The 57,671-nt window shown below is 63.0% G+C and carries 43 protein-coding genes, 2 tRNA genes and 2 pseudogenes (2 of these 47 running past the window's edge); 35 read left to right on the plus strand and 12 right to left on the minus strand.

The features are described from left to right. From C662_RS01045 to C662_RS01055, 3 genes are all read right to left on the minus strand, one after another. On the minus strand, positions 1-5 hold the 5' end (the start) of the coding sequence (locus tag C662_RS01045) for a UDP-2,3-diacylglucosamine diphosphatase (RefSeq protein WP_002923802.1). It extends 763 nt beyond the left edge of the window; 5 of the gene's 768 nt are visible here — the first part of the coding sequence; it begins with the start codon at positions 3-5; the stop codon falls past the left edge of the window. 68 nt (positions 6-73) lie between these two features. Then, a complete protein-coding gene (locus tag C662_RS01050) occupies positions 74-568 on the minus strand; it encodes a peptidylprolyl isomerase (protein ID WP_002923803.1) in 495 nt (164 codons plus the stop codon). Between the two features lie 72 nt (positions 569-640). Continuing rightward, positions 641-1,222: a peptidylprolyl isomerase gene (locus tag C662_RS01055; RefSeq protein ID WP_002923804.1), complete on the minus strand. Its 582-nt coding sequence runs from the start codon at positions 1,220-1,222 to the stop codon at positions 641-643. Between the two features lie 250 nt (positions 1,223-1,472). On the opposite strand from C662_RS01055, the gene cysS reads away from it, so the two are divergent. Next, positions 1,473-2,858: a cysteine--tRNA ligase gene (gene cysS / locus C662_RS01060; protein ID WP_002923806.1), complete on the plus strand. Its 1,386-nt coding sequence runs from the start codon at positions 1,473-1,475 to the stop codon at positions 2,856-2,858. Positions 2,859-2,971: 113 nt separating this feature from the next. On the opposite strand, the gene dnaJ is transcribed toward cysS, so the two are convergent. The 3 genes from dnaJ to grpE form a co-directional block, all read right to left on the minus strand. Further along, positions 2,972-4,093 (minus strand): molecular chaperone DnaJ, encoded by a 1,122-nt coding sequence (gene dnaJ / locus C662_RS01065; RefSeq protein ID WP_002923808.1) that lies wholly within the window; start codon positions 4,091-4,093, stop codon positions 2,972-2,974. Between the two features lie 96 nt (positions 4,094-4,189). Beyond that, on the minus strand, positions 4,190-6,118 hold the full coding sequence (gene dnaK, locus C662_RS01070) for a molecular chaperone DnaK (RefSeq protein ID WP_002923810.1): 1,929 nt from the start codon (positions 6,116-6,118) through the stop codon (positions 4,190-4,192). 115 nt (positions 6,119-6,233) lie between these two features. Next, the gene (gene grpE / locus C662_RS01075; protein ID WP_002923811.1) at positions 6,234-6,800 is read right to left on the minus strand and encodes a nucleotide exchange factor GrpE; all 567 of its coding nucleotides are present in this window, start codon (positions 6,798-6,800) and stop codon (positions 6,234-6,236) included. Positions 6,801-6,897: 97 nt separating this feature from the next. On the opposite strand from grpE, the gene C662_RS01080 reads away from it, so the two are divergent. The 29 genes from C662_RS01080 to C662_RS19715 all read left to right on the plus strand — a co-directional run bounded on the left by C662_RS01080 (position 6,898) and on the right by C662_RS19715 (position 38,963). Further along, complete coding sequence (locus C662_RS01080; protein WP_002923814.1) at positions 6,898-7,122, plus strand: oxidoreductase-like domain-containing protein; 225 nt, start codon at positions 6,898-6,900, stop codon at positions 7,120-7,122. Between the two features lie 99 nt (positions 7,123-7,221). Then, positions 7,222-9,885 carry a DNA gyrase subunit A gene (gene gyrA, locus C662_RS01085; RefSeq protein WP_002923815.1) on the plus strand — a complete coding sequence of 888 codons (2,664 nt, stop codon included), beginning with the start codon at positions 7,222-7,224 and terminating at the stop codon, positions 9,883-9,885. Continuing rightward, complete coding sequence (serC, locus tag C662_RS01090) at positions 9,885-10,982, plus strand: 3-phosphoserine/phosphohydroxythreonine transaminase (RefSeq protein ID WP_002923816.1); 1,098 nt, start codon at positions 9,885-9,887, stop codon at positions 10,980-10,982. Before gyrA ends, serC begins: the two co-directional genes overlap by 1 nt. Positions 10,983-11,045: 63 nt before the next feature. Beyond that, positions 11,046-12,113 carry a prephenate dehydratase gene (gene pheA, locus C662_RS01095; RefSeq protein WP_002923817.1) on the plus strand — a complete coding sequence of 356 codons (1,068 nt, stop codon included), beginning with the start codon at positions 11,046-11,048 and terminating at the stop codon, positions 12,111-12,113. An 86-nt stretch (positions 12,114-12,199) separates the two neighbouring features. Continuing rightward, a complete protein-coding gene (gene hisC / locus C662_RS01100; protein WP_002923818.1) occupies positions 12,200-13,297 on the plus strand; it encodes a histidinol-phosphate transaminase in 1,098 nt (365 codons plus the stop codon). Positions 13,298-13,311: 14 nt separating this feature from the next. Further along, entirely contained in the window at positions 13,312-14,199 is an 888-nt protein-coding gene (locus C662_RS01105; protein ID WP_002923819.1) for a prephenate dehydrogenase, read from the plus strand. Between the two features lie 132 nt (positions 14,200-14,331). Further along, positions 14,332-16,272 (plus strand): bifunctional 3-phosphoshikimate 1-carboxyvinyltransferase/cytidylate kinase, encoded by a 1,941-nt coding sequence (locus C662_RS01110; protein WP_002923820.1) that lies wholly within the window; start codon positions 14,332-14,334, stop codon positions 16,270-16,272. 102 nt (positions 16,273-16,374) lie between these two features. After that, entirely contained in the window at positions 16,375-18,078 is a 1,704-nt protein-coding gene (gene rpsA, locus C662_RS01115) for a 30S ribosomal protein S1 (protein WP_002923821.1), read from the plus strand. 11 nt (positions 18,079-18,089) lie between these two features. Next, positions 18,090-18,377 (plus strand): integration host factor subunit beta, encoded by a 288-nt coding sequence (locus C662_RS01120; RefSeq protein ID WP_002923822.1) that lies wholly within the window; start codon positions 18,090-18,092, stop codon positions 18,375-18,377. An 87-nt stretch (positions 18,378-18,464) separates the two neighbouring features. Further along, positions 18,465-18,773 (plus strand): LapA family protein, encoded by a 309-nt coding sequence (locus C662_RS01125; protein ID WP_002923824.1) that lies wholly within the window; start codon positions 18,465-18,467, stop codon positions 18,771-18,773. 6 nt (positions 18,774-18,779) lie between these two features. Then, positions 18,780-19,955, plus strand: a complete 1,176-nt coding sequence (gene lapB, locus C662_RS01130; RefSeq protein ID WP_002923826.1) for a lipopolysaccharide assembly protein LapB — start codon at positions 18,780-18,782, stop codon at positions 19,953-19,955. 70 nt (positions 19,956-20,025) lie between these two features. Further along, complete coding sequence (gene cysM, locus C662_RS01135) at positions 20,026-20,916, plus strand: cysteine synthase CysM (protein WP_002923828.1); 891 nt, start codon at positions 20,026-20,028, stop codon at positions 20,914-20,916. Next, entirely contained in the window at positions 20,900-22,963 is a 2,064-nt protein-coding gene (locus C662_RS01140) for a hypothetical protein (RefSeq protein WP_002923830.1), read from the plus strand. The genes cysM and C662_RS01140 overlap by 17 nt, the downstream gene beginning before the upstream one ends. 33 nt (positions 22,964-22,996) lie before the next feature. Further along, entirely contained in the window at positions 22,997-23,230 is a 234-nt protein-coding gene (locus tag C662_RS01145) for a hypothetical protein (RefSeq protein WP_002923831.1), read from the plus strand. Further along, a complete protein-coding gene (locus tag C662_RS01150; protein WP_002923834.1) occupies positions 23,227-23,655 on the plus strand; it encodes a YdbL family protein in 429 nt (142 codons plus the stop codon). Before C662_RS01145 ends, C662_RS01150 begins: the two co-directional genes overlap by 4 nt. Next, on the plus strand, positions 23,655-24,443 hold the full coding sequence (locus tag C662_RS01155; RefSeq protein ID WP_198291858.1) for a 3'-5' exonuclease: 789 nt from the start codon (positions 23,655-23,657) through the stop codon (positions 24,441-24,443). The genes C662_RS01150 and C662_RS01155 overlap by 1 nt, the downstream gene beginning before the upstream one ends. Positions 24,444-24,482: 39 nt before the next feature. Next, complete coding sequence (locus tag C662_RS01160; protein ID WP_002923838.1) at positions 24,483-24,725, plus strand: GlsB/YeaQ/YmgE family stress response membrane protein; 243 nt, start codon at positions 24,483-24,485, stop codon at positions 24,723-24,725. 78 nt (positions 24,726-24,803) lie between these two features. Next, positions 24,804-24,880, plus strand: a tRNA-Val gene (locus C662_RS01165). Between the two features lie 175 nt (positions 24,881-25,055). Next, positions 25,056-26,972, plus strand: coding sequence for a threonine--tRNA ligase (thrS, locus tag C662_RS01170; RefSeq protein WP_002923840.1), 1,917 nt, complete (start codon positions 25,056-25,058; stop codon positions 26,970-26,972). 26 nt (positions 26,973-26,998) lie between these two features. Next, a complete protein-coding gene (gene infC, locus C662_RS01175; protein ID WP_083485713.1) occupies positions 26,999-27,520 on the plus strand; it encodes a translation initiation factor IF-3 in 522 nt (173 codons plus the stop codon). A gap of 155 nt (positions 27,521-27,675) precedes the next feature. Further along, positions 27,676-27,873, plus strand: coding sequence for a 50S ribosomal protein L35 (rpmI, locus tag C662_RS01180; RefSeq protein ID WP_002923845.1), 198 nt, complete (start codon positions 27,676-27,678; stop codon positions 27,871-27,873). 12 nt (positions 27,874-27,885) lie between these two features. Continuing rightward, entirely contained in the window at positions 27,886-28,245 is a 360-nt protein-coding gene (gene rplT, locus C662_RS01185; protein ID WP_002923846.1) for a 50S ribosomal protein L20, read from the plus strand. A gap of 96 nt (positions 28,246-28,341) precedes the next feature. Next, a complete protein-coding gene (gene pheS / locus C662_RS01190; RefSeq protein ID WP_002923847.1) occupies positions 28,342-29,373 on the plus strand; it encodes a phenylalanine--tRNA ligase subunit alpha in 1,032 nt (343 codons plus the stop codon). A 53-nt stretch (positions 29,374-29,426) separates the two neighbouring features. Beyond that, on the plus strand, positions 29,427-31,817 hold the full coding sequence (pheT, locus tag C662_RS01195; RefSeq protein ID WP_002923851.1) for a phenylalanine--tRNA ligase subunit beta: 2,391 nt from the start codon (positions 29,427-29,429) through the stop codon (positions 31,815-31,817). Position 31,818: 1 nt separating this feature from the next. After that, entirely contained in the window at positions 31,819-32,124 is a 306-nt protein-coding gene (locus tag C662_RS01200) for an integration host factor subunit alpha (RefSeq protein WP_002923852.1), read from the plus strand. Next, complete coding sequence (locus C662_RS01205; protein ID WP_002923855.1) at positions 32,105-32,485, plus strand: MerR family transcriptional regulator; 381 nt, start codon at positions 32,105-32,107, stop codon at positions 32,483-32,485. Before C662_RS01200 ends, C662_RS01205 begins: the two co-directional genes overlap by 20 nt. A gap of 62 nt (positions 32,486-32,547) precedes the next feature. Further along, a tRNA-Pro gene (locus tag C662_RS01210) sits at positions 32,548-32,624 on the plus strand. Positions 32,625-33,379: 755 nt separating this feature from the next. Then, positions 33,380-37,510 (plus strand): HigA family addiction module antitoxin, encoded by a 4,131-nt coding sequence (locus tag C662_RS01215; protein ID WP_083485714.1) that lies wholly within the window; start codon positions 33,380-33,382, stop codon positions 37,508-37,510. 37 nt (positions 37,511-37,547) lie between these two features. After that, entirely contained in the window at positions 37,548-38,963 is a 1,416-nt protein-coding gene (locus C662_RS19715) for a hypothetical protein (protein WP_002923858.1), read from the plus strand. A 359-nt stretch (positions 38,964-39,322) separates the two neighbouring features. On the opposite strand, the pseudogene C662_RS01230 reads toward C662_RS19715, so the two are convergent. Then, positions 39,323-40,083, minus strand: a pseudogene (locus C662_RS01230) (transposase); the annotation flags it as partial. Between the two features lie 557 nt (positions 40,084-40,640). Here C662_RS01230 and C662_RS19720 point away from each other — a divergent pair. After that, positions 40,641-42,527, plus strand: coding sequence for a hypothetical protein (locus C662_RS19720; RefSeq protein WP_002923863.1), 1,887 nt, complete (start codon positions 40,641-40,643; stop codon positions 42,525-42,527). Positions 42,528-42,820: 293 nt separating this feature from the next. Here C662_RS19720 and C662_RS01240 read toward each other — a convergent pair whose 3' ends face one another. The 5 genes from C662_RS01240 to C662_RS01260 form a co-directional block, all read right to left on the minus strand. Beyond that, positions 42,821-43,471, minus strand: coding sequence for a HugZ family pyridoxamine 5'-phosphate oxidase (locus C662_RS01240; protein WP_002923866.1), 651 nt, complete (start codon positions 43,469-43,471; stop codon positions 42,821-42,823). An 81-nt stretch (positions 43,472-43,552) separates the two neighbouring features. Then, positions 43,553-44,014: a hypothetical protein gene (locus C662_RS01245; RefSeq protein WP_002923868.1), complete on the minus strand. Its 462-nt coding sequence runs from the start codon at positions 44,012-44,014 to the stop codon at positions 43,553-43,555. A gap of 88 nt (positions 44,015-44,102) precedes the next feature. After that, positions 44,103-45,068, minus strand: a complete 966-nt coding sequence (locus C662_RS01250; protein WP_002923869.1) for a helix-turn-helix transcriptional regulator — start codon at positions 45,066-45,068, stop codon at positions 44,103-44,105. Between the two features lie 21 nt (positions 45,069-45,089). Next, positions 45,090-45,869, minus strand: a complete 780-nt coding sequence (locus C662_RS01255; protein WP_002923871.1) for an ADP-ribosylglycohydrolase family protein — start codon at positions 45,867-45,869, stop codon at positions 45,090-45,092. Between the two features lie 11 nt (positions 45,870-45,880). Further along, on the minus strand, positions 45,881-46,165 hold the full coding sequence (locus C662_RS01260) for a hypothetical protein (RefSeq protein WP_002923872.1): 285 nt from the start codon (positions 46,163-46,165) through the stop codon (positions 45,881-45,883). A 334-nt stretch (positions 46,166-46,499) separates the two neighbouring features. On the opposite strand from C662_RS01260, the gene C662_RS01265 reads away from it, so the two are divergent. From C662_RS01265 to C662_RS20720, 4 genes and pseudogenes are all read left to right on the plus strand, one after another. Then, on the plus strand, positions 46,500-51,812 hold the full coding sequence (locus C662_RS01265) for a DEAD/DEAH box helicase (RefSeq protein ID WP_002923873.1): 5,313 nt from the start codon (positions 46,500-46,502) through the stop codon (positions 51,810-51,812). Then, on the plus strand, positions 51,809-52,489 hold the full coding sequence (locus C662_RS20215; RefSeq protein ID WP_157354412.1) for a hypothetical protein: 681 nt from the start codon (positions 51,809-51,811) through the stop codon (positions 52,487-52,489). The genes C662_RS01265 and C662_RS20215 overlap by 4 nt, the downstream gene beginning before the upstream one ends. Positions 52,490-52,567: 78 nt before the next feature. Continuing rightward, positions 52,568-55,354 (plus strand): helicase-related protein, encoded by a 2,787-nt coding sequence (locus C662_RS01270; protein WP_002923874.1) that lies wholly within the window; start codon positions 52,568-52,570, stop codon positions 55,352-55,354. 1,281 nt (positions 55,355-56,635) lie between these two features. Further along, positions 56,636-57,671, plus strand: a pseudogene (locus C662_RS20720) (Eco57I restriction-modification methylase domain-containing protein) (its annotated part continues 38 nt past the right edge of the window); the annotation flags it as partial.

Below are 57,671 nucleotides of genomic sequence, written 5' to 3' on the forward strand. Positions count from 1 at the left end.
GGCATCGGCGCGCCAGACCCGTCCGGAACCGCCGGCTGCGGGCTGGCTTGCGAGGCGCTGCGCGTGGTCACGATCAGGCGACTTCGGCGCGCTCGATGACCACGTCCTCCTTGGGCACGTCCTGGTGGAAGCCGCTGGAGCCGGTCTTGACCTTGCGGATCGAGTCGACCACATCCAGGCCCTCGGTGACACGGCCGAACACGCAGTAGCCCCAGCCCTGGGTGTCGGGCGAGCGGTGGTTGAGGAAGTCGTTATCGGCAACGTTGATGAAGAACTGCGCGGTGGCGGAGTGGGGCGCCTGGGTACGCGCCATGGCGATGGTGCCGCGTTCGTTCTTCAGGCCGTTGTCGGCTTCGTTCTTGATCTGTTCGCCGGTGGGCTTCTGGTTCATGCCGGGCTCGAAACCGCCGCCCTGGATCATGAAGCCGTCAATGACCCGGTGGAAGATGGTGTTGTCGTAGTGGCCGGCTTCCACATAGGCGAGGAAGTTGGCGACCGTGACCGGTGCCTTGTCGGCGTCGAGTTCGAGGGTGATGACGCCGTGGTTGGTGTGCAACTTGACTGCCATGTGGTGCTCTCCTGGGGAGGTTGTTGTCGTCCGGGCAGTGCGTGCGCTCGCCCGTCCATTGAAGGGCCCTTCTTACTTGCCGGCCTTGCCTGCCGGGGCGTCGAGCAGGCGGGCGCTTTCCACGATCACGGGCTCGACCGGCACGTTCTGGTGGAAACCGCGGTTCGCGGTCGGGACCTTGGCGATCCTGTCGACCACGTCCATGCCCTTCACCACCTTGCCGAACACGGCGTAGCCCCAGCCGTCGCGCGAAGGGTAGTCGAGGAAGGTGTTGGGGACGAGGTTGATGAAGAACTGTGCCGAGGCCGAGTGCGGGTCGGCGGTGCGCGCCATGGCCAGGGTGCCGGGTTCGTTCCTGAGGCCGTTCTTCGCTTCGTTCTCGATCGGGGCGCGGGTGCTCTTTTGCTTCATGTCGGCGTCGAAGCCACCGCCCTGGACCATGAAGCCATCGATCACACGGTGAAAGATGGTGCCGTTGTAGTGACCGTCCTTGACGTACTGGACGAAGTTCTCTGCCGACTTCGGCGCCTTGTCGGCGAACAGTTCGACCACGATCTCGCCTTGGTTGGTCTTGAGTTCGACCATCGGGTTGGCGGCCAGCGTGCTCAAGGCACTCGCTGCGAGCACTGCAAAGGCGATCAATTGCTTTTTCATGGGGTCTCCGGTGCTTGGCCGCATGGCCACGGGCGTGAAGGCATCTCAGGACTGGCGCAGGCTCTCGCACAGATGTCGCGAACCTTCCTTGCAGGCAGGGATGACGAAAGGGCGAGGTCCGCTGCCGTGGTATATTTGCGCCCTGCCGATGCGGGCCTGGAGCCCGCTGGACGCAAGATTCTAGCAACAAGCCCCACCCCTCACAATCGCGCTCACAGCGTGCTTCATCTTCGGTATTTCCGTCATCCCGATGCTCAACATCTACAACACCCTGTCGCGCAACAAGGAAGTCTTCACGCCCATCGAACCTGGCAAGGTCCGCATGTACGTTTGCGGCATGACGGTGTACGACTTCTGTCACCTCGGGCATGCACGCGTGATGGTGGTGTTCGACATGGTGGCGCGCTGGCTGCGTGCGAGCGGGCTGGACGTCACCTACGTGCGCAACATTACCGACATCGATGACAAGATCATCCGTCGCGCGCAGGAGAATGGCGAGACCATCCGCGCGCTCACCGACCGCTTCATTGCGGCGATGCACGAGGACGCCGATGCGCTGGGCGTGCTGCGCCCCGACCACGAGCCGCGCGCCACCGACTACGTTGCCCAGATGCAGTCGCTGATCTCGCGCCTCGAGCACAAAGGCCTCGCCTACGTCGCAGCCAACCGCGACGTATGCTACGCGGTGCGCAAGTTCGAGGGCTACGGCAAGCTGTCGGGCAAGTCGCTCGACGAGCTGCGCGCCGGCGAGCGCGTCGACGTGGCGCAGGACAAGAACGACCCGCTCGACTTCGTGCTGTGGAAGCACGCCAAGACCGAAGAGCCTGGCGAGGTGAAGTGGGCGTCGCCGTGGGGCGAGGGCCGGCCCGGCTGGCACATCGAGTGCTCGGCAATGAGCTCGGACCTGCTTGGCGACCACTTCGACATCCACGGTGGCGGCATGGATCTGCAGTTCCCGCACCACGAGAACGAGATCGCCCAGTCCGAGGGCGCGCACGGCCACGCCTTCGTCAATTACTGGATGCACAACGGCTTCGTGCGCGTCGATGACGAGAAGATGTCGAAGTCGCTCGGTAACTTCTTCACCATCCGCGAGGTGCTGCAGAAATACGACCCCGAGGTGGTGCGCTTCTTCATCCTGCGTGCGCACTACCGTAGCGCGCTCAACTACTCCGACACCCACCTCGAGGACGCCCGCAACGCGCTCACGCGCCTCTATACCGCGCTGAAGAACGTGCCGGTGCAGGGCGATGCCGAGGTGGATTGGGAAGAGGCTCACGCCCGGCGTTTCCGCGCGGCGATGGACGACGACTTCAACACCGCGGAGGCGGTCGCGGCGCTGTTCGAGATGGCGAACGAGGTCAACCGCAGTGTGTCGCCCGCTCTGGCGCGGCAACTCAAGGCCCTGGCAGGCGTGCTGGGCCTGCTTCAGCGCGATCCGCTGGCCTTCCTGCAGGCCGGCGCTGCGGATGCGGCAGGCCTTGACGCCGGGGAGATCGAAGCCCGCATTGCCGCGCGCGCCGCAGCCAAGAAGGCAAAGGATTACGCCGAGGCTGATCGGATCCGGACCGAGCTGACTGCGGCCGGCATCGTCCTCGAGGACGGGCCTGGCGGCACGACCTGGCGCCGCGCCTGACGCCTGAGGTAGTGCGCACCGGCGCACGAGGCCCAGGCCACGGACTGCAAGAGATATAAAAACGCCCGCTCCTGCATTGCAGGGCGGGCGTTCTTCCGATGGGTAGCCCGGGCTCAGTTGCCGAAGAAGTCGCGCACCTTGTCCATCCAGCCTTTGGCTTTGGGGTTGTGGCGGTCGGCGTTACCGCTGGAGATCTCTTCGAACTCGCGCAGCAACTCCTTCTGGCGATCGGTGAGACTGACCGGCGTCTCGACCACGACGTGGCACATCAGGTCGCCATGCGCATGGCTGCGTACGTTCTTGATGCCCTTGCCGCGCAGGCGGAAGACCTTGCCGCTCTGGGTCTCGGCCGGGATCTTCAGGCGCGCCATGCCTTCGAGGGTCGGAATCTCGATCTCGCCGCCGAGGGCTGCCGTGGTGATGCTGATCGGCATCTCGCAGTGCAGGTCGTCGTGGTCGCGCTCGAACACCGCGTGCTTGCGGATGTGGATCTCGACGTAGAGGTCGCCCGGCGGGCCACCGTTGACACCGGGTTCGCCATGGCCGGCGTGGCGCAGGCGCATGCCTTCGTCGATACCGGCGGGAATCTTCACCTCCAGCGTCTTCTGCTTCTTCACCCTGCCGGCACCGCCGCAGTCGCGGCAGGGGTCGGGGATGATCCTGCCGCTGCCATGGCACTTCGGGCAGGTCTGCTGGATCGAGAAGAAACCCTGCTGCACGCGCACCTGGCCGTGGCCGTTACAGGTCGGGCAGGTCTTGGGCTGGGTGCCGGGCTTGGCGCCGCTGCCGTGGCAGGTGCCGCATTCCTCGACGGTGGGAATGCGGATGGTCTTCTCCGCGCCACGCGCAGCCTCCTCGAGCGTGATCTCGAGGTTGTAGCGCAGGTCGGCGCCGCGATAGACGTTGGAGCGGCCGCCGCGGCCTCCGCCGCCGAACAGGTCGCCGAAGATGTCGCCGAAGGCATCGGCGAAGCCGCCCTCGAAGCCCTGACCGCCGCCACCCATCGACGGGTCGACACCAGCGTGGCCGTAGCGGTCGTAGGCCGCCTTCTTCTGCGGGTCGGAGAGCATCTCGTAGGCCTCCTTGGCCTCCTTGAACTTCTCTTCCGCTTCCTTGTTGTCCGGATTGCGGTCCGGGTGGAACTTCATGGCCAGCTTGCGGTAGGCCTTCTTGATCTCATCGTCGCCGGCGTCGCGGTTGACGCCGAGGACTTCGTAGTAATCCCTTTTGGACATGGTGCGTCGCTCAGTCTGGTCTCAAGCAAAGGCCGAGCCGACGCCAGAGCAGGGCTCCGGCGGGGCTCGGCCGCGAAGGGGTCGCCAGAGTGACGATTACTTCTTGTCCTTCACTTCGGTGAATTCGGCATCCACCACGTCGGCATCCTCGGCCTTGCCGCCAGCCTGCTGGCCACCGGCTGCGCCCTGGGCACCGCCTTCGGCCTGGGCCTGGGCGTACATCTGCTCGCCGAGCTTCTGCGCGGCCATGGCCAGGGCCTGGCTCTTGGCTTCGATGGTGTCCTTGTCGCCGCTCTTGATCGCCTCTTCGGCGTCCTTGATTGCGGCTTCGATCTTGGCCTTCTCGTCGTCGGAGAGCTTGTCGCCGTACTCGCCCAGCGCCTTCTTGGTCGAGTGGATCAGCGCGTCGCACTGGTTGCGGGCGTCGACCAGTTCGTGGGCCTTCTTGTCTTCCTCGGCATGTGCCTCGGCGTCGCGCACCATGCGCTCGACTTCCTCGTCCGACAGACCGGAGTTGGCCTGGATCTTGATCTTGTTCTCCTTGCCGGTGGCCTTGTCCTTGGCCGACACGTGCAGGATGCCGTTGGCGTCGATGTCGAAGGTGACCTCGATCTGCGGCATGCCGCGCGGCGCCGGCGGGATGTCGGAGAGGTTGAACTGGCCCAGGCTCTTGTTGCCCGAGGCCATCTCGCGCTCGCCCTGCAGCACGTGGATGGTCACCGCGCTCTGGTTGTCGTCGGCGGTGGAGAACACCTGGCTGGCCTTGGTCGGGATCGTGGTGTTCTTCTGGATCAGCTTGGTCATCACGCCGCCCAGGGTCTCGATGCCCAGCGACAGGGGGGTGACGTCGAGCAGCAGCACGTCCTTGACCTCGCCCTGCAGCACGCCGCCCTGGATGGAGGCGCCGACGGCGACGGCCTCATCCGGGTTCACGTCACGGCGTGGTTCCTTGCCGAAGAATTCCTTCACCTTGTCGATGACCTTGGGCATGCGGGTCTGGCCGCCGACCAGGATCACGTCGTCGATGTCCGACACCTTGAGGCCGGCGTCCTTGAGGGCGATGCGGCAGGGCGCGATCGAGCGCTCGATCAGGTCTTCGACCAGCGACTCGAACTTGGCGCGGGTGATCTTGATCGCCAGGTGCTTCGGGCCTGAGGCGTCGGCGGTGATGTAGGGCAGGTTGATCTCGGTCTGCTGGCCCGAGGACAGCTCGATCTTGGCCTTCTCGGCCGCTTCCTTCAGGCGCTGCAGTGCGAGCACGTCGTTCTTGAGATCGACGCCCTGTTCCTTTTTGAACTCGGTGACGATGTAGTCGATGATGCGCTGGTCGAAGTCCTCGCCACCCAGGAAGGTGTCGCCGTTGGTCGCCAGCACTTCGAACTGGTGCTCGCCGTCGAGGTCGGCGATCTCGATGATCGAGATGTCGAAGGTGCCGCCGCCGAGGTCATACACGGCGATCTTGGAGTCGCCCGGCTTCTTGTCCATGCCGAAGGCGAGCGCGGCCGCGGTCGGCTCGTTGATGATGCGCTTGACCTCGAGGCCGGCGATGCGGCCGGCGTCCTTGGTGGCCTGGCGCTGGCTGTCGTTGAAGTAGGCCGGCACGGTGATGACTGCTTCGGTCACTTCCTCGCCGAGGTAGTCCTCGGCGGTCTTCTTCATCTTGCGAAGGATCTCGGCGGAAACCTGCGGCGGTGCGATCTTCTTGCCGCGCACTTCAACCCAGGCGTCGCCGTTGTCGGCCTTGGCGATGGTGAAGGGCATCATGGCGATGTCCTTCTGGACTTCCTTCTCTTCGAAGCGACGGCCGATCAGGCGCTTGATTGCGAACAGGGTGTTCTTGGCGTTGGTGACGGCCTGGCGCTTGGCCGGCGCGCCGCACAGGATTTCACCGTCCTCGGCGTAGGCCACCACCGACGGGGTGGTGCGCGCGCCTTCGGAGTTTTCGATGACCTTCGGCTTGCCGCCTTCCATCACGGAGACGCAGCTGTTGGTGGTGCCGAGGTCGATGCCGATGATCTTGCCCATGAGTGTTCCTTCTCAGTCAGTTCAGTCTTTATTTGGAGGCGCGGCTCGTAGCGCGCCGGTCTGGATCGAATATGGGGGGGCGCGCAACGGTTTCAAGCCGCCGCGCGCAGATTCCTTACTGGCCCTTGGCCTTTGCCACCATGACCAGTGCCGGGCGGAGGACGCGCTCGTTGAGCAGATAGCCCTTCTGCAGCACCGTGACCACGGTGTTGGGTTCGGCGTCCGACTCGACCGCGCTGATCGCCTGATGCTTGTTCGGGTCGAACTTCTGGCCAACGGGGTTCTCTTCGGCCAGGCTCGCGCCTTCGAAAGCGGCGACAAGTTGCTTGAGCGTCAACTCGACGCCTTCGCGCAGCTTCTCAACGGTCTGGTTGTCCACCGCGAGGGCTGCCTCTAGGCTGTCCTTGACCGGCAGCATCGCGCTGGCGAACTTCTCGGCGGCAAACTTGGCGGCCTTGCCGATGTCTTCCTGCGCGCGGCGACGCACATTCTCGGTCTCGGCCTTGGCGCGCAGCCAGGCGTCGTGATGCTCGGCGGCCTTCAGTTCGGCCTGTCGCAGGCTCTCCTCGAGGCTGGGCATGCTGTCGATCGCGTTGGACGCATCGCTGGCGGCGTGTTCGGCGGTGGTAGCCTGGACTTCCAGTTCATCGGCGGGCGTCGTCGAAGGGTTCTGTTCCTGCATGGATAAGGCTCCCGTAAATTCCTGACGCTGGTAAATTGGGGTCGGTCTGGTCATTTCAAGGGCTGGAGCCGCATTTTTTCGGCCGAGGAACTGAAGCATGCGAACGAGCGATCTGGTTGCGCTGCCGATGCGCAATCTTGCCGAGGCGCAAGCGCTGGTGAGTCTGGTGCAGCTGGCGCTGCAGGCGCGCGGCCTTGCCCTGCGCGCGCCACCGCCAGTGCCCGACAGCTGCTGCGGGCGCGGTTGCAACGGCTGCGTGTGGGAGGGGTATTACGCAGCGCTACGTTTCTGGCGCGAGGATGCCATCGCCGCGCTGGAGTGATCGTGTCTTGAGCATGCGCCGATGCCCAAGGCGGGGCGGGCGGAGGGCGCGCGTGTTAATATTTCGCGTTTTGGTAAACGCGGTACGCCCGCTCCCAGCATGACTCAGTTCGCCAAGGAAACTCTGCCGATCAGCCTTGAAGAGGAGATGCGGCACTCCTACCTCGATTACGCAATGAGCGTGATCGTGGGTCGGGCACTCCCGGATGCGCGCGACGGCCTCAAGCCGGTGCATCGGCGCGTGTTGTACGCGATGCATGAGCTGTCCAACGACTGGAACCGCGCCTACAAGAAGTCAGCGCGTATCGTCGGTGACGTCATTGGTAAGTACCACCCGCACGGCGATACTGCGGTGTACGACACCATCGTGCGCATGGCGCAGGATTTCTCGCTGCGCTACATGCTGGTCGATGGCCAGGGTAACTTCGGCTCGGTTGATGGCGACAACGCGGCGGCGATGCGTTACACCGAAATCCGCATGGCGCGCATCGGCCACGAGCTGCTGGCCGACATCGACAAGGAAACGGTGGACTTCGGCCCGAACTACGACGGTTCGGAGAAGGAGCCGCTGGTCATGCCGGCGCGCATTCCGAACCTGCTGATCAATGGTTCGAGCGGCATCGCGGTCGGCATGGCGACCAACATCCCGCCGCATAACCTCGGTGAGGTGGTCGACGCCTGCCTGAAGCTGCTCGAGGATCCGGACACCGATATCGAGGCGCTGATCGACATCGTCCAGGCGCCGGACTTCCCGACCGCGGGCCTCATCTACGGCCTTGCTGGCGTGCGCGAGGGCTACCGCACCGGCCGCGGTCGCGTGATCATGCGTGCGCGCACCCACTTCGAGCCCATCGGCAAGACCGACCGCCAGGCCATCATCGTTGACGAGCTGCCCTACCAGGTGAACAAGCGCACCTTGCAGGAGCGCATGGCCGAGCTGGTCAACGAGAAGAAGATCGAGGGCATCAGCGAGATCCGCGACGAGTCCGACAAGTCGGGCATGCGCCTGGTGATCGAGTTGAAGCGCGGCGAGATGCCCGAGGTGGTGCTCAACAAGCTGTTCAAGCACACCCAGCTGCAGGACAGCTTCGGCATGAACATGGTGGCGCTGGTCGACGGCAAGCCACGCCTGCTCAACCTCAAGCAGATGCTGGTGTGCTTCCTCGAGCATCGTCGCGAGGTCGTCACCCGCCGCACCATCTTCGAACTGCGCAAGGCGCGTGACCGCGGTCACATCCTCGAAGGTCTGGCGGTGGCGCTGTCCAACGTCGACGAGATTATTGCGCTGATCAAGGCCGCGCCCACGCCTTCCGACGCCAAGCGCGAACTGATGGCGCGCGAGTGGCGCTCGGCGCTGGTCGAAGAGATGCTGTCGCGCGCGCTCGCCGACAGCTACCGGCCGGAAGGGCTGGATCCGCAGTACGGCCTGCAGGCGCAGGGCTACCGTCTGTCCGAAACCCAGGCCCAGGCGATTCTCGAACTGCGCCTGCAGCGTCTGACCGGCCTCGAGCAGGACAAGATCGTCGGCGAATACCGCGAGGTGATGGACGTCATCACCGACCTGCTCGACATCCTGGCGCGCCCCGAGCGCATCACTGCGATCATCGTCGACGAGCTCGGTGCGATCCGCAATCAGTTTGGGGACCCGCGCCGCTCGGAGCTGGTGATGAACACCGCCGAGATCAACATCGAGGACTTGATCACGCCGGAAGACATGGTCGTGACCCTGTCGCACACCGGCTACTTCAAGCGCCAGCCGCTGGCCGACTACCGTGCCCAGCGTCGCGGCGGCCGCGGCAAGCAGGCCACCTCGATGAAGGACGAGGACTTCATCGACCATCTCTTCGTCGCCAACACCCACGACACCGTGCTGTGCTTCTCCAGCCGCGGGCGCTGCTACTGGCTCAAGGTGTACGAGGTGCCCGAAGGTACGCGCAACTCGCGCGGCAAGCCCATCGTCAATCTCTTCCCGCTGATCGAAGGCGAGAAGATCACTGCGGTGCTGCCGATCAAGGAGTTCGACGAGGAGCACTTCGTGTTCATGGCGACCTCGGAAGGCACGGTCAAGAAGACGGCGCTCACCGCGTTCTCCAACCCGCGCAAGGCCGGCATCATCGCCGTCAATCTGGACGACGGCGACCACCTGATCGGCGTGGCGATCACCGACGGCCAGTGCGACGTGATGTTGTTCTCCGACGCCGGAAAGGCGGTGCGCTTTGCCGAGACCGACGTGCGCCCGATGGGGCGCGATGCGCGCGGCGTGCGCGGCATGATGCTCGAGGACGGCCAGTCGGTGATCGCCATGCTGGTGGCCAAGGACGAGTCGCAGTCGGTGCTGACTGCGACCGAAAACGGCTACGGCAAGCGCACGCCGGTGGCCGAATACACCCGCCATGGCCGCGGCACCAAGGGCATGATCGCGATCCAGACCAGCGACCGCAACGGCAAGCTGGTGGCTGCGGTGCTGGTCGAGCCCAGCGACGAAATCATGCTGATCTCGACCGGCGGCGTGCTTATCCGCACTGGTGTGGAGAGCATCCGCGAGATGGGTCGTTCGACCCAGGGCGTGACGCTGATCAGCCTCGATGAAGGCACCTGGCTTGCCAGCGTCGAGAAGGTGGCCGAGTCCGAGTCGGACGAGAGCATGCGCGTCAATGGCGAAGGTGAGGCCGAGGAGGAGGCAGCCGCCTCGGTGCAGAGGCCTGCGGGCGAGGCGGGCGATGCTGCTGACGGATCTGCCGATGGCGAGGAGGGTGGCGCCTGATGAGTCGCGTATGGAACTTCAGCGCGGGTCCAGCGGCGCTGCCCGAAGAGGTGCTGCGCCAGGCCGCCGACGAGATGCTCGACTGGCAAGGCAGCGGTATGGGCGTGATGGAAATGAGCCATCGCGGCAAGGAGTTCACCGCCATTGCTGCCCAGGCTGAGGCGGACCTGCGCGAGCTGCTGGCGGTGCCGGCGAACTACCGCATCCTCTTCATGCAGGGCGGCGCGATCGCCGAGAACGCGATCATCCCGATGAACCTGATGGGCGACAAGCGCGTGGCCGACTATGTGGTCACCGGCGCGTGGTCGCATAAGTCGCAGAAGGAGGCGCGCAAGTACGCCGAGGTGAACATCGCGGCCACCTCCGAGGCGAGCGGCTTCGCGACCGTGCCGCCGATGACGGACTGGAGGCTGTCTGCCGATCCGGCGTATGTGTTCACCTGCACCAACGAGACCATCGGCGGCGTCGAGTACCCCTTCGAGCCCGATCTGGCGCAGATCGGCCGCGGCGAGGTGCCGGTGGTGGCCGACATGTCCTCGCACATCCTGTCGCGCGCGATCGACGTGGCCAAGTACGGCTTGATCTTCGGCGGCGCACAGAAGAACATCGGCCCGGCGGGCCTGACCATCGTGATCGTGCGCGAGGACCTGCTCGGGCGCGCGATGCCGCACTGCCCGAGCGCCTTCGACTACAAGACCGTGGCCGACAACGGCTCGATGTACAACACGCCGCCCACCTACGCGATCTACATCGCCGGCCTGGTCTTCCAGTGGCTCAAGCGCGAGGGCGGTTTGGCGGCGGTCGAGGCGCACAACATCGCCAAGGCGAAGCTGCTGTACGACTTCCTCGATGCCAGCGACTTCTACGAGAATCGCATCGACCCGGCTTGCCGTTCGCGCATGAACGTGCCCTTCTTCCTGAAGGATGAGTCCTTGAACGAGGCCTTCCTGGCAGAGTCGAGAGCGGCCGGCCTGGTGCAGCTGAAGGGGCACAAGTCGGTCGGCGGCATGCGGGCGTCGATCTACAACGCGATGCCGATCGCAGGCGTGCAGGCGCTGGTCGATTTCATGCGCGACTTCGCTGCTCGCCGCGGCTGAGCGCGCCGGGCAGCACACGAACGAGAACCACACGCGGAACTTGAAGGGGGCCATGGGCCGAGCATGAGCGACGAACTGCTGAAACTGCGCAACGAGATCGACCGCCTCGATGAGGAAATCCTCGCCCGCCTGTCCGAGCGCGCGCGCTGCGCGCAACGGGTCGGGGAGATCAAACGCGGCGTCATGTACTACCGCCCCGAGCGCGAGGCCCAGGTGCTGCGCCGCTTGGCCGAGCTCAACCCCGGGCCCTTGTCACCCGATGCGGTGAAGACCATCTTCCGCGAGGTCATGTCGGCCTGCCTGGGCTTGGAGCAGCCGCTGCGCGTGGCCTATCTCGGCCCGGCCGGGACCTTCTCCGAAAGTGCCAGCCGCAAGCATTTCGGCTCCGCGCCCAATTTCATGGCGATGGCGGCGATCGACGACGTCTTTCGAGCGGTCGAGGCAGGCAATGCCGACTACGGCGTGGTGCCGGTGGAGAACTCTACCGAGGGGGCGGTGGGCGGCACGCTTGACTTGCTCCTCGCCAATCCGCTCAAGGTGTGCGGCGAGGTGCGCTTGCGCATCCACCAGCAGTTGATGTCGCGCGCCGACGGCATCGGCGCGGCCCGCCGTGTCTACTCGCATGCCCAGTCGCTGGCGCAGTGCCACGAGTGGCTGAACCGCAACCTGCCGCATCTGCCGCGCATCCCGGTGGCGAGCAATGCCGAGGCCGCGCGCATGGCCTCGGAGGATCCGGAGTCCTGCGCCATTGCCGGTGAGGCGGCCGCGCAACTCTACGGCCTCAACATTCTCGCCCCCAACATCGAGGATGATCCCAACAACACGACGCGCTTCCTGGTCATCGCCGACCACGACGCGGGCCCCTCCGGCCAGGATCGCACCTCGTTGGTGTTCTCGGCACCGAACCGTCCGGGCGCCATCCATGGCCTGCTCGAACCCATGGCCCGCCATGGGGTCGACATGACCAAGCTGCAGTCGCGGCCGGCGCGCTCGGGGCTATGGGAGTATGTGTTCTACGCGGACATCAATGGACACCGCGACGATCCCGAGGTGGCGGCTGCGCTTGCCGAACTCAACGATCGCGCAGCGTTCGTCAAGGTCATCGGCTCGTATCCGGTGGCGGCAATCTGACACAGCGCGAGCGCGCGCGGCTGGCGCCGGTGCGCGACGCTTGATGCTGCAGCCCGACCGGCATGCAGAACAAACAGGAGAAGACGATGAGCATCGCCTCGCTGGCACCCGACTACATCCGCTCGATCATGGCCTACCAGCCGGGCAAGCCCATCTCGGAGCTCGCTCGCGAGATGGGGCTGGCCGAATCGAGCATCGTCAAGCTCGCATCGAACGAGAATCCGCTCGGCATGAGCCCTGCGGCGCGCGACGCCGCACGCGATGCGATAGGCGATGTGGCGCGCTACCCGGACGGTGGCGCTTTCGCGCTCAAGAGCGCGTTGTGCAACAAGTTTGGCGTGGCCCCTGAGCAGATCGTGGTCGGCAACGGCTCCAACGACATCCTGGAACTGGTGTCGCAGGCTTTTCTGGCGCCGGGCTTGTCGGCGGTCTATTCGCAGCACGCGTTCGCGGTCTATCCGCTGGCGACGCATGCGCGCGGCGCGCGTGGAATCGAGGTGCCTGCGCGCAACTTCGGTCATGATCTGGCAGCGATGCTGGCTGCGATCCGGCCGCAGACGCGCGTGGTTTTCGTCGCCAATCCCAATAATCCCACCGGCACCTTCGTTCCGGGGGGCGAGTTGGAGGCGTTCATCAGCGCGGTGCCCAAACATGTGCTGGTGGTGCTCGACGAGGCTTATACCGAATACCTTGCGCCCGAGCAGCGCTACGATGCGATGGCCTGGGTAGGGCGCTATCCGAACCTGCTCGTTTCGCGCACCTTCTCCAAGGCTTATGGCCTGGCCGGGCTGCGCGTCGGCTACGCAGTGACGCATCCCGAGGTGGCCGATCTGATGAACCGGGTTCGCCAGCCGTTCAACGTGACCAGCGTCGGTCTGGCGGCGGCCGAGGCGGCGCTGGGCGACGAAGAGTTCATCGCCCGCAGTGCCGAGATCAACCGACGCGGCATGGTCCAACTCACCCAGGCCTTTGCCGAACTGGGGCTGGAGTGGATTCCGTCGTTTGGAAACTTCGTCACCTTCAAGGTCGGTGATGCGATCGGTATCAACCAGGCACTGCTCAAGCAGGGCGTCATCGTGCGTCCGATTGCAGCCTATGGCATGCCGCACTGGCTGCGTGTCTCGATCGGCCTGCCCGAAGAGAACGCCCGTTTCATCGCTGCGCTTCGCCGCGCCCTGTCCTGAGTGGAGGGTGCAGGATGGCCCTGATCGGCAAGCTCGTCATCTGCGGCGTCGGCCTCATCGGCGGCTCCTTTGCCCTTGCCTTGCGCCGTGCCGGGCAGGTGGGGCGGGTTGTCGGCGTGGGGCGGCGCCCCGAGCCCCTGCAGCGGGCGCTCGCGCTGGGTGTGATCGACGAGGTCGCGGCCGGCTGGGCGGATGCGCTCGACGGCGCCGACCTGGTCCTGCTTGCAGCGCCCGTTGGCCAGATGGACGCGATCATGGCGGCGATGGCGCCTCACCTGCGGCCAGGTACGGTAGTCACGGATGCGGGCAGCACCAAGCGTGACGTGATCGAGGCGGTGCACCGCCACCTCTCCGGCGCACTTGCCGATGTCGTGCCTGCGCACCCGATTGCAGGTGCGGAAAAGAGCGGCGTCGAAGCCGCGTTTGCCGAGCTCTACATCGGACGCAAGGCAGTGTTGACCCCGCTGCCCGAGAGTCGCGCAGCGGCGGTCGAGCTCGTGCGTGCCGCCTGGGAAGCCTGTGGTGCACGCGTGGTGGACATGAGCCCCGGCGAGCACGACCGGGTCTTTGCGGCGGTCAGCCATCTGCCGCACCTGTTGGCGTTCGGCCTGGTCGATGACTTCGCACGCAGACCCAACGCGCCCTTGCTGTTTTCCCATGCGGCGGGCGGCTTTCGCGACTTCACCCGCATCGCGGGCAGTCATCCCGAGATGTGGCGCGATATCTGCATCGCCAACCGGGTCGCCTTGCTCGACGAGCTTGACGCTTATCTCGGTGAGCTCGCGCACCTGCGTGGGCTGCTCGAGGCCGGTGATGGCGCCGGTCTCGAGGCGGTGTTCGAGCGTGCACGCCGGGCGCGCAATGCATGGGCAGAGGGCTTGCCGGTACAGGCCGCAGAATAGCGCGGCGGTGCCGCCGCATCGGCTGTAGTCCTGGCCGGCCCGAGAGTGTGGCGCTGTGACCGCTGTGCTTGCCGCTGGAGCCGCCCCCGTTCTTCCCGCCCCGCATCGTGGGGCGATCCCTGAGAGGTGATGATGGAATTTCTCGATTTGCCGCCAATGCTCGGTGCAGCCGGTACGGTTCGCCTGCCGGGCTCGAAGAGCATTTCCAACCGGGTCCTGCTGCTTGCTGCGCTTGCCGAGGGCGAGACCGAGATTCGCGATCTGCTGCTGTCGGACGATGTCGAGCGCATGCTCGACGCCCTGCAGACGCTTGGCGTGTGCTGGGAGCGCAATGGCGACTCGCTTGACTACCGCGTGCGGGGCGTTGGCGGACCGTTTCCGGTCAAGCATGCCGAGCTCTTCCTTGGTAATGCCGGTACCGCCTTCCGGCCGTTGACCGCAGCCCTGGCCTTGTCGGGGGGCGAGTACCGCCTCTCGGGTGTGCCGCGCATGCATGAGCGCCCGATCGGCGACCTCGTCGACGCGCTGCGTGCACTCGGTGCCGACATCAGGTGCACGGCCAACGAGGGCTATCCGCCGCTGCACCTGCGACCGGCAAGCATCCGCCCGGGCGGTGTGGTCAGGGTGCGGGGCGACGTGTCTAGCCAGTTCCTTACCGCCCTGCTGATGGCGCTGCCGCTGACAGGGGTGGAAACTACGGTCGAGGTCGTCGGCGAACTCATCTCCAAACCCTACATCCGCATCACGCTCGAATTGATGGCGCGCTTCGGCGTGCAGGTCGAGCAGCATGGCTGGGAGCGCTTCGTCGTGCCCGGCGGCGCCCGCTATCGAAGCCCGGGAACGGTGTTCGTCGAAGGCGACGCGTCGTCGGCCTCTTACTTTCTGGCGGCGGGGGCGATCGGCGGTGGCCCGCTGCGGGTCGAAGGGGTGGGGCGGGCGAGCATCCAGGGCGATGTACGCTTTGCCGAAGCGCTCGAGCAACTCGGCGCCCGCATCACCATGGGAGACAACTGGATCGAGGCCGCGGCGCCGGTCGAGGGAGGCCTCAAGGCCTTCGATCTGGACCTCAACCACATCCCGGACGCGGCGATGACGCTGGCGGTGGCAGCGTTGTTTGCCGACGGTCCCTGCCGGCTGCGCAATATCGCCAGCTGGCGCGTCAAGGAGACCGACCGCATCGCGGCGATGGCGATCGAACTGCGCAAGGTCGGGGCGCAGATCGAGGAGGGCGAGGACTACCTCGTGGTGACGCCGCCGGCGCGCCTGCAGCCGGCAGCGATCGATACCTACGACGATCATCGCATGGCCATGTGCTTCTCGCTCGTCACGCTGGGCGGATGCCGGCTCCGCATCAACGATCCGCGCTGCGTCAACAAGACCTTCCCGGGCTATTTCGACGTGTTCGGGCAGGTGGCGCGAGCCGTGCCGGTCGTCGCCATCGATGGGCCGTCGGCTTCGGGCAAGGGGACGGTGGCGGCGCGCGTGGCGGAGGCGCTGGGCTGGCATTGTCTGGACAGCGGCTCGCTGTACCGACTGGTTGCGCTTGCGGCCATGCGTGCAGGCATTGCGCTGGATGACGAGGTGGGCGTCGCAGCGATTGCCGCGGACCTCCCGGCACGTTTCGAGAACGGCCTTATCCTGCTCGCAGGCGAGGATGTCAGCGATGCGATCCGCACCGAGGCCTGCTCGGTCGGGGCGTCGAAGGTGGCGGTGTTGGGGCAGGTGCGCGAGGCCCTGCTCGACCGCCAGCGCGACTATCGCATCGGCCCCGGCCTGGTGGCCGAGGGGCGCGATATCGGCTCAGTGGTGTTCCCCGACGCCGGGGTGAAGGTGTTCCTGACCGCCAGCGCTGAGTCGCGTGCCGAGCGCCGCTATAAGCAGTTGATGGAAAAGGGAATGCCTGCTAATATCCAAAGTCTTCTGAAGGACCTTCAGGAACGGGATGCGCGCGATGCCGCCCGGCCTGTCGCGCCCCTCGTGAAACTGCCGGATGCGGTGCTGCTCGATACCACCGAGAGGTCCGTCGACGAGGCCGTGGCCTTCGTGCTCGACCTCGTTCGGGCGGGTGGCTAGGCGTCCGGCCTGAAACCGTCGCGCAGAAGCGTGGGCTTCGGCGCGTTTTTTCTTGAACCAACCATGTTTGCCGTCCCACGACGGTGCCGGATCCTTATCCCTATGTCCAACGCCACCCCCTCCTTCGAAGAAAGCTTTGCCGCCCTCTTCGAGGAAAGCCTCGCCCTCCAGGAAATGCGCGCCGGTGAAGTCATCACCGCCGAAGTCGTGCGCATCGACCAGAACTTCGTCGTCGTCAACGCCGGCCTGAAGTCCGAAAGCTACGTGCCCATCGAGGAGTTCCGCAACGATCGCGGCGAACTCGAGGTCAACGTCGGTGACTTCGTCCATGTGGCCATCGACGCGCTCGAAGATGGCTACGGCGAAACCCGCCTGTCGCGCGAGAAGGCCAAGCGCATCGCCGCCTGGAACGACCTCGAGAAGGCGCTCAACGAAGGCTCCCTGGTCAAGGGCGTCATCACTGGCCGCGTCAAGGGTGGCCTGACCGTCATGACCAACAGCATCCGCGCCTTCCTGCCGGGTTCGCTGGTCGACATGCGTCCGGTCAAGGACACCACGCCGTACGAAGGCAAGGAATACGAATTCAAGGTCATCAAGCTCGACCGCAAGCGCAATAACGTCGTGGTGTCGCGTCGTGCCGTGCTGGAAGAGTCGATGGGCGAAGAGCGCGAGAAGCTGCTCTCGAACCTCAAGGAAGGCACCGTCATCAAGGGTATCGTCAAGAACATCACCGACTACGGTGCGTTCGTCGACCTGGGTGGCATCGATGGCCTGCTGCACATTACCGATCTGGCCTGGCGCCGCGTCCGTCACCCGAGCGAAGTGCTCAACGTCGGTGACGAGATCGAAGCCAAGGTGCTCAAGTTCGACCAGGAAAAGAACCGCGTCTCGCTCGGCCTCAAGCAGCTCGGCGAAGATCCGTGGGTCGGCATCTCGCGTCGTTACCCGCAGGGTACCCGTCTGTTCGGCAAGGTCACCAACATCACCGACTACGGCGCGTTCGTCGAAGTCGAGCAGGGCATCGAGGGCCTGGTGCACGTGTCCGAAATGGACTGGACCAACAAGAACATCCACCCGACCAAGGTCGTCCAGCTGGGCGACGAGGTCGAAGTGATGATCCTCGAGATCGACGAAGACCGTCGCCGCATCTCTCTGGGCATGAAGCAGTGCATGTCGAACCCGTGGGACGATTTCGCCATCAACCACAAGAAGGGTGACAAGGTCCGTGGCCAGATCAAGTCGATCACCGACTTCGGCGTGTTCATCGGCCTGGAAGGCGGCATCGATGGTCTGGTGCACCTGTCCGATCTGTCCTGGAGCGAGTCCGGCGAAGACGCCGTGCGCAAGTTCAAGAAGGGCGACGAGGTCGAGGCCGTGGTGCTGGCGATCGACGTCGAGCGCGAGCGTATCTCGCTCGGCATCAAGCAGCTCGAAGGCGACCCTTACACCAACTTCATTGCCACCCACGAGAAGAACAGCCTCGTGCGCGGCACCGTGAAGTCGGTCGAGGCTCGCGGTGCGGTGATCTCGCTGGGTGACGACGTCGAAGGCTACCTGCGCGCTTCCGAAGCGGCTGCCCATCGCGTGGATGACCTGACCACCGTCCTCAAGGAAGGTGACGAGGTCGAGGCGCTGGTGATCAACGTCGATCGCAAGACCCGCTCGATCAGCCTGTCGATCCGCGCCAAGGATCAGGCCGAGCAGTCCGAAGCCATGAACAAGCTCGCCTCGGAAGGTTCGGGCTCGGCTGGCACGACCAACCTGGGTGCCCTGCTCAAGGCCAAGCTGAACGAGCAGAAGCAGTAAGCTGACCGATCATGACCAAATCGGAGCTGATCGCCCAGCTGGCGGAGCGTTTTCCCCAGCTGGTCGCAAAGGACGCCGATTACGCGGTCAAGATGATCCTCGATGCGATGACTGACGCGCTGGCGCGCGGTGATCGCATCGAGATCCGCGGGTTTGGCAGCTTTGCGCTGAACTACCGTCCCCCCCGTACCGGGCGCAACCCGAAATCCGGCGAGAAGGTGCATGTGCCGGAAAAATACGTCCCGCATTTCAAGGCGGGCAAGGAGTTGCGCGAGCGGGTGGACCTCAGCGGCACGTGACCGCGCGGCGATCGGATTTACAGGCAATAATGGAAGGCGGCTGCGGCCGCCTTCTTTTTTGTTCATTGCTCGGGGATAATGCCGGCCATGCGCGCAATCATCTGGTTCATCCGCCTGGTGCTGTTCTTTCTGCTGTTCGGGTTCGCGATCAAGAACGATCATCTTGTGACCCTGAGCTTCTTCTTCGGCAGTCAGTGGCAGCTTCCCCTGGTATTCGTCATTCTCCTGACTTTCGCGGCAGGGGCCCTGCTGGGCGTGACGGCGACCCTTGCGTCGCTCATGCGTCAGCGTCGGGAGATCTCCCGCCTGCGCCGTCAGCTCGAGCAAGCCGAGCGCGACAGGGCGCAACCTCAGGTCGGCCCGGCAGCGGGCGAAGCCCAGTTGCCCATGCCTTGAGGCCTCATGGAAATCGAGTTCTGGTGGCTTCTGGCCCTGCCGCTGTTCTTCGCGCTCGGCTGGTTGGCTGCGCGCATTGATATTCGCCAGGTCGTCAAGGAGTCGCGCTCCCTGCCGCGCTCCTATCTGAGCGGACTCAACTTCCTGCTCAACGAGCAGCCCGACAAGGCGATCGACGCCTTCGTCGAGGCCGTACGCATCGACCCGCACACGGTTGAGCTCCATTTTGCGCTCGGCAGCCTGTTCCGGCGGCGTGGAGAGACCGACCGCGCGATCCGTATCCACCAGCTGCTCGTCGATCGCGAAGACCTCAGCGAGGAGCAGCGCCTGCAGGCCCTGGGCGAGCTTGGCCAGGATTTCCTCAAGGCGGGACTGCTCGATCGCGCCGAGGCCGTCTTCGTGCGGCTGCGCGGCACGCCGGCGAACGACGTCGCGCTGCGTTACCTGCTGGAGATTTACCAGCAGGAGAAGGACTGGGCCAAGGCGATCGATGTCGCGCAGGCCCTGCCTCAACACGAGAGTCACCTGTGGCGCACTGAGGTCGCCAACTTTCACTGCGAGCTTGCTGCGGCTGCGATGGCCAACTCCCGCCCCGATGAGGCTGGCGGGCACCTGGAGCGGGCGTTTGTGGTCAATCCACGTAGTGTGCGGGCCAGTCTGCTGCTTGGTGATCTGCACGCCGCGAACGGCGACGATGAGGCAGCACTCGAAGCCTGGAAGCGGGTGGAGAACCAGAACCCGATCTACCTTTCGCTGGTCGCCGAGCGTGTCATGGAGGCCTATGGCAGGCGCGGCCTGGTGGAGCAGGGGCACCAGCTGCTGAGCGCCTGGCTGTCGTCCCATGCTTCGCTGGATTTGCTCGACGAGCTCTTTCAGTGGGAGATGGAGCGCGAAGGGCCGAAGGCGGCGTACGAGCTGGTGCGTGAGGAGTTGCGGCGCAATCCGACCCTGCTCGGTCTGGACAAACTGCTCGAGGCAGCCCTGCTTGCGGCTCCCGTCGAGCAGCGTGGCGATATCGAACTGGTCAAGCAGTTGATCCATGGCCACACCCGGCGCGTGGCCCGTTATCGGTGCGACGCGTGTGGTTTCAAGGCACGCCAGTTCCACTGGCGTTGCCCTGCCTGCGGTGGCTGGGAAACCTATCCGCCGCGACGAACGGAAGAGTTCGATCTCGTGCCCTGAGCATCGTCTCCGCGTTCGATCGCGGTAACCATCCAGTGTCTCCCCTTTCCAACGAGCGCGAATGAACACAATGGACTTCAGGACCCTAGAAGACTACGTCGGCCACACTCCGCTGGTGCGCCTCAAGCGCATCAACGCCGGCCGCAACAATGTGATCCTCGCCAAGCTCGAGGGCAACAACCCGGCGGGCTCGGTCAAGGACCGTCCGGCGCTGTCGATGGTGATGCGGGCGGAGGCTCGCGGAGACATCAAGCCCGGCGATACGCTGATCGAAGCCACCAGCGGCAATACCGGGATCGCGCTGGCGATGGCTGCCGCGATGCGCGGTTACCACATGATCCTGGTGATGCCCGAGAACCAGAGCGTGGAAAGGCGCCAGACCATGCGCGCGTTCGGCGCAGAGCTCGTGCTCACGCCGACCTCGGGCGGGATGGAGATGGCGCGCGATATCGCCGAGCGTATGCGCGACGAGGGCAAGGGCATCATCCTTGATCAGTTTGCCAATCCGGACAACCCGCTCGCCCATTACGAGGGCACGGGACCCGAGATCTGGGAGCAGACCGCTGGTACGGTGACGCACTTCGTCAGCTCGATGGGCACGACGGGCACCATCATGGGTACCTCCCGGTTCCTCAAGGAGAAGAACCCGGCGGTTTGCATCATCGGTTGCGAGCCCGAGGAGGGTTCGCAGATTCCCGGTATCCGCAAGTGGCCGGAGGCCTATCTGCCGCGGATCTTCGAGCGTCCACGCGTCGATCGGGTCGAGCGTGTGAGTCAGGCCGAGGCCGAGGAGATGACGCGCCGGCTGGCGCGCGAGGAGGGCATCTTCGCAGGCATCTCGTCGGGCGGGTCGCTGCATGTCGCGCTGCGCGTAGCAGCGCAGGTCGAGAACGCGGTGATCGTCTCGATTGTCTGCGACCGTGGCGACCGTTACCTGTCGACGGGTGTCTTCCCCGCCTGAGCTCTCGCGGCGCGGCACGGTCTGCCGGGGCCGGCAGCTCATTCTGTTCCTGCTGTCGGCGGCTGTGCTGTGGTCACTTGCGCCCGCGGCTGCCGTCGACCGCCTGGCGCTGCGCCTGGGCGACCTCGCCAGCCCGATGCTGGCCCTGCAGCGGCTAAGCCTGGAATACGAGTCTGGCGCGGCGGTGTTGCGCGTGGACCGGCTGCGCCTGGGGCAGCGACAGTGGCGCGACCTGGCGTTGCGCTGCAGCCATGCCACCCTGACGTTCGATGCGGTGCACTGCGGTGCTGCGCGCCTGAGCGTCGCCGGCAGGGTCTTGCCGCTGGTGGCCGAGCTTGAGCTGGCTGGCGATGGTCGAGGCGAGCTCGGTCTGACCTTCGCCGATGGCGGGCGACTCGGACTCACCTTCGAGGGTGGCGCCCTGCGGGCGAGGGCGGATCGGCTTGCTCTGGACAAGCTGCACGCGGTGCTGGCGGGTCTGGACGCCGACATCGACACACTCTTCGAGCGTTTCCGCCCTGTTGCTACCCTGGATGGGGAATTGCGCTGGGGTGCAGACGGCAATTCGCCTGCGCGCGTCAGCATCGATGTGCGCCTGTTCGATGCCGGCTTCGGTAGCGCGGACGGTTTGCAGGCGGGCGAGTCGCTCGAGCTCGCAATCTCAGGCACGGCACGGGCGCTTGACGACGGTTGGGCGTGGCAGGGCGAGGTCGAGTGGCGACATGGGGCCGCCTATCTGCACCCGCTGTACCTCGAGGCTGGCCCGAGCGTGCGTGCGCAGGGGCGCCTGCAGGGTGGGGTCGTCGTCGTGGAGCGCAGCGAGGTGGCGCTGGAGGGGGTGGGCAGGCTGGATGCGAGTGCGCGTGTCGAGCTCGACACGGCAGCCGTACTCGAGCTTGAACTCGAACTGACCAACGCTGACCTCGGTGTGCTTGGGCCGCGCTGGATCGCGCCCTTGATTGCGCCGGCGAGTGCCGACCGCATGTACTTCGGCGGACAACTGGACGGGTTGTTACGGCTGCAGGACGGGGTATTGGCCCAAATCGATGCCCGGCTGGAAGGTGCTGGGTTCGGTTTCGTCGGCGCTGCGGGCGGGGGCGGCTTCGCGCTTGGGCCGGTCGGTGGCACCCTCGCGTGGCACGCAGGTGCGAGCACTTCAAGCCGGCTGCGGATTGGTGGTGGGCAATGGGAGCGGATCGCGCTGGGCAGTTTCGAGCTCGAGGCCAGCCTCGACGGGCGCTCGCTGAGCCTGGCGCCCGCCCGTTTGCCTGTGCTCGACGGCGCCCTCGTCATCGAGCACCTCACGCTCGCGCACACGGATGCCGGTTGGCAGGGCGTGGGGGGCGTGGTGATCGAGCCGGTGTCGATGCCGCTTCTGACCGAGGCCCTCGAGATGCCACGGATGGGGGGCGTGCTCGCGGCTTCCCTGCCCGACGTACGGGTCAGTCCGGGTGAAATTACGTTGAATGGTGCGCTCGTCGTATCGGTGTTCGATGGCTATCTTCAGGCCACCGGCCTGCGTCTTGTCGAGCCCTTCGGGGTTGCTTCGCATTTGAGCGCGGACATCGAGGGGCGCCGTCTCGACCTTTCCCAATTGACCGATACCTTCAGTTTCGGCAGCGTCACGGGCTTCGTGGACCTGAGCCTCGCAGGCCTGGAGTTGTTGCGTTGGCGTCCGGTGGCTTTCGATGCCCGTATCAGCAGCAGCCCGGGGCGCTATCCGCGTCGCATCAGCCAGCGTGCAGTGCAGAACATCAGCGCCCTGGGCGGTGGCGGGGCGATGGCGGCCGTTCAGCGCAGCCTGCTGGGCATCTTCGATACTTTCGGCTATCGCGAGCTCGGGCTGACATGCCGGTTGCGCGCCGGTGTATGCATGATGGATGGTGTGGAGGGCGGGGCGCGCGCGGATGGCGGCTTCGTGATCGTGCGTGGCGGGGGCGTCCCGGCGCTGGATGTCATCGGCTACAATCGACGCGTCAATTGGAACGAGTTGGTTGAACGCCTGCAGCGCGTCATGGCCGACAACGTCTCTCCCGAACTGCGCTGAGCGCCGGCTTCCGAACCCATGCAGGAGGATCCCGTGGCATCCAATTCCGTTTCGTCCACCGTGCCCATGCCGTCCCAGGCTGCGCCGTGGCTGCGTCGCCTAGCCGTCACGGTGCTCGCCGTCGTGGCCTCGGCCTGTGTCACCATCAACATCTACTTTCCTGCCGCAGCGGCAGAGAAGGCGGCCGATCGCATCATCGACGAGGTGTGGCAACTGCGCGAGGGTGCTGCAGCCGAGACGCCCGCCGCACAAGGAGATTCCAAATGAACCTGTCGATGGTACTCACACGCTGGTGCGTGCTGCTGTGTCTGGCGCTCGGAGGCATGAGCGCCGTTCATGCCCAGGGTAACCTCGAGATCGATACGCCTGCAGTCTCGGCACTACGGCAGTCGATGCAGCAGCGTCACGCCCAGCTTGCGCCGCTTTACGCGGCGGGGGCAATCGGTCTTGCCGCCGATGGCAGTGTCGCGCTGCGCGACGCCAGCGCGATCCCGCTGGCGCAGCGCGCGCAAGCGAATAGCCTGCTCGCCGCAGAGAACGCCGATCGTGCGGCGCTGTATCGCGAGATCGCGCGCGCCAATGGCCGTCCCGAGTGGGAGGCCGATGTCCGGCGCACTTTTGCGCAACGCTGGATCGACCGCGCGCAGCCCGGCTGGTACGTGCAGCAGGGCGGCAACTGGGTCCGCAAGTGATGCCCGTCCTCGTTTTTGACATCGAGACCATTCCGGATGTCGACGGCATTCGCGCGCTCGGTGAGCTGCCTGCCGCACTGTCGGATTTCGAGGTCGCGGAGTGGGCCTTCCAGCAGCGCCGGGCGAGCCATGGCACGGATTTCCTGCCTCACCACCTGCAGCGCGTGGTGACGATTTCCTGTGTGCTGCGCGACGCACAGCACTTCCGCGTGTTCTCGCTGTCCGAGCCGGATGTGGGCGAGGGCGAGATCATCCAGCGTTTTTTCGATGGGATCGAGCGCTACACGCCGCAGATCGTGTCGTGGAACGGCGGCGGCTTCGACCTCCCGGTGCTGCATTACCGTGGCATGCTCCATGGTGTCTGTGCGCCGCGCTACTGGGATCAGGGTGAGGGTGACTACCACGACTCGCGCGATTTCAAGTGGAACAACTACATCGGGCGCTACCACAGCCGCCATCTCGATCTCATGGACCTGCTCGCCATGTATCAGCCGCGCGCCAATGCGCCGCTGGATGACCTGGCCAAGCTGATGGGGTATCCGGGCAAGCTCGGCATGGACGGTTCAGCAGTCTGGCAGGCCTTCCAGGACGGACGGGTTGCCGAGATCCGCGACTATTGCGAGACGGATGTGGTCAATACTTATCTGGTATACCTGCGGTTCGAACGCATGCGTGGCCACCTCGACGCCAAGGCGTGGGCCGACGAGGTCGAGGTCGTGCGCAGCGCGTTGGCGCGGCTGGATGCACCGCACTGGCGGCAGTTTTTGGAGGCCTGGCCGACGGCGTGAGCGCCTGGGCCAGCCAAGGGTACTTCGGAGGGGCGCTTCATGGACATCCTCGGCACCATTCTCATCGGCCTCATTGTGGGCCTCATCGCACGCCTGCTGCATCCCGGAAAGGACGGGCTGGGGCTCATCATGACGGCCTTGTTGGGCATCGGAGGCTCGATGCTTGCCACCTATGGGGGGCAGTTCCTCGGGATCTACCATGTGGGAGAGGCTGCCGGCTTCGTTGGTGCGGTCGTGGGCGCAGTAGTGATCCTGTTCGTGGTGCGCCGGCTCAAAGCCTGAGGACAATCCAGCTTGTAGCGATTCTTCAAAAAAGTCTTTGACAATGCTGAAGAGCTGTCTATAATGCGTGTCTTCAGCAGGCGCGTAGCTCAGTTGGTTAGAGCACCACCTTGACATGGTGGGGGTCGTTGGTTCGAATCCAATCGCGCCTACCAAGATTTTGGAGTCGATTCATGTTCCGAACTACCACTCAGGCCGGAAACTGATCAGGTCGGCTCCGCTTGTCTGCTAGAGAAAAAAGCGCGCCTAGACCGCGCTTTTTTTTCGTCCACAATTTTGCATCGCATCCCGGTCGTTGGTCGGGACTGAATCCGGATCGAGGCTCAAGTCATGCCCAACATCACGCTCCCTGACGGTTCTGTACGCAGCTTCGATCACCCCGTGACGGTGGGGGAGGTGGCTGCCTCGATCGGCGCTGGTCTGGCCAAGGCGGCCTTGGCGGGGCGGGTTGGTGATCGTCTAGTCGATCTCTCTCATCGTTTGGAGACAGATGCGGCACTGGCGATCGTTACCGACAAGTCCGAGGACGGGCTGGAGATCATTCGCCATTCCACGGCGCACCTGCTTGCGCACGCGGTGAAGGAGCTCTTCCCGGAGGCGCAGGTCACCATCGGCCCGGTCATCGATAACGGCTTTTACTACGACTTCTCTTACAAGCGCCCGTTTACGCCTGAGGATATCGCCGCGATCGAGGCGCGCATGAACGAGATCGCCAGGCGCGAGATCCAGGTGCATCGCGAGGTATGGTCGCGCGACAAGGCGGTGGAGTTCTTCAAGGGTATCGGCGAGCACTACAAGGCGGAGATCATTGCCTCGATTCCGGCCAATGAGGATGTCTCGCTCTATCGGCAGGGCGATTTCATCGACCTGTGTCGCGGGCCGCATGTGCCGTCGACCGGTAAGCTCAAGGTTTTCAAGCTGACCAAGCTGGCCGGAGCCTATTGGCGGGGCGACTCGAAGAACGAGATGCTGCAGCGTGTGTATGGCACGGCATGGGCAAAGAAGGACGAGCTCGACGCCTACCTGCACATGATCGAGGAGGCTGAGAAGCGCGACCACCGCAAGCTCGGTCGCCAACTCGATCTCTTCCATATCCAGGACGAGGCACCGGGCATGGTGTTCTGGCATGCCAAGGGTTGGACGCTGTGGCAACAGGTCGAGCAGTACATGCGCAGGATCATCTGCGAGCATGGCTACCAGGAAGTGAAGACGCCGCAGATCGTCGATCGCTCGCTGTGGGAGAGGTCGGGTCACTGGGGCATGTACTCGGACCTGATGTTCACCACGCAGTCCGAGAAGCGCGACTATGCCGTCAAGCCGATGAACTGCCCTTGTCACATCCAGATCTTCAACCAGGGTCTGAAGAGCTATCGTGACCTGCCGCTGCGCATGGCCGAGTTCGGCTCCTGCCATCGCAATGAGCCCTCTGGGTCGCTGCACGGCATCATGCGCGTGCGCAACTTCGTGCAGGACGACGCACACATCTTCTGTGCCGAGGGTCAGGTGCAGGCCGAGTCGGCCGAGTTCATTCGCCTGCTGCAGAAGGTCTATTCCGATTTTGGTTTCACCGACGTGCTGGTCAAGCTGTCCACGCGGCCGGAGAAGCGAGTCGGTACCGACGAGCAGTGGGATGCCGCCGAGGCGGCGCTCGCTGCTGCGCTCGACGCACAGGGGCTCAGCTACGACCTGCAGCCGGGCGAGGGGGCCTTCTATGGGCCCAAGATCGAGTTCTCGCTCAAGGATAGCCTGGGGCGCGTGTGGCAGTGCGGTACCTTGCAGCTCGATTTCAACCTGCCGGTGCGGCTTGGTGCCGAGTACGTGGACGAGGACAACACCAAGAAGGTGCCGGTCATGTTGCACCGCGCCATCCTCGGTTCGCTCGAGCGCTTCATCGGCATCCTGATCGAGAACCACGCCGGCGCCATGCCGCTGTGGCTTGCGCCGGTGCAGGCCGTGGTGATGAACATTTCCGAAGCCCAGGGTGAGTATGCGGCTGACGTCGTTGCCAGGCTCAGGAAAGCGGGCTTCCGCGTCGAGGCGGATTTGCGCAACGAGAAGATTAACTATAAAATCCGCGAACATAGCGTGCAGAAGCTGCCTTACCAGATCGTCATTGGCGACAAGGAAAAGGCAGCGGGCTTGGTGGCCGTACGTGCGCGGGGTGGCCAGGATCTTGGCCAAATGTCCCTCGATTCGCTGATCGAACGCTGGCTTCGCGAGGTTGAAGCGAAGGCCGGTGCGGTCTGATTTTGGTTTTCGTGGAGAGTTGAACCATCGCTCAAGATAAGAAGCAGCGCGTAAATAGGGAGATCAACGCGCCCGAGGTCCGGCTGGTTGGCGAAGAAGGCGAACAGCTCGGAATCGTGTCCCTGAACGCAGCCCTGAACATGGCCGAAGAAGCCGGGCTGGACCTTGTCGAAATTGCTCCCATGGCTGCACCGCCGGTGTGCAAGCTGATGGATTTCGGCAAGTTCAAGTATCAGGAACAGAAAAAGGCCCACGAAGCCCGACTCAAGCAGAAACAGGTTCAGGTCAAGGAGGTCAAGCTCCGTCCCGGAACCGACGAAAACGACTACCAGATCAAGCTGCGCAACCTCAAGCGCTTCCTGGATGAAGGCGACAAGTGCAAGGTGACCTTGCGCTTCCGCGGCCGCGAGATGGCCCACCAGGAGTTCGGTCTGCGTCAGCTCGAGCGCATCAAGGCGGACCTTGAAGAACAGGGTCAGGTCGAACAGATGCCGAAGATGGAAGGGCGCCAGATGATCATGATCATCGCGCCAAAGAAGAAGCACTGAGCCGCGCGGCTCGGTTGTGACGAAATTGCCTCGCAAGGGGTGAGACCGCTGGCCGGAATGGTCCTGCCGGCGGAAAACAAGTGGTGCCGGGTAACAAAATGCGTCGGGGCTCATCGGCGCTACCTGGTGTCATCCAAAAACATGGAGTCTCAGCAATGCCCAAGATGAAGACCAAGAGCGGCGCCAAGAAGCGCTTCAAGGTCCGCTCCAGCGGTGGGATCAAGCGGTCCCAGGCGTTCAAGCGCCACATCCTGACCAAGAAAACGACCAAGGCGAAGCGTCAGCTGCGCGGCATGACCGAAGTTCATGCTGCCGATGAAAAGCTGATTCGTGCCATGCTTCCGTACGCTTGATAGGAGACCGCAATGCCTCGCGTTAAACGTGGTGTAACCGCCCGCGCTCGTCACAAGAAAGTCCTCGTCCAGGCCAAGGGTTATCGCGGCCGTCGCAAGAATGTCTATCGCATCGCCAAGCAGGCGGTGATGAAGGCTGGCCAGTACGCCTACCGCGACCGTCGTCAGCGCAAGCGTCAGTTCCGTGCCCTGTGGATCGCCCGTATCAACGCGGCTGCCCGCGAGATCGGCCTGACCTACAGCACCTTCATGAATGGCCTGAAGAAGGCTGCGATCGAGATCGACCGCAAGGTGCTGGCCGACCTGGCTGTGTTCGACAAGCCGGCTTTTGCCGCGATTGCCGAACAAGCCCGGGCCAAACTCGCTGCGTAATCGAACGCAGTCCGAAAAAAGGAGGCCTGGCCTCCTTTTTTTTTCTGAACTTTGCACGACTTTCCAAGCAACACCGCATTCGGCCAGGGCAGGAACATGGAACAGCTCGATCAACTCGTACAACAGGCGACGCTCGATTTCGCCGCCGCCGCCGATGGCGCGCAGCTCGAACAGGCCAAGGCGCGCTACCTGGGCAAGGCGGGTTCGCTCACCGAGCGCCTGAAGTCGCTCGGCAAGCTCGAGCCCGAGGCCAGGCGCGAAGCGGGTGCCGCGATCAATGCCGCCAAGGTGGCCATCGAGGGGGCGCTCGAGGCCAGGCGCAATGCGCTGCGCGAGGCGTCGCTGCTGGCCCAGCTTGCTGCCGAGGCGCTCGACGTGACCCTACCGGGGCGCGGTGGCGTCCAGGGCGGGCTGCATCCGGTGAGTCGTACGCTGGAGCGCATCGAGCAGCTGTTCGCGTCGATCGGCTTCGTCGTTGCCGACGGCCCCGAGATCGAGACCGACTGGCACAACTTTACCGCGCTCAACACCCCTGAGAACCATCCGGCGCGCTCCATGCACGACACCTTCTATCTCGAAGGCCACGACGACGTGCTGCTGCGCACGCACACCAGTCCTGTGCAGATCCGTGCGATGCAGGCGCATGTCGAGCGTTGCAAGGATCTCGACACCATGCCCGATCTGCGCGTCATTGCGCCCGGACGGGTGTTCCGGGTGGATTCCGATGCCACGCATTCGCCGATGTTCCATCAGGTCGAAGGCCTGTGGGTGGGCGAGAAGGTGAGCTTTGCCGATCTCAAGGGCGTGGTGGCCGACTTCCTGCGCCGCTTCTTCGAGACCGATGACCTGCAGGTCCGTTTCCGCCCCTCCTTCTTCCCGTTTACCGAGCCCTCGGCCGAGATCGACGTCGCTTTCATGAGCGGCGCACTGGAAGGTCGTTGGCTGGAGATCGCGGGTTGCGGCGTGGTGCATCCGAACGTACTGCGTTTCGGTGGCATTGACCCCGAGCGCTACACCGGCTTTGCCTTCGGGATGGGGCCGGATCGCCTGACCATGCTGCGCTACGGTGTCAACGACCTGCGCCTGTTCTTCGAGGGTGACCTGCGCTTCCTGGGCCAGTTCCGCTGAGCCTGCGCTGCCCCCTCGCATCGCCCAATTCACGCAATCCGGGTTAAGGAATCATGCAATTCTCTGAACAGTGGCTGCGGACCTTCGTCGATCCGCAACTCGATAGCGCCCAACTTGGCCACCTGCTGACGATGGCGGGCCTTGAGGTCGAGGAGGCCGAGCCGGCGGCACCCGCTTTCAGCGGCGTGGTGGTCGCGCGCATTGTCGAGGCCGACAAGCACCCCAACGCCGACAAGCTCAAGCTGTGCAAGGTCGATGCCGGTGGCGCCGAGCTGTTGCAGATCGTTTGCGGGGCGCCCAATGCCGCGGCCGGCATGAAGGTGCCGTGCGCCCGCGTGGGTGCCGTGCTGCCGGGCGATTTCGCCATCAAGGCTGCCAAGCTGCGTGGAGTGGAGTCCTTCGGCATGCTGTGTTCGGCGCGCGAGCTTGGGCTCTCGGAAGATCATGGCGGCCTTTATGCCCTGCCCGATGACGCCCCTGTGGGCGCGGACATCCGCGATTACCTGGGGCTGGACGACACCCTGTTCACCATCAAACTCACCCCCAACCGCGCCGACTGCCTGAGTCTGTCGGGCGTCGCACGCGAGGTGGCGGCGGTGACCGGTGTCGAGTTGCGCCCCGTGGCGGTCATCCCGGTCGCACCGAGCTTCGAGGCCCGTCGCGGCATCGTGCTCGATGCACCGCAGGCCTGCCCGCGTTACTGTGGTCGCATCCTGCGCGGCGTCGATGCGCGCGCGCGCACGCCGGAATGGATGGTGCGCCGACTGGCACGCAGTGGCATCCGTGCGATCAGCGCGCTGGTCGATGTCACCAACTACGTCATGCTCGAGCTCGGCCAGCCGCTGCATGCCTTTGACAACACCCGACTGCAGGGCGCGATCCACGTTCGCTTGCCGCAGGAGGGCGAAACGGTCCTGCTGCTCAATGAGCAAACCGTGACGCCCGCGGTGGACACGCTGCTCATCGCCGACGAATCGCGCGCGCTTGCGCTGGCCGGCATCATGGGCGGTGAGGAGAGCGGCATCACGCTCGACACCACCGAGGTCTTTCTCGAGAGCGCGTTCTTCGCCCCCGATGCCATCGCCGGGCGCGCGCGCAGCTACGGCTTCAGTTCGGATGCCTCGCACCGCTTCGAGCGCGGCGTCGATTTCGAGCTGGCGCGCATTGCCATCGAGCGTGCGACCCGCCTCATCCTCGACATCTGCGGCGGCGAGGCCGGACCGGTTGAAGAGGCTGTCGCTGCCGACGCATTGCCGGCGCGCGCGCCGGTACGCTTGCGGCCGGCGCGCGCGCGCCGTGTGCTCGGCATCACGCTGGACGACCAGGCGATGCTCGAACTCCTGCGGCGCGTTCACCTTGCAGTCGAGCGCAGCGGTGATGACTTCCTTGTGACGCCGCCGTCGTGGCGTTTCGATATCGAGATCGAGGAAGATCTTATCGAGGAGCTTGCGCGTCTTCACGGCTACGACAACATTCCCGCGGTTGCACCGCAGGGCAGCCTGATGATGCTGCCGCGCTCTGAGCGCAGCCGTCCGGTATGGGCGCTGCGCCATCTGGTGGCGGCGCGCGGCTATCAGGAGGTGATCAATTTTGCCTTCGTCGAGGAGGCCTGGGAGCGCGACTTCTGCGCCAACGAAGAACCGATCCGCCTCGCCAACCCGATCGCCAGCCAGCTCAGCGTCATGCGCTCGAGCCTGATCGGTGGCCTCATCGGTAACCTCGCCACCAACCGCAAGCGCCAGACCGACCGTGTACGCGTGTTCGAGATCGCTCGCACCTTCGAGCGCAAAGCTGACGGCGAGCCGGTTGCCGGTTTTCATCAGGTCATGAAGCTCGCCGCACTGGCGGCGGGCACGGTAGTGCCCGAGCAATGGGGCGAGAAGGCGCGCAACGTCGATTTCTACGATGTGAAGGGCGACCTTGAAGCGCTGTTCGCCCCGCGCCGGCTCGACTTCGAGCGCCTGTCGCATCCAGCCCTGCACCCCGGGCGCGCTGCAAGCGTCCGTCTTGACGGGCGCAGCATCGGCATCCTCGGCGAGCTGCACCCGGTCTGGGTGCAGCGCTATGAGCTCGGCAGTGCGCCGGTCGTATTCGAGATCGAGCTCGATGCGCTGCTCGCTGCAGAGATGCCGGCCTACGCCGAGATTTCCCGCATGCCCGCAGTGACTCGTGACCTCGCCCTTGTGGTCGGCGTGGAGGTCAATGCCGGCAAGGTCGTGGAGGTGCTGCGTGCCGCTGCGCCGGCCATCGTGCGCGAGATCGAGCTGTTCGACGTCTATCATGGCAAGGGCATCGACCCTGACAAGAAGAGTCTTGCCTTCAGGGTATCGATGCAAGATACTCAGCGCACACTCGAAGAGGGCGAAGTTGAGGCAGTCGTCACACTACTTGTCAGGCAGGCCGAAGCGGTACTCGGCGCACGTCTGCGTGGAGCAGGGGACTGACATGACTTTGACGAAGGCCGAACTCGCCGATCTGCTGTTCGATCAGGTCGGGCTGAACAAGCGCGAAGCCAAGGACATGGTCGAGGGCTTTTTCGAGGAGATCCGGATGGCGCTCGAGCGGGGCGACAGCGTGAAGCTGTCGGGCTTCGGCAACTTCCAGTTGCGTGACAAGCCCCAGCGCCCCGGGCGCAATCCCAAGACTGGTGAAGAGATCCCGATCACCGCCCGGCGGGTGGTCACCTTCCATGCCAGCCAGAAACTGAAGGCCGCGGTGGAGCAACTCAGCGATGCAAGCAAGCAGCCCTGAAATCGGCGTCGAAGCGCTGCCGCCAATTCCGGCGAAGCGCTATTTCACGATCGGAGAGGTCAGCGACCTTTGCTGCGTGAAGCCTCACGTCCTGCGCTATTGGGAGCAGGAGTTCACCCAGCTCAAGCCGGTCAAGCGGGGCGGCAACCGCCGTTACTACCAGCACCATGAGGTTCTGCTCATCCGGCGCATCCGGCAGCTGTTGTACCAGGAGGGTTTCACCATCTCCGGTGCGCGCAATCGCCTCGGCGAGTCTGCGATCCAGGAGCAGGAGAACGGGGTCGAGGTCGAGCGATACAAGGCGGTGGTGGCCGAGGTCCGTGCAGGCTTGGTCAAGGTGCTCGAGGTCTTGCGTGCATGAGCAATATTTCGGAAGCAGTTTCTGGTAATTTCTGAAAACGCTGCTATAATGGCGGCTTGTGTCGGGGCGTAGCGCAGCCTGGTAGCGCACTTGCATGGGGTGCAAGGGGTCGCGAGTTCGAATCCCGCCGCCCCGACCAAAGAATACTGTTTAGAATCAAGTAATTAAGCCAACCTGAGGGTTGGCTTTTTTGCGTTTATTCACGCCGTTTTGGGTTTGGGGGGCCAGTTGGGGGGCCACACTGCCGATTTAGGGGCCAACCGCCAAACCTAGGGCAGACGAAGGTTCCACGGCGTTCCACCGGATTTGAGCCTACAGAATTCGCGCTGCCTGCGACCTGGTTTTTCCGTCGGCTCGTGGGACGATGGCTGGGGCAGGTCCTCTGATTGCTTTAGCCAGGGCTCTGGTGATGGCCATTGCGAGAGTGACTATCGGGCGGGCGGCGGGTGCCTGTGGCCTCCCCAACTGGCCCCCCAAGAGTCTGGCTTATTACCTGAGGCACCGCGCCGAGAAAATCCGTCATCTCGGCTTCGAGCGAACGCCTTACGGCGCCGCTTAAGTCAAACGTTGAATGACAGCTTTCCTCAGATCTGAACGGCAGCAACGGGGCGGTCGTAGGCGGCCTCCCGATGGGCTCCGTGGGTTTGGCCCTGAAGGTCTCAGTCCGGCCATGAACTGCCGGTCGCCATCCGAACAGATAGGTCGTTTAAGCGGCTACTTCACTTTGAAACCTGCCGGATACCCTACGCGGAAAACTTGCCCAAAGCGGCTGCCTGAGCCTCTTCCAGCCGGGATAGGCAATCTCGGCAGAACTGTTGTGTGTTGCGCTACGCAATACACCATGACAGACTTTGCGCAGTCTCTACTAACTGCACGAAGAAGCTGAGGTCCCCCATGAATGCACCTACCGACGTCCCCCATCCGGGAGTACGTATCAAGGCCGAAGTTATTCCAGCCGGAATGTCCGTCACCAAGGCCGCAGAACTCATGGGTGTAGGCCGTCCAGCCTTGTCGAACCTGCTCAACGGCAACGCTGCTTTGTCCCCCGACATGGCCGCACGCCTGGAAAAGGTTTTTCAGTACCCGCTCAAGGACTTGATGGAGATGCAAGCGCGGTACGAGGTGGCACGAGCCAACCGGATAAATACGCCCGCCGACACCAAAGCGTATGTGCCGCCGTTCTTGGCAATCAAGGCCAACGACATTGAAGGGTGGGTTTCGCACAACATCCCGGCACGCACACGCTTGGCCGTTTTCCTGCGCTCGCTAGTGCATTCGACCGGCCGCGGGCTAACGAAAGTGGATTTTCCAGGCAACGACGACGCCGAGCGCCCCGGATGGGATGGTCTCGTAGAGGCAACCGAAGGCGCCCCCTGGGTTCCGTCCGGGCAATCCGGCTGGGAGTTTGGCACCAACGAGGATCCAAAGACGAAGGCAGACGGAGACTTCGAAAAGAGCGTCAAGGCATATGCAGAGCGACAGGAGCGCTCCGAGATTACGTTTGTGTTCGTCACGCCGCGCCGCTGGGCCGGAAAAAGTGCCTGGGTCGAGGCCAAAAGGGCAAAGGGACTTTGGAAGGATGTTCGCGCTTACGATGCTAGCGATCTTGAGCAATGGCTAGAGCAGTCGCTGCCTGCGCAAGCATGGTTTGCAAATGAGACGCACATCCCTGCGCAGCACGTTCGGTCGCTCGATAAGTGCTGGGCAGACTGGGCCAATGTCTCGACGCCGCCACTGGCCGGCACTCTGTTTAGCTCCGCCATCGAGGCGACCAAGCGTGCTATTCAGTCGCGCTTGTCCAAACCCTCCGAGGGGCCGATATATATTGCGGCAGACTCCACTGAAGAGGCTCTTGCCTTCCTATCTGAACTGCTCAGTGACCGCGGAGGGGAAGACCTCGCCTCATACCGCGACCGCGTTCTGGTGTTCGACAAGCCTGGTGTCTTGCCGCGCCTAGCAGCGGGCGCACAGACTTTCATCCCGGTCGCTTTCACGCGGGAAGTCGAACGCGAACTCGGCCCCTATGCGAAGTCGTTGCATTCTTTCGTGATCTACCCCCGCAACGCGACAACCACTACGCCCGACATCGTTCTGGAACCCGCGAACTACGAGACGTTCAGTAAGGCGCTCGAAGAGATGGGCAAGAGCCGTGACGAAATTTCCCGGCTTGCGAACGCCTCGGGCCGGTCACTTACGGTATTGCGCCGCCGGCTTGCGACGGTTTCGGCGGTGCAGACACCTGAATGGGCTGCGGATCATCAAACAGCGACAAAACTCGTTCCGTTCCTGCTTGTGGGCGCATGGAACAGCCAAAACGAAACCGACAAGCTGGGACTTTTGCTCTTGGCCGGTGGGCGCTCCTACGAAGAACTTGAAAAAGAGTGCCAAAGCCTCGCGCAACTGAACGATGCACCGATCTGGTCGGTCGGCGCATACCGAGGCGTGGTCTCGAAGATTGACCTGCTTCACGCCATTGCTAGCGCGGTGACGCCCGCCGACCTGAGCCGCTACTTCTCAATGGCAAGTATGGTCCTTGGCGAGGACGACCCGTCACTCGATCTGCCCGAAAATCAGCGCTGGGCCGCTTCCATTCACGGCAAGACGCGTGAGTTTTCCAGTGTGTTCCGGGAAGGCGTTTCTGAAACCCTAGTCTTGCTAGCAGTTCACGGCGGGCCTCTGTTTAAGAACCGCCTCGGTGTCGACACCGAATTTGAGGTGGTACGCGTGGTGCGCGAGCTACTCCCGACACCATTAATCACACGGGTTTTGGAGGCCAACGACCGCGACCTTCCTACCTATGCTGAAGCGGCTCCTGATGAATTTCTTTCGACCCTAGAGCGTGACCTCAAATCCGAGAACCCCGCAATTTACGGACTTCTACGCCCGGTGAGCTCGGGCGTGCTCGGCAGCGGCCCGAGCCGTACCGGGTTGCTTTGGGCACTGGAGGGACTTTCGTGGAACCCGGCGACGTTGCCACGTGCTGTGCACATTCTTGCTCAGCTCTCTCAGGTCCAGATTAACGATAACTGGAGCAACAAGCCGATTAACTCGCTGAAGTCAATTTTCCGGGCCTGGATGCCGCAGACGGCGGCGGACCATGAGCAGCGGGTGAAGTTGATGAAGAAATTAGCCGAGAAGTTTCCAGACATTGCCTGGCAGCTCTGCCTTGCACAATTCGGCACACATTCTCAAATCGGTGACTACAACCATAAGCCGCGCTGGCGACCTGACGGATATGGCTTCGGCGAACCGTTTGCGACATGGGAGCCGATCAACGCCTTCGTGCGCGAAATGGTTGAGATGGCCCTGACCTGGAAGGACTATTCGCTCGAGATGCTTTGCGATCTAGTCGAACGGTTACATGACCTAAGCGAGGCGGACCAGACCCGCGTGTGGCTACTGATCAAAGACTGGGCAAAGAGAACAGCCAGCGATGCCGATAAAGCGGCCATGCGTGAAAAAGTCCGCGTCTCTACTCTATCCCGACGTGCGGCGATGCGCGCGAAGAAGAGCGGCAAGACAACGAGCCTAGCGACCGCGGGCGCGGCCGCCTACGCCGCGCTTGAACCCAGTGATCTCCTGAACAAGTACGCCTGGTTGTTCCGCGACGGATGGGTTGAGGAGTCTGCAGAGGAAATTGAGGACATCGAGAGTTTCGACTTCGACAAGCGTGACGAGCGCATCAGGAACCTGAGGACTGACGCGTTACGAGAAATTCTCCGGCACCGCGGCCTTGCCGGGATTCTGGAGCTTTCTGTGCGAGGGAGAGCATCATGGGTGATTGGTGCCCTGGTAGCCAGTAACGTGCTGTCCGAACAGGAACTCCATGAACTGTTGCGGCTCGCGCTTGCCCCAATTCTTGCCGGCAAGGACGAGGTGCACGCCCACAAGAACCTTATCGGCGGCGCGCTACGCGCGATGCCCGATGATTACAAACGGGACGCGACTCTCAAGACCGTCGCAGCGAGCCTGCCTGAAGAAGAGACGGCGCAACTTCTTATCCTTGCGCCATTCGGCAAGAGCACCTGGAAACTGGTTGACACCCTCGGCAAGGCGGCCCAGGCCAAGTATTGGTGCGAGGTGATCCCAGGCTGGCTTCACGAGAACGATGCCGAGAACAATGAAGCCGTCGAAAGGTTATTGAAGGCAAAACGCCCACGCGCGGCGTTTTCTTGCGTCAAGTATCACCCAGAAAAACTCGATGTGCAGGTCCTCTTTCGCGTCCTCTCGGAGATGGCACAAGGCGGCAACGACGAGCCTAGCCAATACATGCTCGAGCATTACCACGTCGAAAAGGCTTTCGAGCACTTGAACAGCAGCCCGGCATTGACGCTCGATCAAAAGGCAGGTTTGGAGTTCGCCTATATTGATGCTCTGGCGCGCCCCTGGAGTCGGCGAGACAGCTACGGAATCCCGAATCTCGAGCGTTATGTCGAGGCGCATCCTGAACTCTTCGTACAGGCAATTGCTTGGACATTCAAGCGCAAGGACGGCGTTACCGACCCTGCCGAATTTCAGATTCCGCCTGAGCGCATCAAAATCATGGCGGAACGAGGCTACAAGCTGCTGGAAGCTATCGAACGCATTCCCGGTCACAACGAGCTTGGAGAACTGGAGGCGGCTCACCTCGCACAGTGGATCACGACCGTTCGCCATGAAGGCAACGCGTTGGGTCGCGCCGATATCGCCGATATCTGCATTGGCAAGTTGCTATCGCATGCCCCGGTTGGTAAGGATGGCGTGTGGCCGTGTGAGCCGGTACGGGATGTGATGGAGGACGTCCAATCGGAGCCCCTGATGAGCGGCGCTCGTACAGGGATTTACAACTCCCGAGGCGTTCACGCACGCGGTGAAGGAGGCGACCAGGAGCGCGATCTGGCTGAGAAGTACCGCAAGTGGAGCCAAGCGCTTCAGGTGTCGCACCCATTCGTTGCGACGAGGCTTCTATTGGACTTGGCGAAAACCTACGAGCACGAGGCGAGCCGTGAAGACACCGAGGCAGGTATCAGGCGCCGTTTGCGCTGAATCGGCCGCTCAGATTTCCGGTTCTTGGAATCAGCACATGGAAAGAATTGTTAAATCCCTCTTAACCGGCAACTTTGAAATGCCCATGTCGGATTGCGCGCTCCGACAGTGCGGACTGGACTACCCGATTGTCTACGAAGGGCCGGGACTCCTAACGCAGGAGCAGGACAAGTCCATACTCCTGAGAGTGTTCGCCGCTCCCGTGGACCATTCGGAGGCGTTCAATCGCCATTTCAACGGAGATCTGACGCCGGGCGAGTTGGTTCCGGACTCCCAGTACTACGACTTCGAGGGGAGGGATCCCTACGGGACGGTCTGGAGGGCGAATCGGATATCAATCGAGACGGACTTCGGTTCCGGAACCTACGTGCGCGCGCGGCCGAGGACTCTCGAGAAGACGGAGGAGCGGTCGAAGCCGGTTGAGCGACCGGTGGTGGTGGCATTCCTTCCGAGAAAAATCGAGCTGCCCTGGCACGCGGTTACCGAGAAGGGAGAGCGGGGCTGGTCGGTAGACCGATTCGAAAGGAATACAGGGCGCCTCGAGTGGCGGATCGCCAAGACGGACGACGGCGCGTGGTTGACCTTCAAGTGCGAGGATTCCCCGGTCGAACCCCGCCTCGAGGCGTTCCTGCGCGGCCTGTCCATTCTCATGGGGAGGTGGCTGAAGCCTATTTGCCTTTCAATTTTCGAAGGCGAGCGGCAGACGACGAGGATGCTGAACCGGCTTCACGAGCCCGACGCCGAGAAACTGCTCGCTCCGATTAGGACGCAAAGGGATTTAGCGGAGGACGCCCACCTGTTTCTGGAACGGTTCATGGAGAAGGCCGCGGATGAGAACGAGGGTGGGGAGCGGGCCTGCGATTTGGTGCATCGGTACTGGCATCGGATCCTCAGGTCCCGCGAGAACGACATCGAGAACAGTTCGCTGGTGCTTTCCGTGGCCCTCGAGGGACTGGTGAAGAAGACTCTGCTTTCCAAGAAGGACGTCGATCCCGAGTTCGTCAAGCAAGCCGAGGAAGCCAAGCCTATTTTGAAAAAGGCCGGGCTCGGCCCTCGGGCATTAGCCTGCGTCCTGTCGAGCTTGGGAAACGCAAAGCATCCGAGGGTTCAGGACGCCTTGCGGCGACTCGCGACGGAGGGCGTCGCAAGCGAGGCTCACATCGAAGCCTGGAAGGGGCTCAGGAACGCTGCCGCCCACGGGAGCGTCCTCGAAGAGGACGACAGGGCCCTGCAAGAACACCTAGATCGCTTCCACGTCTGCCTCGACCTGTACTACCGGCTCGTTTTCCTTTTGATCGGATACGACGGAAGGCACACGGACTACGGAACGAGGGGGTGGCCGACGCGCGCGTTTCGACTGGGCGGGGAGCTAACGGCCTCCGCCGCCGCCGAGCCGGTCAGTCCTCCTGAGTGCGCCTTAGGATGCCTAGACGGAGGTCATTTGACGGCTTGAAGCCTCCGTCGCCGAGGCTCTCTGCTTTTAGCCGAAATACCGATAGAAGGCGGACACGGTCTCGATGACCGCGGGGAACGATTTGCCGGTAGCCTTAGCCTGTCACCACGAACGGCTGCTGTACTTTGTCACCAGGCTTTCAGCCGGTGACTGCGCGAAGGACCGCAACGGGTCGATCCCGGAAACTCGTGATGCAGGTGAACGGTTACCCTTTCGCATAATTCCGCTGCGACCCGGGTGAGCGCTCCGGCCGAGGAGGGGCTGGGGCGGCTCGGTGGCTGTGCTTTCAGCTCAAGCCAACCCTCCTCGAGATGGGATGCTGCTAACCACTCGCTGGTACCAAAGACGGGGGCAGGTCAGGCCGTCTTGACGTTATAGCCGACGATGCCCGTGCCTCGAGTATTCATGGAGCGGGCGTCGGGATCTGTCAGGGAGATTTGCTTGTCAGGCGCGTTCTCGAGTTGGACGCCAATCGCTTCGAGCTCCTTCATCCGAGCCTTCAGGGTGGTGATCTTGTCGGTCTGCCGTTCCTTCTTCGCCTGGGCCACGGCGGGCTCTTGCCGGTCAGCGCTGTCCATCTCAACGAGGTAACGCTCGATGCTCGCCTCGATCTCCTGCATTCGCCACTGCAGTTTGGCGCTGGTGAAGTTTCGATCTCGGCTATTGACGGCCTTGAACTTGCTGCCGTCAATGGCGACCACAGCCTCAGCGAACAGCCCCAGTTCCCGGAACAGCACTACGAACTGCCGACAAACGCCACGGATCCCCTTCGGGTTGTCCTTGCGGAAGTTGGCGATGGTCTTGAACTCGGGCGTCAAACGGCCCAGCAGCCACATCAACTCCAGGTTGCGCTGCGCTGTGCCTCGCGCTCCAGGCGGCGGCTCGACTGGATCCGGTTCAGGTAACCGTAGATGTAGAGCTTGAGCATCGCCCCTGGGTGATAGGCGGGGCGTCCAGTCGCGGCTGGATCGACCCCCGCGAAGCCCAACTTGCGAAGATCGAGCTCTTCGACGAACACATCGATGACCCGGACGGGATTAGCCTCGGCAACGAAGTCGTCCAGTGTCTCGGGCAGCAGGGCCCCCTGCGTGCGGCTCTGTCCTTCTACGAATCGCTTCATGGCGTCATACCTGGCTGAGAATGCCTAGATCATAGCCAATGGGCCGTTTTTACACAGCCTCGGTAGGGCTCAGTCGTCTGACAGAATTGAGGTCGTTGGCTGCTGCGAGCCCTCTAATACTCATGGAGCCTCCTACGGACCTGAAGCTGCACCTGTCCCTTCTTCGTCGAGACGCAACGGGAAATACGTTGATTCCCCAGAGGCGTTGGTCATGGAGGCGGTCTGGTGCAGAGCCTGAGTAATGCGCAGTGATCTCTAAATAAATCCCCATTTACAGGGGTTTATTTTTTATATCTTGTTTTGTGTTCTGTGACTGCTCGGCGCGCTATACCTTTTTGCGAGTCAACCAGTTGCCCGACTCTGAATTTGGTACGCGAGGCCAGAAATAATGAACTACAGAGCATAACTCTTGGCAAGGAGATGTCGTGTAAGATCTAAACATAGTTATTGGTAAACAGGATGTTATGAAGATGATTAATTTAACCGTACCTGTCTCACTTAATTACTCGCGGAGGACGCATGTTCAGATACGTCGGGCAGATAAACGAAAGAAAAAAATGTCTGCAATTGCCACACTCACCTATGCTGAGCTCTCCGAAAGAATGCAGCAGCGTGTTACCGACGGCGTCGTAAGCGCTGCATCCCTTCCTAACCTGAAATCGGCACTCAACGCCTTCCTGAAGCAAAACGGCCTGTCTGAAAACTCCGTCATTGGTTCAACGCTGCGGGCCTCCTACTACCGTAGCCTCTCCAAGCACGTTGAGCACCTGAAGTCCGAAGGGCGTTCGGCGGGTTACATCGCAAACCGCAAAACCTTACTTGGGAGGTGGTCATCGTTGGTCAATCAACTCGACCACCAGGACGCCGTTTCCAAGAACGCGTTCACCCCTTTCCAGCTCGCTCTCAAAGACATTCTCGTGCAAGCCAAGACGACCCCGGCTCAGCTGGCAAAAGCCCTTAGCATCACCAAAAGTACCTTTGGTAACTGGCTGAAAGGCGCCCAGCCGAAGCAAAGCGCTCTTCCGGCTCTTCGTCGCATTGAGGTCTTCTTCGCAATGGAACCTAATGCTCTCGTATCTTTGGCGTATGGGCGCAACTACTACAAGCCTGCCGACGAGGCCTCACTCCAGACGATCCCCTACCGTGAGCGTCTGGCAGTCGTCACCAAAGACCCATATCGGTTGAAAACGATTTCCGAACAGCTTGCCAATGAGTGGCGAGGTTTGATCATTCACAAAACGGAAAAGTTGCCTTTGCTGAAACGGCATTCCCGGGGTGCTTGGGGAACAACGGAATACATTACGCAAGGGAAAACCGACCGCAATCAACATCTGTTTGTCAAAGACAAGTATGTCCCGACGGGAAGTGTTGTGTGGCAGTTACTTGTCTCATACTTGGGTTGGATGTGTCGCGACGCTGGGTCCGGAGGTGCCGGATTCAGCGTTGATGATGTGCAAACCCTTGCTTGGCTCACCCACAAGTCTTTGGGGCACCGCTATCTGGCGTGGAAGATTGAGCGTGCTGGGGACAAAATCCATAGCGGCATTCTGGACTTTTTGAAACAGGTCAAAGCCCTTACTCATCCGGCTCATGGCTATCTCACTCAGATGCCGGCCCTTAATGCGCACCTGCCTGAACATTCCCGCCATGAAAACTGGAAAGAAGCGTGTCGGGAGGTCTTTGAGTGGTCAGTCGAGACGGCTCGTACCCTCAACGGTGGAGGGATCGAGCAGTCGAGGGAGCCTATGCAACCCATCTTGCACATCCTTGAGCTTCCTGCGCCGTTGGAAGCGATTGGCGACATGACGGCCCGAATGGCGGCCAGCAGGCCCGTAACAGGGGGTGTTGAGGAGGCAATTTGGGCCCGTGACCTGTTGCTCATGCGGCTCATGACGTCGAACCCGCTACGGGCCAAGAATTTGAAGCTCTTGACTTACAAGCCGGACAACACGGGGAACCTGTACAAGAAGGCTGATGGAAGCTGGAACATCTGGATTGACAAGAAGGCTTTCAAGAACCAGAAGGGAGCGGCGGCCGACAAAGATTACGATGTCACAGTGACGCCGAACGTCTGGCCGATGATCGAGCAATACCTTCACGTGTATCGCCCTATGTTGCCTGATGCCGACAAAGTCCCTTTCGTGTTCCTGTCCTCGATGACCGAGAAAGCGGAAGGTCACATTGGGGCGTGGAAGTCCTTGAACCGTCGCGTGTTCTACCTGACGAAACGCTTCTTGTGGGACTGCCCGGGCATCGGATCTCATGGCCTGAGGTACATCGTAGGTACCGCCATCCTGAAAAAGAACCCTAACGCTTGGAGTCTGGCTGCGGCTGCGCTCCACGACAAGGAGGAAACGGTCAAAGCCCATTACGCGCATCTGCGGGGCCGAGACAAGGTAGGCTACGCGCAGGAGTCATTGAAGGAGTACTACGCCCGTATCTGAAGTGAGGGGGGGTGTGAGGCCCAGCCATCCGCTGGGTTTTCTCTTTGGGGGGCCGGCGTGAGTGGGCTCAGATCGCGGGCAACTCTCTTAGCGCAAGCTCAAGGAGCCGATAGCGACTATCGGGAAGTCCTCGAGTTGATTTGGAGCGCCTGGCGAACCCGCCTTTCGGTTCCGTACTTGACCAAGTGCTCCAGTGGTTCGACACGGCGCTGCATGTCGAGCGTAATCGTCGTGCTATCCACCGCTTGGCGTTTTCTGTTCGCTTCCCCGGCTTGATCCCTGCGCGAGTTAGATCAAGGAAGCGCTAAAAACATGCGCTGGACGGTCGTCTCGATATCTTGCGTGGCGAGCGGGCCGTTCGGGAAGCGATGGCGCTGCCGCTCCTCGCTGATTTCAATGTCCATGCCGTAACGGTCTACGCCCAGTAAGCGTGGCCGCCTGCCCTGAGGCGCGACAAGTTCGCGCAGGGCAAGTTGTTCCTCTTCTGGAGCCAGCGTGGCCAGCGTGTGCCAGTCAGCGGCCTCGAGCCATCCCATTTTCCCGACCCCGCCGATGTAGCGCACGCGTCGTGGCGTCAAGCGGAAAAAGCTGAAATCGAGCGCCAGGAGCGGTTCGGCGGCGGGAAAGTAACGCAGGAAACGCTCGACGAAAGCTGAACTCGGCTCAAGCGGTTCGACATCGCCCACAATCGTCATCCGGGGGGCGGTCTGTACATCGGCCGCGCCAGGCTGCGTGAGGGCGTAGCTCACGCGAGCGTCGGCGAGGATGTTGCGCGTGTGTTCGGCCAGGCGGCTGATGCAAAAAACGGGCCGGTGTGCTTCATCAGGGACGTGAGGAACGGCCGTGGCGAATGGGTATCCGGGGACGGTCTCCGAATGGGTTGCGAGTGTCCCATCGGTTGCCAGGTGGAGAAGGTCGATAGCCAGTTCGATGGGGATTTTCATGTTTGCGTCTTGGAGGCGGCGTCCCGTGATGCCCGCGTCTACCCTCTGCCTGGGTAGGCGCGGACATCGTTCAGTACATCTTTAGCATCCGCACGTCGAAAGGTACTCGAGGAAGTCGTCCATTTCGTCAGGCTGGATGGCGCGCGGCGCCTCGGCATCGAGGAAGCCGCTGACAATGCCTTGCGCGAATTCCGTCTTCGCCTGCACGATTTCGTCGAAGTGGCCCCACCAGTCAACGACATAGGCGACCTTGGCCACCTTGTTCAGCTCGTTTCGTAGCGTTTCACTGAAGCCCTCGGCCTTCAACTGCTCAACGATGGGCGTCATCGCGGCCCGGTAGGTCGCAGCGTCCTTTTCCTCGTACTCATAGACCTTGGGCTGTTCTTCAAGAAGAAATTCCGCCAGTTCGGGTATCGAGTCGAACCACATGAAGACACGGGCTGAGTCCAGGACAAACGAGCCCCCAGTGAAAATTCCGAACGGGGCTGTGCGCGGGTCGCGTTCCAGTGCGCCTTTGGTAGAGGAGTAAGTCGCTTCAGTCATATCAGGTCTCCGTGAGCGTCGAGTGAGGTCTCAGGTGTTGTTCCTCTGGGACCTATCGTAAGTCTGATGTGGCTCAACGGATGAGCTACTAAATCGACTCGACCCCCCGTTTCAACATTGTGCGGACCTGCTCGCGCAGCTCCGGGGGCGATATGACCTTCACGGCAGGGACATGTCTGAGGATGTCCATGATGAGCTCGGTCGGGTTGCTGAACGGGACCTTCAAACGGTAAGAGCCGTCGGGTTCAAAGTGCCCCTGCTGCTTCTGGTGCCAGGTCTCCCGGCTCACCCAACGCGCTTGTTCAGCGGTGAACTCCAGTTCTGCCCACTGGAGGTCTTTGCCGGAGAAGATTCCATAGCCGCCATCGAGGATGCGCGCAATCTCCTTGTCGCTGACGTCCTTGGCTGGCTCCTTGGAGAGCGTCACCTTCTTCATCGCATCCAGCGCAAAGCTGCGCAGTTCATTGCGCAGATGACACCAGGCATCCAGGTACCAGGCCTCCCGATAGAAGGTCAGCCGCTGGGGCGAGACCTCGCGGGTGATGGTTTCGTCACGCGATTTGACGTAGTGGTCGATGACCAGGCGCTTGCGTTGAAGGACCGCTGTTGCAACGAGGGTGAAGTGCTTCCCGTCGTGGACGCGCGCAGCTTGGCGATGAAAGCGGATGCGCTTTTCGATGTCGCCAACAGTGACATTGCCTTCGCCCAGGATGGTTTGCAGTCGCGCAAGCAGGGGCTCGACATGCTCGGCGAGCAGGCCGGGCTCGAGGTTGCGGAGGAGCTGCTGCATCGTCAGGAGTGCAATCACCTCCGACGAGTTGAACCAGAGCCCCGGTAACTCGTACCGAGGGCCAGAGGAGGGGGCATCGAATCGGTAGCCGCCTGCATCCCGGTCCCAGACGATGGGGGCATTGAACCGCTCGCGCAGGTACTCGAGGTCGCGCTTGAACGTCGCTAGGGAGACCTCGAGCTCCTCAAGAAAGACCTGGACCGGGACGACTCGACGTTCATCGAGCAGACGGTCGATGTGATAGAAGCGCTCGGTCCGGTCCATCAGGTCTCCTGTGCGAGAGGGCTACAGGAGAATACCTGCCTTTTGGTATAACACGGTAAGCGTTAAACGCATGTCCTGCGGCAGATATGACCACCCGATGGCGGCGAGGTCCTCGGGAACACCGAAGAGGGCTTCGGCGACACCGCCGGTGATGGCGGCAACCGTGTCGCTGTCCCCGCCAATGGAGATGGCGCTGCGGATGGCGTCCTCGAAGTCGGTCGCGGTGAGTGCGCAGACAAGCGCCTGCGGAACCGTTTCCTGACAGGTCTCGTTAAAGCGGTACGTCGGCCGTATGTCGTCGGGTGTGCGCTCAAGGTCATAACCGAACCGCTCGGTGATGGCGACTTTGATGTTCGCCGGGGTGACACGCTGGCGAGCGAGGAAGATGGCAAGCGCAGTCGCCTGTCCGCCCTTGATGCCCTCTGGATGATTGTGCGTGACCTCAGTAACAGCCTTGGCCAGCTCCAATGCCTCATCGACGGAGTTGGCAAGCAGCCCCGCAGGGGATACGCGCATCGCTGCGCCGTTGCCGTAGCTGTTGTAAGGCTCCACTTCGCCGCGAGCAAGCCAGCGCGAAAACATGCCGCCCCAGCCGCCGTTATCGAAGTACCGACGCCCCCAGTCCATGAGCGCGGCGCCGGGGTGACGGTCATTCACGAGCGCATCGGCTACGGCAATCGTGCAGATTGTGTCGTCCGTATAGAAGGCATTCTCGTGAAAGAGAGGGCCGAAGGCCTTCGTTTTGACGTTGTTCCACTCGTAGACCGAGCCCACGATGTCACCAATCACTGCTCCCAACATTGCATAGCCCCTCAGTTGCGATTGATGCGATGCGTGCGGTGACCCACCGTCACCACCGTGCCCTCGGTGTCGACGACGGCATAAATGTCGAGGACGGGCTCAAGGCGGCTGTAATGCTCAGCGCCAACCCTGCGCCTGATGCGCTCACGGCTTTTGTGGGTCAGATAGACGAGCTTCGCTCCACGCTTGTCGTACTCATGAGCTCCGAACTGCACCAGGAGCGGTAGAACGTCTTCCGGGATACCCCGTTGCTGCAAACGGCGAGCAGCGTGGTGAGTCAGGGTCGTTCCAGTCATGGCAGGCCTCCAGCGGACATGATGGAAGTCATTATCCCGAGTGGGTAGCTCATGGCGTGAGCTTGGTCGTGCCTTGGTGAATTGCCCATCTCGGAGAGCGGGCGACGCTTCCCCCATCGGTATGTGGCTCACCGGGTGAGCTTGATTTTTGGCATCATCATATGAAATCTGTGGGGTTTGCGTGACCGAAAACCTTGTGAGCTGTGCTTTTGGTCGTTAGCTACTCGAGTCCTGAAAGTAGAATCCCAACGCAACAGCGAGGCGATTCCTAACGAATCGCCACCCGCCATGAGGACGTATCTTGGTCGTGGCAAGAGAACAGTGAGTAGCCCAGATGGATGTGTTTGAGTTTCGTGGGAAGTTGGTTCGTGACTACGCAGCGTTTACTCGCAGCTTTACGCGTATCCACGCCGAGGACATCAAGGCCTTCGTCGATGAGGCCTACAACTCCGGCCGCTACTGGCCCGCGCCGCTCGTACAGGTCAATCCCAACTTCAAGACAGGCGGCACCGTTGAGGCCTTGGTGGCGGCTGGCGCTCTCCACCCGGAGTGCGGCCGCATCTTCCGTGCGGGCAAGTCGGCGTCGAGCATGGGCGTCTCGCTCACACTCTTCAAACACCAGGAAGAGGCCATCGGATTCGCGCAGAGCCGCGAGAGCTATGTCCTGACCACGGGTACCGGCTCGGGCAAGTCGTTGGCCTACTTCATCCCCGTCGTCGACGCTATCCTCAAGGCAAAGGCAGTCGACCCGACCGCTCGTACCCGGGCCATCGTCATCTACCCGATGAACGCGCTCGCCAACAGCCAGCTTGAAGAACTCGGCAAGTTCTTGGGCGATTATGGTGACCATCCGCCCGTGTCCTACGGCCGCTACACCGGCCAGGAAAGCGACGAGGAGCGGCAGCGGCTGGCCGCGAACCCGCCGGACATCTTGCTCACCAACTTCATGATGCTCGAACTGCTCATGACGCGGCAGGACGACAAGGACAAGGCGGTCATTCGCAACGCCAAGGGCCTGCGCTTCCTGGTGCTAGATGAGTTGCACACCTACCGCGGCCGCCAAGGGGCGGATGTTGCGCTGCTGGTGCGCCGGGTGCGCGAGGCGCTTGCCGATAAACTGCAGTGCATCGGCACGTCGGCGACGATGGCCACCGAAGGCACCGAACAGGCAAAGAACGAGAAGGTGGCCGAGGTTGCCAGTCGCTTGTTCGGCACCCGCATCACAGCCGCCAGTGTCATCACCGAAACCTTGCAGCGGATCACGCCGGAACAGTTGCTGGTCGAGCATGTGCAGTCGCAACTTGCGGAATCCATCCGTGCTGGCGTACCGGAGTCCGCCTCCTATACGGCGCTCGCCCAACACCCGCTTGCTGTCTGGGTGGAGCTCACGTTGGGGCTGACCCGCGACGAAGGCAAGTGGCGTCGTGCTCGTCCCATCACCCTCGATGCTGCCGCCGACCAGCTGGCGGCGGATGCGGGCGTCGATGTCGAGCAGGCCAGAGCAGTATTGGCGGACTTCCTGTTGCTCGCCTACCGCACCACCGACAAGCCGCCCTCCGAGGGCGGGCGCAGCCTTTTCGCCTTCAAGCTCCACCAGTTCATCTCAGGCGGCAGCAAGGTTTACGGCACCCTCGAACCAGCAGGGCGGCGTTACCTGACGCTCGAAGGGAGTCAATTCGTCCCGGGTGACCGTGCCCGTCGGCTCTTTGCGCTGCATTTCTGCCGCGAGTGTGGGCAGGAGTACATCCCCGTCTGGGACGAGAATAACTCGGGCGGTCGGGTGTTCAACCCGCGCAGCATCGAGGAGCGCAGCCACGAGGACGAAGACGTCAAGAACGGCTACTTCATGCCGGATACGACGGGCGTCTGGAATGACACGCTCGACCGTTATCCTGAGACCTGGCTGGAGCCCAAGAAGGACGGCGACCTGAAGCTGCGCTCTAACTACAAAAAGCGCCAGCCCCATCATGTCCGGGTCGATGCAGAAGGTCGTCATACCAGCGACGGCACCACCGGTTGGTACATTCCGGGGAATTTCGGCTTTTGCCTGCGCTGTGGCGTTGTGCACCCGACCGCAGGCAAGGAGTCGCTGCGGCTCACTGGCCTGTCGGGCGAGGGGCGCAGTTCGGCGACCACCATGCTCACGCTGTCCGCCCTGCGTTATCTCTACGAGGAAGATGACCAGCTCAAGGAAGAGGCCAAGAAGGTCCTGGGCTTCACTGACAACCGCCAGGATGCAGCGCTGCAGGTCGGCCACTTCAACGATTTCCTGCAGGTGCTGCTGCAGCGGGCCGCGCTTTTCGCAGCGGTTCAGAAGGCGGGCGGGAGCCTGACCGAGGGCGAAATCGCCGAGGCTGTATTCAAGTCGCTTGGCTTCGACCGCGACGACCCCGGTGTGCGTGCCGAGTACATGCAGGAGCCCGATATCAAGGGCAACGCCCGGCGCCAGGTGCAGGACATCATGCGTGCCATCCTTGGCTACCGCGTGTATTTCGACCTGCGCCGTGGGTGGCGCTTCAACAACCCCAATCTGGAACAGCTGGGCCTGGTTCATATCGAGTACCAGGACCTCGATGACCTCGCCGCTGACGCGGCGGAATGGTCGGAGGCACCGGTTGCCTTGCAGGCGGCGTCACCCGAGGTCCGCAAGCGGCTTCTGGTCATGCTTTTCGATGCCATGCGCCAGGGGCTGTGCCTTGCATCGCGCTACCTCGACCGCAGTGAACTGGACCGCCTCAAGACTTCCAGTTATGCAAACCTGCGTGAGCCTTGGGGCTTTTCAGAGGACGAGAATCCAATCTCTTCGAACTGGTTCATCGTCGGTGCCAAGCCCCGTGACGAGGACCGCAGGAACGTCGAGTATCTCGTCTCTGGGAGTGCCCGGTCCAAGCTCGGCCGAGAAGTGAAGCGCCCGAGCAACTGGCGCGAAGCGGACGAGAGCGACAACCAGCACACCGCCAAGCTCAAGGACGAGCAATGCGAAGAGGTCATCAGGGCGCTGCTCAAGGCAGCCAAGTCCTATGGTCTGGTGGTGTCTGAAGAGACTGAATTCGGTATCACCGGCTACCAGCTCAACGGCACGGGCCTGTTATGGACGCTTGGTGAGGGCAAGAGCAAGAAGAGCGCGGATGACAACGCCTTCTTCCGCAGCCTGTACGGCAATATCGCCGGCATGCTCGCGGACCCGGTGCATCGACTTTTCGATTTCGAGGCGCGCGAACACACCGCCCAGGTCGAGCAGGACGAACGGCTGGAGCGCGAGGCTCGCTTCCGCTTCACCCAGAAGGACCGCGACGATTGGCAGGCCGCGAACAACAAGCCGCTGGAGTGGCTTCCGGTGCTGTTCTGCTCTCCGACCATGGAACTGGGCGTCGATATCTCCTCGCTCAACACCGTGTACATGCGAAATGTCCCGCCCACGCCGGCCAACTACGCGCAGCGCAGCGGCCGGGCAGGGCGCGCGGGGCAGCCTGCGCTAGTCATCACCTATTGCGCTGCACAGTCGCCGCACGACCAGTATTTCTTCCGCGACCCGGTGCGCATGGTCCATGGCCAGGTCAACCCACCCACGCTCGACCTCGCCAACCGCGAACTCATCCAGAGCCACCTGCACGCCATCTGGTTGGCGGAAACCGGCAAAAAGCTCGACAACAGCGTGCGCGGTTTGCTCGATATGAACGACCCTGCCGCACCGCTGACCGACGACTACCGGTACCAGATGGATGCGGATGCGCCGCAAAAGCGTGCGCATGAGCGTGGCCTGCGTGTCCTGGCCATGCTCAGGGACGAACTCACCGAGGAGAAGGCCCCCTGGCATACGCCAACCTTTGCCGATGAGGTGTTCCGGCGCGCTTTCCAGTCCTTTGATAAGGCACTCGACCGCTGGCGCGACCTATTTGCCGCCACCAAGCGGCAGATGGAAATCAACCAGAAGGTGATGAACAACCCAGCTGCGAGCGAACGCGACCGGCGAGATGCCAAGCAGCGCCACGACGAAGCCTTCCGCCAGCAGACGCTGCTGCTGCAGGAGTCCGGCTCGGCCAACTCCGACTTCTACACTTACCGCTATCTGGCGAGCCAGGGCTTCCTGCCGGGCTACAACTTCCCGCGCCTGCCGCTGATGGCCTACATCCCGGCGCGCAAAGGCAAGATTGGTCGGGAGAACTTCCTTTCGCGCCCGCGGTTTTTGGCCCTGTCCGAGTTCGGTCCCTACAGCCTCATCTACCACGAAGGTAGCCAGTACCGCGTCGTGCGCGCCATGCTTTCGGTCGGCGCCGAAGACCAGGTTTCCGTGGGTGCCAAGCTCAGCACCGAAGTGGCGCGCATCTGCCCCGCTTGTGGCTACGGCCACTTCCGCAACCAGCGGGATGCCGACCGTTGCGTTTCGTGCAACGCCCCGCTGGCCGACTCCGTTGCCGTGCAGAACCTCTACCGCATCGAAAACGTCTCGACCAAACGGGCCGAGCGCATCACCGCCAACGAGGAAGAGCGTACCCGGCAGGGTTACGAGATGCAGACCACCATCCAGTTCGGCGAACAGGACGGACGCCTTCAGGTCATGCACGCAATGATGAAGGAAGGCGACACGCCGGTGCTGGAACTCCAGTATGGCGCCGCTGCGACCGTGTGGCGTATGAACCTGGGCTGGCGGCGCCGCAAGGAGAAGAGCCTCCTCGGCTTCATGATTAACCCGGTCACCGGGCATTGGGTCGGTGGCGCGGAAGAGTCTGGCGAGGCCGATGCCGACACCCCTCCAGACAAGACCCCGCCGCAGCGCATCGTCCCCTACGTGGAAGACCGCCGTAACGTGCTCATCGTGCGCCCGCTCGAAGAGCTCGACATCAAGACCATGGCGACGCTGCAGTACGCCCTCAAGCGCGGCATCGAAGCGGTCTATCAGCTTGAAGAGAGTGAGCTGATGGCAGAACCCCTGCCCAAGGCCGACCTGCGCCGTTCCATCCTGTTCTACGAATCTGCCGAAGGCGGAGCGGGGGTGCTGACCCGCCTGGCGACCGAGCCTGAAGCGCTGGCCAGGGTCGCAGGCGAAGCACTGGCCATCATGCACTTCCGCCGCCCTGATTCGGGTGTCTGGAGCCGAGCGCAATTGGTCGAAGAGCTCGACGCCGATGGCAAGCCCATCTGCGAGGCGGGTTGCTACCGGTGCCTGCTCTCCTACTACAACCAGCCTGACCACGTGAATATCGACCGGCAGGACGTCGACAACGAGGGCAAGGTACTCGACATCCTGTGTCAGCTGTCGCACGCGAGGGGTGAGGCTGGCAGTTTCGGTCGTACGGCCGAGGCGCAGCTCGGTGAGTTGGAACGCGTTTCCGGAAGTTCTCTGGAGCAGGCGTGGCTGAACTATGTCCGTGAGTATGGCTATCGGCTGCCAGACAGGGGGCAGCACACCATCGAGCGCTGTCAGGCGTCAGCAGACTTTTTCTATGAAGACTGGAAGGCCGTAATCTTCATTGATGGGCCTCATCATGCGGCCGAAGCTCAGGCGGAGAGGGATGCGGCTATCAATGCGTGTCTGGAGGCTGCGGGATATTTCGTCGTCAGGTTCCCCAAGGATTCAGATGCCTGGTCGGATATCTTTAAGCTTCATGCAGCGCTATTTGGGATATCGAAGGATGTTCAATCATGACAAAGAGCATTCGGGAGCAGCTAATAGCGCTTGGGTTGGCCGGAGCTTCGAGTGCATCAAAAAGTGGCCGTTTACGCCAAGAAGGGAAAGGTAGTCAAGAGGAAGTTCGGAAGGAAAGTGCTGAAGTTCGTCAAGTATGTGAAACCGACGTAACCAATCCCGGCTTTACGCAGAGTCGTTCGTTTGGAGCTGGTGCGTCGACTCTGCGAGAGCAGCTCATTGCAGAAGGGCGAATCAAACCGGTCGATTCGTTTCTTGCTCGAGCGGAAGAGCTGCGAAAGAAAGCCATTGCAGCGGGTGAAAATCGGCGGAATGGTGCGGATGGCCTGCGAGCGGCGGGAAAGTCTGGTAAGGATGCGCAAGCTGAGAAGAGAGATAGCAAGTCCAGAGCTAAGCCCACTATGGCGCCGAAGGCTGAACGTAAGGCTAAGCGCAAGGCTGAGAACAACCTGTCAGATGGCCTCAGTCATCGAGAAAAGAAGTTTAAATGCTCCATCTGTGGAAATTGGATTCCTCTTGGAGAGGGTCTCAAGCATGAAGCAATGCACAAAGGGATTGATTACGTTCCAACCTCAGATATCCGTCCTCGAGAGGTGGGATGTAACAGCGAAACTCAGTCGAATACGTGGGTTCATGTTTACCAAGGTGGATTGCCCGGTCTCGGAAAGAGGCACTAAGGAGGGATGGATTTGATGTCCGTAGCTACGTTTCAACCTGGCTCCCTCGTCTCTGCCCGCGGCCGTGAGTGGATTGTCTTGCCGCAGTCCTCAAGCGACACACTCCATCTTCGTCCACTCGGCGCCACCGACGACGACGCTACCCTTATCTATCTGCCCATCGAACCTGGGCCGGTAGGACCAGCGACATTCCCTTGGCCCACAGCCGAGCAGGCATCAAACTTCGCTGCTGGCCAACTCCTGCGTGATGCACTGCAGCTCAAGCTGCGCACCGGCGCAGGACCGTTCCGCAGCTTTGGCAACATTGCCGTTGAACCTCGCGCCTACCAGCTTGTGCCCTTGCTGATGGCGCTCAAGCAGGAAGTGGTGCGCCTGCTGATTGCGGATGACGTGGGTATCGGTAAGACCATCGAAGCGGCCCTCATCGTCCGCGAACTGCTTGACCGTGGCGAAATCAATCGCATGGCTGTGTTGTGCCCGCCGCACCTGTGCGAGCAATGGCAGCGCGAGCTGAAGGAGCGCTTCCACATCAACGCTGTGGTCGTGCGCAACACCACCGCCAACCGCCTGGAGCGCGGCTTGCCCGCCAATCAGTCGGTGTTCGAGGCCTATCCCTTCACCGTGGTCAGCCTGGACTACATCAAGTCCGACCGCCGCCGGGACGAGTTTCAACGCGCCTGCCCGGAGTGCGTGATTGTCGATGAAGCGCACACCTGCACCTTCAGCGGCCAGGGCAAGCAGAAGCGCTACACCCTGCTGAAGGGGCTGGCTGAAGACACGTCGCGTCACATGGTGCTGCTCACTGCGACCCCCCACTCAGGCGACGAGGAGGCCTTCTACAACCTGCTTGGGCTGCTGCACCCGGAATTCCGCGAACTGAAGGACATCCCTTCGGATGCCCGTCGTCCGTTGCGCGAGCAGCTCGCTAACCATTTCGTGCAGCGTCGCCGTCCCGACATCGAGGAGTGGAATGACCGCAACGTCTTTCCCGAGCGGTTCTCGGCCGAAATCACCTACAAGCTCACCGGCGAGTGGGGGCGGCTGTTCGACGAGGTGCTCGACTACGCCCGTGACCTGGTCGAACGTGCCGAAGGAAAGGGACTCCTGCAGCAGCGCATGAGCTGGTGGGCTGCGCTCGCCTTGCTGCGCTGCATCTCATCCTCTCCGGCAGCCGCCGTCAATGCGCTGAGGACGCGTCTGCAGGGCACAGCGCAGACTGACGACACAGACGCCTCGGCCGTCGAACTCACGCTGGAGGAAGCAGAAGAGCAGGGCCGCGAGCGGGTGCTCGACGGTGTTGAGGATGACCTCTCCACTCAGGACATCGAACCCGGTGCCCGCACCGAAGATGGCGCCCGTCTTACCGAGTTGATTGAGCGTGCCGAGGGGCTCGCCGGTCCATCCAAGGACCCTAAGCTCAAGAAGCTCATCGACCACCTCAAGGAACTCACCGAGTCCGGGTTTCAACCGGTGGTGTTCTGCCGCTATATCGCCACGGCGCATTATGTGGCCGAGCATTTGCGCACTGTGTTCCGCAACCATCAGGTAACACCGGTAACAGGCCAGTTTGCACCGGCCGAGCGGGAGGCCACCGTCGAAGCCATGGGCGAAGCCGAGCAGCGCATTCTGGTCGCGACCGACTGCCTGTCCGAAGGTATCAACCTGCAGAACCTCTTCACCGCAGTGGTGCACTACGACCTGTCGTGGAACCCCACCCGCCACGAGCAGCGAGAGGGCCGTGTGGACCGCTTCGGCCAGAAGGCGCGTGAGGTGCGTACCACCATGCTCTACGGTCAGGACAACCCGGTCGATGGTGCGGTGCTGCAGGTCATCCTGCGCAAGGCCGAAAGCATCCGTAAGGAGCTCGGCGTGCTGGTGCCCATGCCCGACGATGAGGGCAAACTCACCCAGGCCCTGGTCGGCGCGGTGCTGCTGCGCAAGGGCACGACGACCACCCGCATGCCGCAACTGGGGCTCGACTTCGGCGACCCAGAGCATTCCATCGACACCGCGTGGACATCGGCGCGCGAAAAGGCTGCCAAGAACCGCACCCTTTTCGCTCAGCGCCGCCTCAAGCCCGAGGATGTCCTGCCCGAATGGCAGAAGACGCTGGCCGTACTCGGCGGCGAGGCCGATGTGGCCCGCTTCGTCAAACGGGCCGCACAGCAGCTCGGCGCCCCGCTGGAAGAGACCACCAAGGCCGGCGTGACGCACTGGAAACTTCACGCCTCCAGCCTGCCCTCGGCAGTGCGCGAGCGCCTAGAAGGCGAGGGGCTCTCGGGCACGCTGCGCATCGACTTCCATCAGCCGCCGGCGCCGGGCACGCAGTTCATCCATCGCACCCATCCGCTCGTCTCGGTGCTGGCGGACTACCTGCTCGAAACCGCGCTGGATGATGCTGCAGTCGAGGCCGACACTGCACTCGATGCCGTCGCCAGGGCAGGGGCCATCTTCACCGAGGCCGTCGAGACGCGTACCACCGTCCTGCTGGTCCGCCTGCGTCACCAGCTCACCGTCAGCCACCGGGGTCAGTCCCGCCTTTTGCTGTGCGAGGAGACGCTCACGGTCGGTCTGGAAGCAGGTAGTGAAGCAACTCCGCTGGCAGACGCAGCCGCCCGCTCGCTGATGACGGCCGAACCCGCCCGCAACATGCCGCCGCCGCTGCGCGACCAGCACATCCAGCGCGCGCTGACGCAGCTCCCCGAGCTTCAGCCAACGCTGGAATCGCTCGCCCGTGCCCGCGCCCAGCAACTGCTCGAAGACCATCGCCGTGTGCGGGTGGCGTCCGATGCGCGCGGTGAATACCGGGTCACGCCCAGCCTGCCGGTGGACGTCATGGGTGTCTTCGTTCTCATCCCGGCCTGATGCCAGCAAACAGGAATCGACAAGAAGATGGCTCGCCGTAACAACCACGAACTCGCCTTTGCTGCCCTGTCTATCGAAGGCGCGCTGCTCGCACCGGACTTCCTCAACAAGGTCGCCCACCTGGACGCGAAGTCCGACCAGAACGAAACCGACTACGACATCCCCCGCGGTCTCAAGCTTCGAGATGAAGTCGGTCGCTACTGGAAGATTGCCCAAAATCTCTGGCAGGACTTCTCGGCCAGGCGGGAACGGTCGGACGTGGATAGCCACGCGGTTACGGTGCGTGACTTCCTCGAACCCTTCTGGCGCCAGGTTCTGGGCTTTGCAGACATGCGCCCGGTGGGGCAAGTCTCGCTCGATGAGCGCATCTTCCCGATAGGCTTCGCAGCCGGCGAGGGCAGGGTACCGCTGGTTTTCGCCGCCCACGACCAGGGGCTGGACAAACCCAGTACCCGCCACGGCGATGGCGTGCGCCGCCGTTCGCCCTTCCTGCTCGCCCAGGAATACCTCAACGCCAGCAGCGATTGCCTGTGGGCGGTGGTCAGCAACGGCCTGAAATTACGCATCCTGCGCGACAACCCCAGCCTCACCCGCCCGGCCTACATCGAGGCCGACCTGGAAGCCATCTTCAACGAGGGCCTCTACCCGGACTTCACCGCCCTATGGCTGCTCGCCCATGCCTCCCGCTTCGGCAAGGTTGGCGCCGAACCCGCCGACTGCGCGCTGGAGCGCTGGCGCAACACCGCGCAGGAAGACGGCATCCGCGCCCGCGACCGCTTGCGAGTGGGCGTCACCGAAGCCTTGCGCGCCCTCGGCACTGGCTTTCTCGCCCACAAGGACAACGCCGAGCTGCGCCGCCGCATCGAAGCCGGCGAACTCGGCACCCAGGCCTACTTCGAGCAGCTGCTGCGCCTCATCTACCGCTTCATCTTCCTCGCCACCATCGAAGACCGCGAGTTGGTCTTTGCGCCCGACGCCACGCCGGAGGCCCGTGAGCGTTATCGCGCCGGCTACAGCCTCACCCGCCTGCGCCAGCTTGCCGCCCGCCGCCGCAGCTACGACCGCCACGCCGACCTATGGCAGGTGCTCGGCATCACCTTCGACGGTCTCGGCCGCGGCCAGCCCGCGCTCGGCCTGCCGGCGCTCGGTGGCCTGTTCGAGGCCGCCCAGTGCCCGGACCTCGACGCCGCGCTGATCGAGAATCAGGCGCTGCTTTCGGCGCTCTTCAGCCTGTGCTTCTTCCGCGATGGCGCGGCGCTCTCGCGGGTGAACTACCGCGACATGGATTCCGAGGAGCTCGGCAGCGTGTACGAAAGCCTGCTCGAGCTCGTGCCCCAGCTCACGCTCGCCGGCGGCGCGCGCAAGTTTGGTTTCATCGGCGACGAGGAAGAGGGCAGCACCAAGGGCAATGCCCGCAAGCTCACCGGCTCCTACTACACTCCGGACAGCCTGGTGCAGGAGCTCATCAAGAGCGCGCTGGAGCCGGTCATCGCCCGCACCTTGGCCGAGCACCCGCAGGAGCCGGTCAAGGCGCTGCTCGCGCTCACCGTGTGTGACCCCGCCTGCGGCTCCGGCCATTTCCTGCTCGCCGCCGCCCGTCGCATCGCCGACGAGGTCGCCCTGCTGCGCGCGCCGGAAGGCAACCCGACCCAGCAGGACTTCCGCCATGCCCTGCGCGACGTGGTGGCGCACTGCATCTACGGCGTGGACAAGAACCCGATGGCGGTGGAACTGGCCCGCACCGCGCTGTGGCTGGAGGCCTACACCCCCGACCGGCCGCTCACCTTCCTCGACGCCCACCTGCGCTGCGGTGATGCACTGCTCGGCGTGCTCGATGAATCCATCCTGCAGGACGGCATCCCGGACAAGGCCTTCAATGCGCTGTCCGGTGACCACAAGGAGGTGGTCAAGCGCATCAAGAAGGCTAACCGCGACGCGGTGAAGGGCATCGCCAAGGCGAAGGAAAAATCCAGCCGGATGCTGAGCCTGGACCTGGGCGAAAACATCGATGCCGCCGCCTTCGAGGCCCTGCCGGACGACACCCTGGAAGCCCTGCAGGCCAAGCGCGCCGCCCATGCGGCGCTGGAAGCGAGCATCGCCGCCTCCAAGGCGCGGCTGGCGGCGGATATCTTCGTCGCAGCCTTCGTGCTGCCCAAGTCGGCGGAGACGGAAGCCCGCGTGCCCACCAGTCAGGACCTGTGGCTGGTGTTGAACGGCGACGCCCCGCGCCCCGGCATCGCTGACTCGGCCCATGCCGCCGCCCACGCCGCGCAAGCCTTCCACTGGTGGCAGGCGTTTCCTCAGGTCAAGGCCAGGG

This window comes from Thauera sp. 28, assembly GCF_000310145.2.
Classification (GTDB): Bacteria; Pseudomonadota; Gammaproteobacteria; order Burkholderiales; family Rhodocyclaceae; genus Thauera; species Thauera mechernichensis.

Bases quoted from the DNA above. Each gene is read 5' to 3' on its own strand.
- C662_RS01265 (WP_002923873.1), top strand. From the start codon at position 46,500: ATGGATGTGTTTGAGTTTCGTGGGAAGTTGGTTCGTGACTACGCAGCG.
- serC (WP_002923816.1), top strand. From the start codon at position 9,885: ATGAGTCGCGTATGGAACTTCAGCGCGGGTCCAGCGGCGCTGCCCGAA.
- C662_RS01155 (WP_198291858.1), top strand. From the start codon at position 23,655: ATGCCCGTCCTCGTTTTTGACATCGAGACCATTCCGGATGTCGACGGC.
- C662_RS01160 (WP_002923838.1), top strand. From the start codon at position 24,483: ATGGACATCCTCGGCACCATTCTCATCGGCCTCATTGTGGGCCTCATC.
- C662_RS01055 (WP_002923804.1), bottom strand. From the start codon at position 1,222: ATGAAAAAGCAATTGATCGCCTTTGCAGTGCTCGCAGCGAGTGCCTTG.
- C662_RS19720 (WP_002923863.1), top strand. From the start codon at position 40,641: ATGTCTGCAATTGCCACACTCACCTATGCTGAGCTCTCCGAAAGAATG.
- C662_RS01205 (WP_002923855.1), top strand. From the start codon at position 32,105: ATGCAAGCAAGCAGCCCTGAAATCGGCGTCGAAGCGCTGCCGCCAATT.
- cysS (WP_002923806.1), top strand. From the start codon at position 1,473: ATGCTCAACATCTACAACACCCTGTCGCGCAACAAGGAAGTCTTCACG.
- pheT (WP_002923851.1), top strand. From the start codon at position 29,427: ATGCAATTCTCTGAACAGTGGCTGCGGACCTTCGTCGATCCGCAACTC.
- grpE (WP_002923811.1), bottom strand. From the start codon at position 6,800: ATGCAGGAACAGAACCCTTCGACGACGCCCGCCGATGAACTGGAAGTC.
- C662_RS01260 (WP_002923872.1), bottom strand. From the start codon at position 46,165: ATGACTGGAACGACCCTGACTCACCACGCTGCTCGCCGTTTGCAGCAA.
- dnaJ (WP_002923808.1), bottom strand. From the start codon at position 4,093: ATGTCCAAAAGGGATTACTACGAAGTCCTCGGCGTCAACCGCGACGCC.
- cysM (WP_002923828.1), top strand. From the start codon at position 20,026: ATGGACTTCAGGACCCTAGAAGACTACGTCGGCCACACTCCGCTGGTG.
- C662_RS01255 (WP_002923871.1), bottom strand. From the start codon at position 45,869: ATGTTGGGAGCAGTGATTGGTGACATCGTGGGCTCGGTCTACGAGTGG.
- rpmI (WP_002923845.1), top strand. From the start codon at position 27,676: ATGCCCAAGATGAAGACCAAGAGCGGCGCCAAGAAGCGCTTCAAGGTC.
- rplT (WP_002923846.1), top strand. From the start codon at position 27,886: ATGCCTCGCGTTAAACGTGGTGTAACCGCCCGCGCTCGTCACAAGAAA.
- C662_RS20215 (WP_157354412.1), top strand. From the start codon at position 51,809: ATGACAAAGAGCATTCGGGAGCAGCTAATAGCGCTTGGGTTGGCCGGA.
- hisC (WP_002923818.1), top strand. From the start codon at position 12,200: ATGAGCATCGCCTCGCTGGCACCCGACTACATCCGCTCGATCATGGCC.
- C662_RS19715 (WP_002923858.1), top strand. From the start codon at position 37,548: ATGGAAAGAATTGTTAAATCCCTCTTAACCGGCAACTTTGAAATGCCC.
- C662_RS01080 (WP_002923814.1), top strand. From the start codon at position 6,898: ATGCGAACGAGCGATCTGGTTGCGCTGCCGATGCGCAATCTTGCCGAG.
- lapB (WP_002923826.1), top strand. From the start codon at position 18,780: ATGGAAATCGAGTTCTGGTGGCTTCTGGCCCTGCCGCTGTTCTTCGCG.
- C662_RS01125 (WP_002923824.1), top strand. From the start codon at position 18,465: ATGCGCGCAATCATCTGGTTCATCCGCCTGGTGCTGTTCTTTCTGCTG.
- C662_RS01105 (WP_002923819.1), top strand. From the start codon at position 13,312: ATGGCCCTGATCGGCAAGCTCGTCATCTGCGGCGTCGGCCTCATCGGC.
- C662_RS01200 (WP_002923852.1), top strand. From the start codon at position 31,819: ATGACTTTGACGAAGGCCGAACTCGCCGATCTGCTGTTCGATCAGGTC.
- C662_RS01245 (WP_002923868.1), bottom strand. From the start codon at position 44,014: ATGACTGAAGCGACTTACTCCTCTACCAAAGGCGCACTGGAACGCGAC.
- C662_RS01110 (WP_002923820.1), top strand. From the start codon at position 14,332: ATGGAATTTCTCGATTTGCCGCCAATGCTCGGTGCAGCCGGTACGGTT.
- rpsA (WP_002923821.1), top strand. From the start codon at position 16,375: ATGTCCAACGCCACCCCCTCCTTCGAAGAAAGCTTTGCCGCCCTCTTC.
- C662_RS01150 (WP_002923834.1), top strand. From the start codon at position 23,227: ATGAACCTGTCGATGGTACTCACACGCTGGTGCGTGCTGCTGTGTCTG.
- C662_RS01050 (WP_002923803.1), bottom strand. From the start codon at position 568: ATGGCAGTCAAGTTGCACACCAACCACGGCGTCATCACCCTCGAACTC.
- dnaK (WP_002923810.1), bottom strand. From the start codon at position 6,118: ATGGGCAAGATCATCGGCATCGACCTCGGCACCACCAACAGCTGCGTC.
- C662_RS01215 (WP_083485714.1), top strand. From the start codon at position 33,380: ATGAATGCACCTACCGACGTCCCCCATCCGGGAGTACGTATCAAGGCC.
- C662_RS01120 (WP_002923822.1), top strand. From the start codon at position 18,090: ATGACCAAATCGGAGCTGATCGCCCAGCTGGCGGAGCGTTTTCCCCAG.
- thrS (WP_002923840.1), top strand. From the start codon at position 25,056: ATGCCCAACATCACGCTCCCTGACGGTTCTGTACGCAGCTTCGATCAC.
- C662_RS01250 (WP_002923869.1), bottom strand. From the start codon at position 45,068: ATGGACCGGACCGAGCGCTTCTATCACATCGACCGTCTGCTCGATGAA.
- gyrA (WP_002923815.1), top strand. From the start codon at position 7,222: ATGACTCAGTTCGCCAAGGAAACTCTGCCGATCAGCCTTGAAGAGGAG.
- pheS (WP_002923847.1), top strand. From the start codon at position 28,342: ATGGAACAGCTCGATCAACTCGTACAACAGGCGACGCTCGATTTCGCC.
- pheA (WP_002923817.1), top strand. From the start codon at position 11,046: ATGAGCGACGAACTGCTGAAACTGCGCAACGAGATCGACCGCCTCGAT.
- C662_RS01240 (WP_002923866.1), bottom strand. From the start codon at position 43,471: ATGAAAATCCCCATCGAACTGGCTATCGACCTTCTCCACCTGGCAACC.